Below are 57,671 nucleotides of genomic sequence, written 5' to 3'. Positions count from 1 at the left end.
GCATCGCACGCTCGCCCGGACGATAGGGTTGGTCCCGGCGCTTGGCGATGACGCCGTCCAGCGCGCCGCCGCTCCGCTCGAGCCAGCCGACGGCCCTGTCGCGGTCGCGCGTGCAGGGGGACAGCAGCAGGTCGGGCACGGCCTCCGCTTCATGGAATCGCTCGAGCGCCTCGCGCCGCTCGGCGAGCGGGCGTTGCCGCAGGTCGCGCCGGCCGAGCGCGAGCAGATCGAACAGCATGAGCTGGGCCGGAGTCTCGCGGGCGAGCCTGGCGATCCGGCTCCCGGCCGGATGCAGCCGCGCCTGCAGCGCGTCGAAGGACAGCCTGCCGCCGATCGGAAGGATCAGCTCGCCGTCGAGGAGGAAATGGCGCGGCCCGAGATCCGCGAGCATCGCCGCCACCTCCGGGAAGTAGCGGCCGAGCGGCTTGCCGGATTTGGAGAAGATCTCCACCCTATCGCGGTCGCGCCGGACGACGGCGCGGAAGCCGTCCCATTTGGGCTCGAATTGCCAGCCGTCGCCTTCCGGCAACTCGCTCACCAGCTTCGCCTCCATCGGCGCGAGCGGCGCGGCTTCGGCTGCGGGACGGACGGTTTCGGACGGGCGGGTCATGCGTGCCGGATAAACCCCTGCGCCGCGGCCGGGGTCCATACCGCCGGCGGGGCTTTCTTCCGCTTCGCGCCGCGCTAAGCTGCGGCAGGGAGCGGGGCATGGCGACGGAAGCTGAACCGGAAAAGCAGGGCCTGCTCGAACGGCGGTTCGAGCTGAATGCGCGCGGCACCAGCCTGCGCACCGAGATCCTCGCCGGCATCACCACCTTCCTCACCATGGCCTATATCGTGCTGGTCAATCCGGCGATCCTCGGCCAGGCGGGCATGCCCGTGGCCGCGGTCGCCGCTGCCACCTGCCTCGCCGCCGGCTTCGCCAGCATCATGATGGGCCTCGTCGCCAACGTGCCGCTCGCGCTTGCGCCGGGCATGGGCCTCAACGCCTATTTCAGCTTCACCGTTGTCCAGGGCATGGGCGTGCCCTGGCCGGTCGCCCTGGGCTGCGTCTTCATCTCGGGCGTCGCCTTCCTGCTGCTGACCTTCGCCGGCATCCGCCAGCTCATCATCCAGGCGATCCCGCCGCATCTCTTCGCCGCAGTGGCGGGCGGAATCGGCCTGTTCATCGCCCTGATCGGCCTCAAGAATGCCGGCATCGTCGTCACCAGCGAGGCGACCTCGGTGACGCTCGGCGACCTCCGCGCACCCACCGCCGCGCTCGCTCTGTTCGGGCTCGTCGTCACCGCTGCCCTGACCGCCTGGAAGGTGCGCGGCGCGATCCTGATCGGCATCGCCGCGACCACGCTTGCCGCCTGGCTCGCCGGCCAGGTCAGCCTCGCGCCCCAGCCCTACGACCTCAGCGCCATCTCCCAGACCGCCTTCCAGCTCGATCTCGCCGCCGTGTTCGCCCTGTCGGGCAGCCACGGCCTCGGCCTGTTCGAAATCCTGTTCGTCTTCCTCTTCGTCGACCTGTTCGACAATGTCGGCACCCTGGTCGGCGTCACCCGCCGCGCCGGGCTGATCGGCGAGGACGGCCGCATCCCGAAGCTCAACCGCATCCTGTTCACCGACTCGGTCGCCACCATCTTCGGCAGCCTCGCCGGGACCAGCACCGTCACCTCCTATGTCGAGAGCGCCGCCGGCGTGCAGGCGGGCGGGCGCACCGGCCTCGCCGCGGTGGTGACCGGGCTGCTCTTCCTGCTGATGATGCTAGCCGCGCCTTATGCGCAGCTCGTGCCGCTCGCCGCCACCGCGCCGGCCCTGATCCTGGTCGGCGCGCTGATGATGGCACCGCTCGCCGACATCGCCTGGGAGGAGCCCGAGATCGCCATCCCCGCCTTCCTCGCGCTGGCGATGATCCCGCTCACCTTCTCGATCGCCAACGGCCTCGCCTTCGGGATCACCGCTTATGCCTTGCTGAAGCTGCTGCGCGGCAAGGTCACGAAGATGGACTGGCTGCTGCTTGTGCTCGCGGCCCTGTTCGTCGCACGTTTCGCCTGGCTGTCGGCCGGTTAAGGGAGAGCGCATGCTGAATCGACGCACGATGATCCAGGGAGCGGCGGCTGCCGCTATGCTTCTGCCGACGGTCGCTCAGGCGGCGCCTTTGCCCGCGCGTCGCAAGCCGCCGCGGCTTCGGCCGGGGGACACGGTCGGCCTGGTGGAGCCGGCCTATTTTACCGCGGACTCCTTCGACCTCGACCAGATCCAGGCAACAATCCGCGCCATGGGCCTGATCCCGAAACCCGCCGCCAATCTCCTCAGCCGCCACGGCTATCTCGCGGGCACCGACCGGGAGCGCGCCCGCGCCCTGAACGGAATGTTCGCCGACCGCGAGGTCAAGGCGATCTTCGCGGTGCGCGGCGGCTGGGGCAGCGCCCGCATCCTGCCGCACCTCGACTGGGGCCTGATCCGCGCCAATCCGAAGCTACTGACCGGCTTCAGCGACATCACCGCTTTGCACCTTGCGCTCGCCGCGCGGACCGACTGCCCGACCATTCACGGGCCCAATGCAAGCAGCGCCTGGGGGCAGCTTTCCTGGGACAGCTTCCGCCGGCTCGCCTTCGAAGGCGAGACGCCGACCTGGAGCAACCCGGCCGCGGCGGGCGACCGCCTTGCCCCGCGCAACCCGATCCGCACCTTCCGCCCCGGCCGCGCCAGCGGCCCGCTGCTCGGCGGCAATCTTACCGTGCTCTCGGCCCTCGTCGGCACGCCCTTTCTGCCGAGCTTCGAAGGCGCGATCCTGTTCCTCGAGGATACGGACGAGGCGCAATACCGGATCGACCGCATGCTCACCCAGCTCGCCCTCTCGGGCATCCTCGGCCGCGTCGCGGGCGTGGTCTTCGGCCAGTGCACCGATTGCATCGCCCGCAACTCCTCCTCGATCGGCGGCTTCACCTTGTCCGAGGTGCTCGCCCACCACCTCACGCCGCTCGGCGTCCCCGCCTTCCAGGGCAGCCTTTTCGGCCATATCGAGAACCAGTTCAGCATCCCCGTCGGCATACGCGCGGAGATCGATGCGGCGGAGGGAACGATCCGGATGCTGGAGCCGGTGGTGGCCTAGAGGCGGACGCGGATCCGGTCCGCCAGCTCCACCTCCACCTCCTCACAATTGTCGCCGGGCCCGGCCCGGTCGACGACCAGGAAATCGCTCTCTTCAAGGACGAGCAGGAAGTGGTGCCAGGTGCCCTTGCGATAATGCACGCCCTGGTGCCCTTCCGCCCGGAACAGCCGCACCGCGGCGGGGTCGAACGCCCCGGCCGGCGCCACCGCCACCAGATAGGGCCGGCCGCCGAGCGGCACGAAGCTCTGGCTGCCCAGCGGGTGGCGCTCGAAGGTCCTCAGCACCAATTCGCCGAGCGGCTTCGCGCGGAACAGGCTGATCACGGCGCGGCCGCCCTCGTCCGCCACATCCACCTCGGCGAGCGCGTCGTAGCGGACCGCATGGCCCTGGTTGATGTCGATCTTCGTCGCCGCGTCCGAGGCCTCGATCACGCTGCCGAACGGCGCGAAGGCCGCGGCGGTCAGGGGTTCGGGGGTCAGCTCGCGCATGGAGCTTTCTTATTTGGAGACTTGTGCGCGAGGAAGCTCCGTTTCATCCTGCCTTGTTTGAACAGGCGCTGCATTTGACCGACACCTCTTATCCCCGCGACCTCACAGGCTACGGCCGCACGCCGCCGCATGCGGCCTGGCCCGGCGGCGCGCGCATCGCCGTGCAGCTCGTGCTCAATTATGAGGAAGGCGCCGAGGCCAATGTGCTCGACGGCGACCCGGCCTCGGAAATCTTCCTCTCGGACATCGCCAACGCCCGGCCCGTTCAGGGCGCGCGGCACATGAGCATGGAGCAGATCTACGAATATGGGTCGCGCGCGGGCGTGTGGCGGCTTCTCAGACTGTTCGAGCGTTACGGCGTGCCGGTGACCGTGTTCGGCGTCGCGCTGGCGATGCAGCGCAATCCGGCGGCGGTTGAGGCCTTCCTCGAGGCGGGGCACGAGATCGCCTCGCACGGCTGGCGCTGGATCAACTATCAGCACGTGCCGGAGGCCGAGGAGCGCGCGGACCTGGAGCTCGCGATCGACGTCCACCGGCAGCTGACCGGCGAGCGCCCGCTCGGCTGGTATACGGGCCGGACCAGCCCCAACACCCGTCGGCTCGTCGCCGGGGAAGGCGGGTTCCTCTACGACGCCGACGACTATTCGGATGACCTCCCCTTCTGGACCAGGGAAGCGGGCCGCGACCATCTGATCGTCCCCTATTCGCTGGAGACCAACGACATGCGGTTCGCCAGCGCGAACATGCAGACCGGCGACCAGTTCTTCCATTATCTACGCGACACGTTCGACGTGCTGTACGCGGAGGGCGAGGAGCGGCCGAAGATGATGTCGGTGGGCCTGCACTGCCGCCTCGCCGGCCGGCCGGGCAAGTTGGCCGGGCTGGAGCGCTTCCTGAAACACGCGCTCGGCCACCAGGACGTCTGGTTCTGCCGGCGCATCGAAATCGCGCGGCACTGGCGCGAGGTGCATCCGAATGTTTGAAGAGCTGCGCCGCCACCATATCAACCTGGCCCAGCCGCGGCTGGGGGCCGAAGTCGTCCACGCCACCGACGATTTCTTCGCCGACAAGGCGCGGCTGATCGATCCGGCCGAGCCGGTCTTCATCCCCGGCAAATATGACGAGAACGGCAAGTGGATGGACGGCTGGGAGAGCCGCCGCAAGCGCGTGCCCGGCCATGACTGGTGCGTGATCCGGCTTGGCGTGCCGGGCCTTGTCGCGGGCTTCGAGATCGACACCAGGCACTTCACCGGCAATTACCCGCCGGGCGCAGAGCTCGAGGTCTGCCGGAGCGTGGGGGCGATGCCGAACGACGAGGCCGGCTGGACGAAGGTCACGCCGCGCCTCGCGCTCAAGGGGGACGACCGGATCTACGTGCCTGTCGAGCATCGCGAGCCCGTCACCCACATCCGCCTCAACATCTTCCCCGACGGCGGCGTCGCGAGGCTGCGCGTCTGGGGGCGGGTGGCCAAGGACTGGTCGACCGTGGACTGCGACAAGCGCCTCGATCTGCTGGCGATGGAGAATGGCGGGCGCGGCATCATCGCCAATGACGAGCATTATGGCAGTATCGAGAACCTGACCGCTCCCGGCCGCGGCGTTAACATGGGCGATGGCTGGGAAACGCGGCGGCGGCGCGAGCCCGGCCATGACTGGGCGATCCTTGAGCTCGGAAGGCCGGGGATCATCGACGAGGTGGTCGTCGACACCGCCCATTTCAAAGGCAATTATCCGGATCGCTGCATCCTGCAGGCGACAGCCGACGCAAGCGGCACGCCCGAGGAGATCGCCGCGGCGGCAGAGAGCTGGCCCGTGCTTCTGCCGGAGGTGAAGCTCTCGGCGGACAGCGTCCACACGTTCCGCGAGGAGATCGTCAGCCTCGGCCCGATCCGGTTCGTGCGGCTCAACATCATCCCCGATGGCGGCGTCAGCCGGCTGCGGCTGTTCGGGCGCGTCGTCCGATGACCGCCTTGTTCGAACATTCCCCCTGGGTGGAGGCGCGCGCCGATGCGCGTCCCGCCTCGGGCGAACGCCATGCCGACCTGATGGCCGTCGTCAACGAGGCGACGCCCGAGGAGCAGCTCGCTTTGATCCGCGCCCATCCCGAGCTCGCCGGCAAGGCCGCGGTGGACGGCACGCTCACCGAGGCCAGCGCCGCCGAGCAGGCGAGCGCCGGGCTCGACCGGCTGACCCAGGCCGAGTTCGACCGCTTCCACGCGCTCAACGCGGCTTACCGCGCCAAATTCGGCTTTCCCTTCATCATCTGCGTGCGCCTGACCGACAAGGCGGGCATCCTCGCCGCGATGGAGCGCCGCCTCGCCAACGATCGCGACACCGAGATCGCCACGGCGATCGACGAGATCGGCAAGATCGTCCGGCTCAGACTGGAGACGACGGCATGACCACCCTCTCCACTCACGTGCTCGATACGATGCACGGCCGCCCGGCCGCGGATCTGGCGGTGGTGCTGAGCGGCCCCGACGGCGAGATTGCGCGCGGACGGACCAATGCCGACGGCCGCTGCCCGGACCTGGCGCAGACGGGGCTCGCGCCGGGACGCTATGCACTACGTTTCGCCGTCGCGGCCTATTTTCGTAGCCAGGGCGTCGACCTGCCCGACCCGCCCTTCCTCGACGAAGTCCTGATCGACTTCGGCATCGCGCCGGACGGCGGCCATTATCACGTCCCCCTGCTCGTCTCGCCCTATAGCTATTCGACCTACCGGGGCAGCTGAGCAGTGACGATCGACTGGTCCGAATGGCTCAACCTCGCCTTCAGATGGCTGCATCTGGTGGCGGGCATCGCCTGGATCGGCTCGAGCTTCTATTTCGTCTGGCTCGACAACCACCTGAAACAGCCCGCCGCGGGCGACGCCTCGGGGGAGGTCTGGTCCGTCCATGGCGGCGGCTTCTACCACAAGCAGAAATATCAGGTGGCGCCGGCCCGGATGCCCGAGGAGCTGCACTGGTTCAAATGGGAGGCCTATTTCACCTGGATCAGCGGCTTCTCGCTGCTCGTGCTCATCTATTATGTCGGCGCCGACAGCTTCCTGCTCGACCCGGCCGAGGCGCCGCTGGGCGCCGGCGCGGGGATCGCGATCGGCCTCGCCGCGCTCCTCCTCGGCTGGCTGGTCTATGACGGCCTTTGCCGATCCCCGGTCGGGTCCAACAATCTCGCGCTCGGCCTGTTCTGGTTTGCCTGCCTGCTGTTCGCGGCCTCCCTGCTCGACGGCCTGTTCAATTCGCGCGCCGCCTATCTCCATGTCGGCGCGATGATCGGCACGGTAATGGTCGCCAACGTCTTCTTCATCATCATCCCGAACCAGCGTAAGGTGGTCGCCGACCTGGTTGCCGGGCGGACGCCCGATCCGAAGCTCGGCGCCGCGGCCAGGCAGCGCTCGCTGCACAACAATTACATGACCCTGCCGGTGCTGTTCATCATGATCAGCCAGCATTATCCGATGACCTACGGCGCCCGGCGGCCCTGGCTGGTGCTGGCCCTGCTCGGGCTCACCGGGGTGGCGATCCGGCATGTGTTCAACCTGCGCGGGCGTGGCAAGCCATATGGGAGCACGATCGCCCTGGCCCTGGTTCTGGCTGCCGCGAGCGTCACCTACGTCACGCTTGAGAAAAGCGGCGCGGCATCGGGTCAGGCCGTCACTTATGCGCAGGTCCAGCCAATCCTGGCGACCCATTGCGCGAGCTGCCACAATGTCCCTGCGCCGCCGCTTGGCGTGCGGCTGGACAATTGGGAGCATGTCAAAGCCGCGGCGGCGCGGATCAGGCGGGTCGCTGTCAACTCCCAGGCCATGCCGCTGGGCAATCCGACCCGCATGACCCCGGCCGAGCGGCAGCAGCTCGGCGCCTGGATCGCCGCGGGGACGCCGAGATGATCCGCTTCCTCCTCGACGGCGTGGTGGTCGAGGCCGACGCGGCCGATCCCACCGTCACCCTGCTCGACTATCTGCGCTACACGCTCCGCCGCACCGGCACCAAGGAAGGCTGCGCCGAGGGCGATTGCGGCGCCTGCACGGTGCTGGTCGGCACGCTCGAGGGCGACGCGGTCAAATGGCGCGCCGTCAATGCCTGCATCCTCTTCCTGCCGATGCTGGACGGCAAGGCGCTGAAGACCGTCGAGAGCCTCGGCGGCGAGCATCCGGTGCAGCGCGAGCTGGTCGCGCGCCACGGCTCGCAATGCGGCTTCTGCACACCCGGCTTCGTCATGTCGCTCTACGGCCGCAGCATCGGCGCGGCGGGGACCGAGGGCGAGAGCGTCGGCGACGTCATCGCCGGCAATCTCTGCCGCTGCACCGGGTACGGACCGATCCTCGCAGCCGGCGAGGCGGTGCCGGTTGCAGCGGAGGATGACGCTGCGCTCGTCGCAGCCCTCAAGGCGCTCGCGCCCGCTTACGGTCATCCGCAGACGGCCGACGACCTCGCCGATCTCCTGCTCGCCAACCCCGAGACGCGGATCGTCGCGGGCGCCACCGACGTCGGCCTCTGGGTCACCAAGCAGCACCGCGACCTCGGCCCGACCATCTTCATCGGCGACATCGCCGACCTGAAGCGGATCGAGGACGGTCCCGACGCGCTGACCTTGGGCGCCGCGGTCAGCTATTCCGACGCGCGCGCTGCGCTCGCCCGCCTGCATCCGGATCTCGGCGAGCTGGTCCGGCGGATCGGCGGCGTCCAGGTCCGCAATGCGGGCACGATCGGTGGCAATATCGCCAACGGCTCCCCCATCGGCGACATGCCGCCGGCCCTGATCGCGCTCGGCGCCACACTGACTCTCCGCCGCGGCGCGGAGCGGCGGACGATGCCGCTCGAGAGCTTCTTCCTCAGCTACGGCAAGCAGGACCGCCGGCCTGGCGAATTCGTCGAAAGCGTCCGCATCCCTCGCCCTTCGCCGGACATGCTGATCCGGGTCGTGAAATTGTCCAAGAGGTTCGACAGCGACATTTCCGGCGTCTGCGGCGCCTTCGCGCTGCGCCTCGCGGACGGTATGGTGACGGAGGCGCGCGTCGCCTTCGGCGGCATGGCCGGCATCCCCGCCCGCGCGCCGGGCTGCGAGGCCGCGCTGACCGGCCAGACGTGGAGCGCGGAAACCGTCGAGGCCGCTGCGCAGGCGCTTGCTGCGGACTATGACCCGATTGACGATTTGCGCGGCTCCGCCGCTTATCGCCGCTCCGTCGCCGCCAATCTGCTGCGCCGGCTCTGGGCCGAACGAAGCGAGCCGGTCAGCGTGCTCCATGGCTGACCGGACCGCCCCGCCGCCCCGCGCCCGGACGGGCGCCGTCCACCAGGCGCTGCCGCACGACAGCGCCGACCTGCATGTCGCCGGCGCCGCCTTTTATGTCGACGACATGCCCGAGCCGCCGGGCCTGCTCCACTGCGCCTTCGGCCATGCCGCCGACGGGCATGGCACGCTGGTCTCGCTCGATCTCGACGCGGTGCGCGCGGCGCCCGGCATCGTCGCCGTCTTCACCGCCGCCGATATTCCGGGTGAGAACAATGTCGGGCCGGTCGTCCATGACGACAGGCTCCTCGCGGAGGGCGAGATCCTCTTCCCCGGCCAGCCGCTCTTCCTCGTCGCGGCCACGAGCACGCGCGCCGCGCGCCGCGCCGCCCGGCTGGGCAAGGCCGTCATCGAGCCGCGTCCGGCGCTCGTCACCATTGCCGAGGCGAAGGCCGCCGGCTCGGAGATCGAGCAGACGCAGATCATGGCCCGCGGCGATGCCGGGGCCGCGCTCGCTGCCGCGCCGCACCGCCTGACCGGCACGCTCGAAATCGGCGGCCAGGAGCATTTCTATCTGGAGGGCCAAGCCGCGCTCGTCACGCCCGGCGAGCAGGGCCGGCTCCATATATTGAGCTCGACCCAGCATCCAAGCGAGCTCCAGCATCTCGTCGCCCTGCTGCTCGGCCGCAGCCATGCCGATATCATTGTCGAGGTCCGCCGCATGGGCGGCGCCTTCGGCGGCAAGGAGACGCAGGCCGCCGCCTTTGCCGCCGCCTGCGCGCTCGTCGCGGCGAAGACCGGGCGACCGGCCAAGTTCCGCGCCGACCGCGACGACGACATGGTCGCGACCGGCAAGCGGCACGATTTCACCATCGACTATGATGTCGGCTTCGACAGCGACGGCCGCATCACCGGCATCCGCATCGACCTCGCCTCGCGCTGCGGCGCCACGTTCGATCTCTCGCCGGCGATCAACGACCGGGCGATGTTCCATGCCGACAATTGCTACTTCCTGCCCGCGGTCGAGATCGTCTCGCAGCGCCTGAAGACCCACACGGTCTCCAACACCGCCTTTCGCGGCTTTGGCGGGCCGCAGGGAATGATGGGGATCGAGCGGGTGATGGACGCGATCGCCGCTCAGCTCGGCCGCGACCCGCTCGAAGTGCGCCGCGCGAACCTCTACGGCCCAGGCCGCGACATCACGCCCTATCATATGGTGGTGGAGGACAATGTCGCGCCTGAGCTGATCGCCGAGCTGGCCGCGAGTGCCGGCTATGCGGAACGGCGCGCGGCAGTCGAGGCGTTCAACGCGAGCCAGCAGGTGCTGAAGAAAGGCCTCGCGCTCACCCCGGTAAAGTTCGGGATCAGCTTCACCACCACCCACCTCAACCAGGCGGGCGCCCTGGTCCTCGTCTATGCCGACGGCTCGATCCAGGTGAATCATGGCGGCACCGAGATGGGCCAGGGGCTGATGATCAAGGTCGCCCAGGTGGTCGCCGACGTGTTCGGCGTGCCCATCGATACGGTGAAGGTCACCGCCACCCGCACCGACAAGGTGCCCAACACCTCGGCCACCGCCGCCTCCTCGGGATCGGACCTGAACGGCATGGCCGCCCAGCGCGCCGCCGAGACGATCAGGGAGCGGCTCGATGCCTTCGCCGCTGAGCAGCCGGGCTCGGCGGAGTGGGACTTTGGCGAGCTCTGCCGCCGCGCGCATCTGGGCCGCATCTCGCTCTCGGCGACCGGCTTCTACGCGACGCCCAGGATCCACTACGATCGCGCCGCGCACAAAGGCCGCCCCTTTCTCTATTTCGCCTACGGCGCGGCGCTCAGCGAGGTCGTGATCGACACGCTGACCGGCGAGCACAAGGTTCTCGCTGTCGACATCCTCCACGATGTCGGCCGCTCGCTGAATCCGGCGATCGACCTCGGGCAGATCGAGGGCGGCTTCATCCAGGGCATGGGCTGGCTTACGACGGAGGAGCTGGTCTACGATGCCCGCGGCCGGCTGCTCACCCACGCGCCCTCCACCTACAAGATCCCGACCGCCAACGACCGGCCGGCGCATATGGAGATCGCGATCTGGGAGCGCGGGCGCAACGAGGAGGCGACGATCCACCGCTCCAAGGCGGTCGGCGAGCCGCCGCTCATGCTCGCCATCTCGGTCTTCTCGGCGCTGACCCAGGCGGTCGCCGCGGCGGCGCCGGGCAAGGGCCTGCCCGGGCTCGACGCGCCAGCCACGCCCGAGCGCATCCTCGCCGCGATCGGCGAGCTCAGGACACGCGATGGCTGACTGGACCACGCAGGCGCGCGCGGCGCTGCTTCGCGGTCCCGCTTCGCTCGTCACCATCCTCGCCACCGAAGGCTCCGCGCCCCGCGGCCCGGGCGCCCGCATGGTGGTGACGGAGGCCGGCCTCGCCGGCACGATCGGCGGCGGCGCACTCGAGCATCAGGCGATGGAGCAGGCGCGCGCCCTGCTCGCTTATCCGCCGGGGAGCTGGCGCGTGCAGGATTATCCGCTTGGGCCCCTGCTCGGCCAGTGCTGCGGCGGCCGGGTGCGGCTGCTCGTTGAGCGGCTCGCCGAGGTGCCCGGGGAAGACGGGCCATATGCGGTGAGTCTGGGCGACACCCTGCAGCGCGGCCCGGCGACGGCCCGACCCGCCACCCTCCCCGCACGCGGCCCGAAGCCGCAAGCGGGCGACAGCTTCGTCGAGCCGGACGAGGCCGACCGCCTCCCCGTCCTGATGTTCGGCGCCGGCCATGTCGGCAAGGCGATCGCGGCGCGGGCGGAGGGCCTGCCGCTCCATTTCGCCTGGTATGACAGCCGGCCCGAAGCCGCGGAGACGCCGGGCGTCGTGCTCGCCGACGAGGCGGCGATGGCCGCTTGCGCGGGCTCGGCGGACGGCGGGACGGCGGTCGTTATCCTCACTCACGACCACGGGCTCGACTATCGACTGACCGCCGCCGCGCTCGCCTCGCCGGCGCATTATGTCGGGCTGATCGGCTCGGAGACCAAGCGCGCCCGCTTTCTGTCGCGGCTGGAGAAAGACGGGATCGATCATGGCCGGCTCACCTGCCCGATCGGCCTGGCGGGCCTCGAGGGCAAGGAGCCGGAGGTGATCGCCATCGCCACGCTCGCCCAGCTGCTCACGCTGCGGAGCGCGGCATGAAGGCCTTTCGCGGCGAGATCTTGAGCGTCCCCGAGGATCCGGCCGTCGCCGGCGCCGAAGCCATCCGCCACTTTCAGGACGGGCTGCTCGTGGTGGAGAACGGCCTCGTCCTCGCCTGCGGGTACCATGCCGAGCTCGCCGAACGCTTCGCCGAGGCCGCGGTCGAGACGCTCGAAGGCCTGATCGTCCCCGGCTTCGTCGACGCGCACGTCCATTATCCCCAGATCGGCAGCATCGCCTCGCATGGCGAGCAACTCATGGCGTGGCTGGAGCGCCATATCTTCCCGGCCGAAAAGGCCTTCGCTGACCGCGCCCACGCCGATGCGGTCGCCGCTTTCTTCCTCGACGAGCTGCTGCGGCACGGCACGACCAGCGCCCTCGTCTTCGCCACCGTCCATGCCGGCTCGGTCGACGCCCTGTTCGAGGCCGCGCTGGCGCGCGACATGCGGATCATTTCAGGCAAGGTGCTGATGGATCTCGGGCCGGAAGGCCTGCGCGACGACGTCGCCTCGGGCCGCGCCGACACCGAGGCCCTGATCGCCCGCTGGCGGGGCCGCGGGCGCCTGGGCTATGCGGTCACTCCGCGCTTCGTGCCGACCTCGAGCAGCGAGCAGCTCGCCGATGCCGGCGCTCTCGTCGCCGCCCATCCCGACGTGCTCATGCACACCCATCTCTCCGAAAATCCGGGCGAGATCGCCTTCGTCGCCGGGCGCTATCCCGAGGCCGCCGATTATCTGGACGTCTACGACCGCTTCGGCCTGGTCGGGCCGCGCTCGGTCTTCGCGCATTGCGTCCATATGAGCGACCGGGCGCTGGGCCGAATGGCCGAGGCGGGCGCCGGCATCGCCTTCTGCCCGACGAGCAACCTGTTCCTCGGCTCGGGCCTGTTCGACCTGGCGCAGGCCGACCGGCACGGCGTCCAGCTCGGCATCGGCACCGATGTCGGCGCCGGCACCAGCCTTTCCATCCTCCACACGCTGGGCGAGGCCTATCGGGTCTGCCAGCTCAGGAGCGCCAGCCTCGATCCCTTCCGCGCCCTCCATCTCGCGACTGCGGGCGGCGCGCGCCTGCTCGGCATCACCGATCGCGTCGGCGCGCTCCTGCCCGGCCAGGAAGCGGATTTCGTCCTGCTGGACGAGGCCTGCACGCCCCTGCTCGCCCGCCGCTGTGCCGGCGTTTCCCTGCACGACCGGCTGTTCGCCCTGCAGGTCCTGGGCGACGATCGCGCCATCGCCGGCACCTGGCTGCGCGGCCGCCGCGCCTGGTCGAAAGCGGACTGACGGCGGCGCTGACGGAACCTTCGGCCCGGTCGAGCCGCTTTAGCGCCAGAGCAGCGGAGCGAGATCATGGCCCGGAACACCATGCCTTCGAAGCAGGATAGCGATCGCGGCAGGCGCGCGGGCTTCGACCGCCGCACCGGCGCCGTGTCCGGCGGCGGCGCCGGCATCGGCAATCCCGGCGCGGCCGAAGATTATGACGACGATCAGGGGATCGGCTCCGGCGGCAAGGCCAGGAAAGGCGAACCCTCCAACGCGGCCTGATCAGCGCGGGCGCCGCTCCAGACAGAGATAGTCGGGCCGGAATTCGGCGAACCGCTCGAGCCCCGCCAGGTCCGTGATCGTCACCTGCGACGGGGACGCTCATCCTGGCGGCGGATCGAGCCGAGGCGACGATCGTGATTCCCCGCTTTGACAAGGAGCGCCCGCGACCCTGACGCGCCCCGCCCACCCCGTGCCCAGATGGCGGAATTGGTAGACGCACCAGCTTCAGGTGCTGGCGCTCGCAAGGGCGTGGAGGCTCGAGTCCTCTTCCGGGCACCATTTCCCTTCTTGCTGCGAGCCCGCTGCCGGCAGCCGTGGCGCCCGCTGCCGCGGACAACGCCAGCCTTCAGCGAACCGGAAAATGGCGGAGAGGGAGGGATTCGAAAGTGGCGCCCAAATATCTGATCTTATATGATTATCGATCTCGCGGTACGCTGCGATGCCCCTTTCGATGCCCCCACGGCCACTGGACAAGAGTTCTAGTTCGAAACGAGCTCACGAATTGAGCTGAGCCGAACAAGCGTTCGGCTCCCCACCTTGACCACGGTGAGTCGGCCCTCGCCGATCAGCTTATAGATCGTCGTTCGACCCAACGAGAGCATCTCGCAGGCCTCGGCGACTGAAACCATCAAACGATCCATTCTAGCGCACCCTTTGCAAATGAGGACGAAGCGTTCGGCCCGGCCTGATGCAACAGGTGCGTCGAGGGGGAAAGTGCGGCAGAGGCGGTGACCGCCGTACCCTGCACCCTAGGGGGCTGATTGAAATAGATCTTATTTTTTCGCTCCGAAGCGTTCCCACATCCGATCCCACGGCTTTGCTTCGGCAAAGCGGTTCAGCGAGCGACGACCGCTTGTGGCCGTGAGCGGACTGGCGGCTAACAGGAAGCGAACTGTCCAGAGCGGACATTTCTTCGCCGCGCCCAGACGTCCGGGATTCGCCCATCTCTTTCGACCGCCGTCCACGGACTGCTGAATTTCACCCGATACCTAGCTTCGAATCAGGGAGCCGAAGATGCCTGGCCAAGCCCGGTCGGTAGGAACCACTCGCGCCACACGTCCTCGTAGACGTTGGGCAGATGCGCCAGGCAGCGCCAGAGTTCGAACACGTCCTGCTTTTTCATGTGCTCGAAGAACTCTTTGTTGCGAAAGCTCTCCGGCACCGCGTCCTCGCGTAGTGTGAGGCAACCCGGCTGCCCGGTCTCCAGAAACTGCCGAAGCCGCGCGCCGTAAAATGCGATCAGCTCACACATCTCGGTGTCGTCCCAAAAATCGTAGGGGACGATCCGCTCGGCGAAATAGCGCGCGAGTGGGCGCCAATCTCCGTTGTCGCGGCGCTGAAGCTCGGAATACTGATATCGGAACCGCTGGAACGCCGCGAGCAGCTTGGCGCGCTTCCCATACCAGCGCAGGCCAGTCAGCCCCGCTTCGGACCCCATCTCCGTCCAGACCGGGACGTGAATCACACGCGATCCCGCTGTTCGATAGTCCGCGTGCCGGGGGATCAGGACCTTGTCGATATAGTCGTTAAGGCAGACGTACGAACAACGTTGCCGGGCGAGATCGGCTACCACCAATAGCACCGGCACGCCGATCCCCATGCGCTCGACGGTCACCAGCTCGCTCATCTCAAGCTGAATCCGGTAGGTCTCGATCGTTCCGATCTTGTCCTTCCGGTTGAGTTGCTCTGGACCCTTTTCGACGTTGGAGCGCCCGTAAATGTTGAGGGAGTAGAGTTCGGGCTCCGCCGCGCTTTTCAGTTGAACGAACACGTGCTCGCCGAGGGTCTCAAAATTGGCGGGCCCAAGTGCCGCGCCACCAGCGTTCGCGGGTCTGAATGTCTCGATCGTGAAATCAAGCCCATAGTCGGGGCGATATTCTCGGAGCAGCCAGTGCCGCGGCAGCTTCGTACGCAGAAGACCGATACCGTCCTGGTCGATTAGGTGCTGGTCCGACCTCCTCTTTCCGAATGACACAACAACGCCACCTCTTCATCGCAGCCCGAATGGTGCGCCCTCAGTCGGCACGGTGGCTCCCGTTGTCAATCACACTGCGTTCGCACATCTCTCGACCGGTGCGACGCATCACCGTAGGAATCGCATTGGGCCGACGCCAGCCGCGTGTCTGACCTATAGCGGGTCTGGCGCGCTCGCCGACGCATCAGGATTCCCGATAAACGCCGAACGATCGATAGCGCCGAAGGCGAGGACGGCGTCGAGGTGCCGCATCACCCCCTCGAAGTCGGAACCGAGCATGGGCTCGCGGTCTCCTATTTTTTCGGCGAAGGCTCGATGAGCAGGACGCGTGACCGCGCACTTGAGGTTCGATATGCGAATGCGACCTTCTCGGGAGAGTCGAGGCCGCGCCGGATAGCGTAAGCCAGGATCTCAAGGACTGCCGGGTTTCCCGCGATTATGTCCTTGGCGATCAGCGTCTGCCGCCGTGGCGGCATGCGGCGGCCCCGGCGAGGATGAGGTTCTGATCGATCATCCGGGTACCTCCAGGGGCTCGGCGGTCTCGCCGAACGCATCGCATCCTGACCCGGGACGGGTCTCACGCGCAATTCCGCTAGGGCACAGGCCGGAGCTAGTCGCCGACGGCCATGGGGTCGGCACGCCGCCGCCGGCGACGGGGCCGGGCGGCATCGCCGGCTGCCTTCCTGGCAGCATGTACCCATTCGAACATCAGTGCGTTCGGTGACGCGCGGGACAGCAGCAGGGACCGGATGCGGGGCTTGCCGATCATCCTGCGCGCACGCCGCAGCGCCGGCGCGGGCTGCACCGCCGGCGCCGGCCGCCCGACAAGATATTCCAGCAGCGGCAGCCAGAGCTGGGGCGGCGGCGGCAGCCGCCTCAACCGGCATGCCAGCAGCAGGACCGGCCAGTGGTCCAGCCGCACCGCCGAGAGCTGCGCGTGCGCGGTGTTGCCCGCGACCTCGGCGCGCAGCGCGTCGACGAGGTCGGACGCCGCCTCACCAATTGCGAGGCTGCCGCGCGACGAGCCGACTAGGCGCCCCCCCGACCACAGCTTCTCCTCGGTGGCTCCATTAACGACCCATGCCTGGAAGTTGCTGTGCGCGAGATCGCCCCTCTGGAACTCGTCGATTTCGGTGGCGATTTCCGGCTTCCCCAGTCCCCACGCGAACGCCGCGAGCAGGGGCTGGATCATGCTCGCCGACGTCGCGTCGCGCCACCGGTCGTCGTCCTGACGCAGGTCTTCCTGCCGGATCAGCGTCTCGTAGTCGCCCATCCGCAGCGGATACTGCGCGCGGCGAGAGAAGCCGAGCCGCGTGGCGCGGGACATCTGCTGCACCCACGCAGCCGCTGACCCCCGGGTGTCCGGCAAGGCCGTGAGCAGCATGAGCGCGAGCGCCACGTCGGCGCCTTGGAACTCGGTCGCGGGCGTGAACAGGGCGGGGTTAGAGAACACCGCCGCCGCGAGACCCTCAGCGATCGCGCTCAGCTCGGGCCGCGGCGCCTCGACGGCGATGGATGTCGCCGTCGCCGGTTGCTCGAGCCACAGCCGCCACATGCCGCCCATCGCGATCCGGCCGACGGTTTCGAACAGGGCCAGGTTGATGTCGATGGGCTCGTGCGACCATACGGCGAAGCTCAGCGCGTGGAGGCTGCCGGCGTGCGGAAGGACCTTTTCGCGGTAGAGCTCGTCCCAGATGCGCAGGTGGAGTCCGACAACCTCGTTAAACGCGTGATTTGCCGACAGGCGGCGCCCGTCGGCCTCTTCGATCTCGCGCCACAGCAGTTCCCACGACCGCAGCAGGACGAGCTCGCTCGCGCGGTAGGGCGCCTCCAGGTTGCCGGCCTCGCGGCCCCAGACGGTCAGGATCCAAAGCGCAAGATACATCGTCCGCACGCGGGCAACGGTCTCCTGCCCGTCGTCCGCGGCCACCTCGTGCATCAATCGCGAGAACTGCGCGACCGACGTGTCGGGTTCCTCGACCAGCGCCGCTGCCCGGCGCAGCAGCGTGCGCGGCCCCGAGGGGAACACCTCCTCGCGCAGCGCGCCGTCGATCACTTTGGTTGTCAGCGTGTCGCCGGTCCAAAGCCGCAGCTCGAAGCCGGGCCGCGCCTCGGCGGCCATGTAACCATTGACCATAGGCAGGGTGTTCTCGAGCACGATGCCTCCGACGGTGATCACCACCACGACCGGCAAACCGCGATGCTCGGGCCCGACGCCGGCAAGGTATGCGTCCCTGATCTCGTTGAGGGACTGCCGCAGTGCCTGGTCAGAGTCACCGTCCCACTCGCGGCGGTTGAGGTCGCCACGCTTGATCGAGAAGAGGAACAGCTTGCGCACGCCGTCGTCGTCGGTGCCAACCGCCGCGACGTCCGAGCCGTATTGCCGCGTCCCCAGCATCGGTCGGGACAGCACCTCCATGCCCATCGCCGTCAGCAGTTCGGGAATAATCGCGTCGAGCTCGTCGCGCTCGCGCAGCCCCCGGAAGAACTCGCGAACGATGGGGATCATTCGTCGCCCCCATCGCTCATCATCGTGGCGCGCTGGTACCAGGTGCCGAACGGGTCGATCACGTCGAGCCGAGGGAGCTCGTGGGAGTATTCGTGCACGCCGAGCGGCGTCTCCTGGCGGATTGTTTTGCCGGGCTCGGTCACGACGTCGTAGATCGCGCTGTCGCCGAACAGCATCACCGACATCGGGAACAGCGAGGCAAGCACGGATCCCTCCCGCGCCGCCTTCTCGATCGCGATCTGCTCCTCGCGGCGCTTGATGGCGACGAGGTGGCGGTGGTGCTGCGACGGCCGGAGCTCGGGCATGTCGCGCGCCGCCTCGACTGCGGCGGAGTAGCGTTCCAGGCGGGCGATCACGCCGGTGACCGCCTCGGCGGCGGCGGGTGGCAACCCGGGTAGAACATCCTCCAGGTACTTCCGCGGGCCGATCCAGTAGCTGATCAGGAGGGGGTCCCACAGAATTTCGGCGAGCGCCGGGATCGCGTCGGCGGGGCCGCTTCGCATGAGGCTGACGATGATGGAGGCGGCGGCCTCCGGGGAGATCAGCAGCACGCCACACGACCGGCGCGCGATCCGGACCGCCCGCTCCGCGGTCAGCCCGCTGCCGGAGAAGTCGAGCTCGAAGGTGAGCGGGTCGCCGTGCACCGAGAGGCAGATGTCGCTGACGGCCGCGTATAGCCGCAGTTCGTCGCCCAGCAGCCAGCGCGTCACAGCCAGGCCGACCGCGCCGGCGCCCGCCTCTAGCAGGCGGTGCTGGTAGGAATCGAGGCGCTTCATGCTGGCCACGCCGCCCACTAGCAGTCGATCGGTGAGCCCCGCGAAGTCCGCGGCCAGCGGACCCGACAGGTTCTCGGCCAGTATGTGGTCGATCCCCTCGATGGTGGCGATTTCGTCGGCGCCTGTTCCTGCCAGCAGCGCGAGCGCGGGGCGCGTGACCTCCGGCGGTGCCTTCGCGGCGCCGAACATCATCTCCATCGCCACCGCTTCGCGGACATGGGCATCGGCGCGGGTCGCGGCCTCGCCGAGCGCGCGCGCGCCGACGGCGCCTTGGCCGCGCATCGCGATTGCGAGCAGCGCCCTCAACGGAGCCACGACGCGGTCCCCGCGGGCGCGAGACAGGGCGGCCTCGAGCGCGGCAACCGTGGCGTCCAGGTCGGCCGGGGCGAGGTCCTCGATCCGGCCCAGCACGTTGGCGGCGGCGTCCTGCCCGGCCTCGTCCGACCCGTCGAGCATGGCCAGCACGGTGGGCAGGAAGCGCGCGCGATCGACGGCCAGCGCGGCCGCAACGGCGGGTTGGGCTAGGCGGGGCGCCGCCTCGCCTGACTTCAGGGCATCGAACGCGGCGACAACGTTGTCCGGGGAGGTCCGACACCACTCGCCGAAGGCGGCGCTCAACCAATAGGGAATCCCCTCCCCTTGGGTCCGCGCGGCTGCCGCGGCGTCAAGGCGGAGCACATCGGCGAGCGACATGCCGCTGGCCGGCAGCGCGTGGCCGACGAGACGCTGCGTCGCATGGCCGATCCGTCGGTCTGTGGGCCCATCGAGCAGGGCGGTGAGGTCGATGTCGCCCCGGCGGTGCGCCGCGACCGATGCGTCGGCGAACGCCGTCCACCCGTCGTGGTCTAGAGTGTGCAGCATGGTTTTCAGGTAGGCGTCAGCCGCACCCGCGGCGATCGCCGCCGCGAGGCTGGTTACATTGAGGGCCTCCTGCTTTTCCTCTTCGTCGGACATCGGCCTCCGTTTTCACGATAAGCGGCGCGCTGGCAACGCGGTCGGCGCCCGCGCGCGTGCCGGTTCATCTCGCGCCGGTTACAGTCTCTCAAGCGTCTAAACCTCTTCCGCTCCACCGAGCAGCAGTCGTTTAACGCCTTCGCCCGCGCCTACAACGGCGACGTCACCCGCTCGGCTACCCGCGCGTCGACCATCGAGGCCGAGCCTTGCGAGAAGGCGGAGTGCCTATGGCTTGCACACCACAAACCCGACCGCCCCGATTTCCGCGCAGGCGGAAAAGAAGCCGGTGAGAAGCCAGTAGAGCTGCACGAAGTTGGGCTTGGGCGCGATGCCGGCGTGCGCCGCGTCGAAGGCCGCCTGGACGGCGGCGCGGCTCAGCGAGGAGGTAACGATCAGAACGCGCCGCTGCACGTCGGGCGCCATCGTGGCCTCCGCGATCTTCTCCTCGACCTCCTCCCGCGTGCCGCCGCGCATGCGTCGCGCGATCGCGGTCGCGACCTTGTCCGCCTTGTAGTTGGCGTCCCAACACGCGTGCTTGATAGCCATCGCCTCGCCGCCGAGGCCAAGCCGCCCCAGATTCTTGATGCCTTGGCCGACCGCGTCGTGAAACGCGGAGGCTCCGAGCGACGTCGCGCCGTGCTTCGCGTGGTAGAAGGTGACGGTCGTCGGCGACGTGCCCGTGGACACTCCGATGAAGTCAGCCCACTCGTCGCCGAGGTCGTCGCAGACGAGCACGTCCTCCTTCGCGATCACGTCAACGACCGCGCGGAACACCGACGTGGGCGAGAAGGCAGTCTGGCCCGCGGCGAAGTCCCCCTTCTCGCTGGTGGAGGCGACGAGGGCGGGCTCCGCGACGAGATGGCGCATGAACGCCGCGCCGCCGCCGAGCAGCTCCTCGTCCCGGAACAACGCGCCGTCGATATACGCCAATGCTTGGTCGGCGAACAGTACGGTGAACATGTCCTCGCCGTCGAGGTGCCGGACGAGTGCCTGCCGGTCCGGGTCGCCACCAAGTGCGTGATCTGCGCGCTCGACGTGGAGGTCGGCGATGGCGGGGATGTCGAGCGACCGCAGCGCGATACGCGACCTGTTGACCCTGATGGCGCCGACGGCCGCGTCCGCGTCGTCGCGCAGTTGGTGGTCGCCGGCTGCGGCGGCGGCGGTGACGGCGAGTGGGTAATCGAGCGCTTCCAAGACGTCCTGCACCTCGACCTTCGTCAGCTCCACCCAGGCACCCGCCTCTTCGCGCACCAGCCTGATCCTGTCCTGGGCCTCCCATACCGCGTCGGCTAGGGCCATCGTGTCCACCGCGAAAAAGGTCGGCGGGGTGCCGGCGTGGATCGCGTCGAGCTCCGCGGGTCTTGCGAACCGCCTGATGAAGGCGGAGGAGGCCGCCGCCTCCTCCGCGAGCAAGTCGATTACATCGGCGGCCCAGTCCACCGCGCCTTCGACATCGGTGCGGTCGGCGCGCAACGCGATGCGTCCGGTGCTCGGCGTCGCCGAGTAGCTGCCGTCGTCGCGCCTGACGCGGTAGTTCTGCGGAACAAAGCGGCTCGCGCTGGAGGTCGCGATGGCGTTCTCGAGGTCGCGCGCCTCTAGCGTCTTGGAGCGCAGGGCGAGCTTAGAGACCGTCATGTTGCGTAGGCTTAGCTTCTCGAACACGGCGTCGTGGCGTGCGATCGCGCGCTCGACGCTGCCGCGCCCGACGGGCGCCAGGTGGGCCTTCCGGAAGGTCGCCGTGACGTCCAGGCCCGACCGCAGCACCGCCACGCCGCCGCCGCTCTCGACGACGAGGATGAAGCCGTGCACCCGGTCGACCTTGCGAGCCGCCGGGTCGAGGAACGGGACCAGCCGGTCATGGGCGAGGCACAAGGCGGAGTAGCGGACGTCGCCTTGTGTCGCCCGCTCCACCCGGAAGAGCGGCCGGCCCGCGTTGTCCGCCTCGGCGACGATCGCGTCGAACAGGGCATGCACCGCCTTCTTCGTGATCCGCGCGGTGCGGATGTAGAAGTAAGCGCCGAGCGCGGAGCGTAGGTGCTCGATCATGTCCTGATCATAGCGCCTCCCAGATTGGAATGCAGGATGCGATCGCACTGGGGAGTGCAGTTACATGAACGGGTGTCCGGTCCGGAGAAGCGTTGTAGCGGTCCTAAATGTCCGGCGATGGGTCAGAGCAGCCGTTCGCCAAACTCGGCCCGATTGTCTGAGATGGGCGCACCGGTCCTTCGGGAGCACCCGGTAAGCGGCTGCTTTCAGGGTTGCCGGATCGGGCGCTGAACGACCGCCAGCGGCGCAAAGCGGACAAAGCTAAGCCTCGACAGCTGACCATTTAGACGGGGGCACCTCAGGAGGCACGCGTCATTCATCGTGCGGCGCGCCGCGTGCTGCACCAAGGCGTTACAGCCTTCCTGTTTGGGACGGGAGTTCTGTCGAACAGGGTTGGCGTTTAGAGACGCGTCCGAGCCTCGCCTCAAGGATATGCTCACTCATCGTGATTCCGCGCGTTGACAAGCTTGTGCTCGCCCCCTAACTCGCGCGGCCTACCCCGTGCCCAGATGGCGGAATTGGTAGACGCACCAGCTTCAGGTGCTGGCGCTCGCAAGGGCGTGGAGGTTCGAGTCCTCTTCTGGGCACCACCTGCTCTTAGTTCCAATCGGTACCTTCGGACAATTTCGCATCGCTTAGGGGCACGGAACGCCCTCCTCTCCTACGATGCCTGCCCTTCATGGCGGACCAAGCGTGCGGACCGCGGATCGTAGACGTAGTCCGTGATCGAGCCGTCCCTGATACGCTCCACAGCATCGTCAACAACAAAGCGCGGCACCAGAAACCACTCACGCGGCAAAACCGGATTGCCGAAACGGTCCTTGATCTCGATGTCGAGCCGGGCAGGATCGAAAATCCGATGGATCAAGTTTTCCAGCTTCGTCCGGTTGATGTTATAGAGCGTGTAGGTCGCAACGACCTCCACATCAGCTAGGAGGAAGGTCGGATCGAGCTTGGCGTTGGCGATGCGCCGCGCAACATCGTTTCCGGTCACACCGATCTTGTGCAGAATCTCCCGATTGGCTGCGACGAGAGGAAGATCGGACTTGCTTCGCAGAACGTAGATCGTGCCGCTAGCCAAGTCGCCATCCTCGCTTTCGCTGGAAAAAAGAGGCCCGATACCAAGGTCGGAAAGCCTCCGCGCGGCCGGATCGCGATAGAGCGATTTTTGGAATGAGCGCGCGAGAACATTGCTCTCGGTTGCGTTGTCGTAGACGACGCGGAGGCGGCGGTCGCTCCTCTGATATTCAGTCGTGAAGGCTTCGCTCTCGCCCGCGACATAGGCGAGCTGTCCGCCGACGATGAAAAACGCACCCTTCTTGATGTCTTCGAGGCTGTTCTCGCTGTTGTCGATCACACAGGTCGACCGTGCGCCCGATTTCAATTCCGACCGGGCCTGATCGAGCAGGGGTTTGAAGGCGTCGAAATCCTCGCATTTCTCGCGATTGGCGATTTCCTCGGCGGCGCGCTTCTCGACGCTGGAACGCACATGGCGAAGCTCGGTGATGTCGCGCACCCCTGCCGCTCCTTCCAACTCTGCGAGCAGCTCGTCCTCATCCATATCCTCGGCCGGGGCTGCAATGGCTTCGCCGCCTGTCAGTAAGCCTTGACGGTCGAGCGGCGCGAGGAGGGCGCGACATTCCTCGAGCGCGCGCAGGCGGTCGAGCCTCACGGCGTAGAGCCGCTCAAAGATGTCTTTGTCTTCACCATGGTGAGGAGCGTGACCGTGCTCGTCGACAAATCGCTGGATCTCTTCAAATCCAGCGATGATGCGCTCTTCACGCGCGCTCCGGCCTCCGGTCTTTTCGGGCTGCGCGAATTCCGCGAGCTCGCTTCGCAGTTCATCAAGATCGAGGTCACTCATAGCGACCCTCGTCTTTGAAACGGACGAAGGCGGCGGCGCCCTCGGCCATTCGCTGTTCCCAGGCGTCAGTCGAGCTGATCGAGGGCAAGCGGCCACGCTCCTTTTTGAAGCGCACCGCGCGTACGGCCAGCACCTTCGCTTCCTCGGGCGTCAAGCTGGTCCGCTTGGCGGAGATGGCCGCGGCAACCTGTTTCAGGCTCTCTTCGCTCATCGTCTTGGCGAGGATCGCATAGGCTTCCTGAAACGGATTGATCCGGTCGATCAGGTCGATGTCCAGCTCGCGCACGTCCATCGCGAATTTCCGCACGCCATCGATTAGCGCCGTGTTGGCGCTCGGCTCTCCGTCCTCCTTGTCGTCGCCAAGCGCAATCCGCGCAGCCTGCTGCGTCAGATTGAGGGCGGCGATGGCGTGCTGGCGCACAGCCTCCTGATCTTCCTCGTCCAGCTCGGGGTATTTGTCCTTGATGATCTTGCCCAAGCGAAGCTGAGTCAGCTCTTCTGGCACCAGCTCATCGTCGAACAGGCCGCGTTCGATTGTGTGCTTGTCCTGCACGAAGCTGGCGATCACTTCGTTCAAATCCTCCCTGCAGATGCGCGCGGCTTGCTCGCTTTTGGGTTCGGTGAGCCCCTTGATCTCAATCTGGAATTGGCCTGTCTGTTCGTTGAAGCCGACATTGCACTTGTCCTGCTGGTATCCCTGCTCGCCATAGTTGAAGCCCGGCGTCGGGCCGTCCTGCGGGTTTTTGATCGTGAAGTTGAAGCGCGGCGCGAGCACCTGCTCCATGAGCAGGCTTGCCGCGATTGCTTTCAGCGTGTCGTTGACGGCCTCAGTGACGGCGGCCTCTGACGCATCCGGCTCAGCGATCAGATTGGTGAAGCGCGCGCGAGTCTTGCCGGGCGCGTCACGAGTGGCGCGGCCGATGATCTGCACGATCTCGGTAAGGCTGGCCCGATAGCCGACGGTCAGCGCATGCTCGCACCAAATCCAGTCGAACCCTTCCTTTGCCATTCCAAGCGCGATGATGATGTCGACATGGTCGCGGTTGTTTTTGTGGGACGGGTCTTTGAGTGCGTTGGAAACGCGGTCGCGTTTGGACGGGTCGTCGTCGACCAGGTCGGCGATGCGCAGCAGCTTGCCGTCTGCCATCTTGATGAGCTGGAATCCGGTGACGGGGTCGATCCCCTGCCAGTCGCCCAGCTCTTCTATGATGTGCTCGACCTCCCGGATCTTGTCCTTCGTGCTCTCGCGCGCGTTCACGTTGGGGATGTGAATGATGGTTTTCTGAGTGGGGTCGAGCACCGCGAGAATGTCGTCGGTGTAGGGGCCGGAGTAGAAGAAGTACCCGATGTCGAGCTGCTTCAGATACTCGTAGCCGTTGAGCTGCTCGTAGTAGGTGTATGTGACGGTCTCGAACTTCGCCTCGTCATGCGGGGCGAGCACCGCCTCGGCATCACCCCGGAAATAGCTGCCCGTCATGGCGACCATGTGCACTTTGTCGCGGGCCATGAACTGGCCCAGGTGCAGGCCCAGTTTGTTATCCGGGTTCGCGGAAACATGGTGGAACTCGTCGACAGCGATCAGACGATTATCGAACGCCTCCACGCCGAACCGATCGACGGCAAACCGGAAGGTCGCGTGGGTGCAGACGAGCACCTTGTCGTCGCTCTCCAGGAAGGCACCGACCGAATTGACTTTGCCGCCATCCTCGCCGGGCGCGTTGCAGAGATTCCATTTCGGCACCACCGTCCAGTCGGCCCAGAAGCCGAACTGGGTCAGGGGTTCATCGGCGAAACTGGAGCCGATGGATTTCTCCGGAACGACGACGATCGCCTGCTTCAATCGTTGGTTGGCCAGCTTGTCGAGCGCGATGAACATGAGCGCGCGGCTCTTGCCCGACGCCGGCGGCGATTTGAGGAGAAGATACTGCTCGCCGCGCTTCTCATACGCGCGCTCCTGCATCGGCCGCATGCCAAGTGCGTTGGCCTTGGTGGCGCTGCCATTGCGGGCATAGGTGACGGAAACTGATGGAACGGACTGTGCCATATCAGACAATTTCTCCATAACGCCTTCCGCCATTCATGCGCTTGATAGCCACAAGCCGATGGCTAAACACTAACTCGAACTCGGCCGACTCAAATGCGCTCATGAAGAACTTGCCACCCCGCCTTTCAAACACCAATACTTTACCATCATAGACGCCGAATCCATGGGTTTCAGGAATTGGCAAAGAAATTTTTTCCATACTATTTCTATTAAGTCTCAGATCATTTGTCACGTCAGGACCTATTTTAGTTGCGAATGTAACCGAACCTATGACTGAGTTTTTCTGTTCGTTAGCTTTGTTTGGGAATCCAAAAAATCCTCGAAAGCCTTTCGGGAAAAATATCTGATTTCCGGGAGCATGTTTTCCTCTATTCTTTGTAACGTATCCGGCTTCTATCCAGAACATGTTGGCGGCCTTTGGAACTTTTTTCGGCTTCATCGCATCCGATTTGGACAAAAGCGCGGCCCTACGATCTTCATAGTCGGATATGATTGTTTGAAGAGGCGTCGAGTTATTCCACAGGATTTCAAACGCATTCTTTAGAGGATCAGTCCTTTCTTCGATCTCCTCCTTGGCGCTGGCGATGATTGCCGTTCCGGCTTCCACGCTTCGTCTCAAGCCGTTGAATGAGAAGTTTCCTGACCCGAGGACGATTCCACATGCTGGGGCCTCCGCATCTTCCATGATCGCAAGTTTCGCATGAAAATCCCGGCGCGGCATGAACCCGTCCTGTTTTACGACCCAGGCACCGTCATAAATCCGTATGTCGGCGTTCTGGCGATCCGCAATCTCGCGCAACGCCCTAGGGTCCGTCCGGCCATAGTCGATTCCGAAGAGCCAATGCGAAGTTGTCGACGACCAGAAATCGTCGCCCATGGCCAACTCAAAGGCACGAAATCCAGATTGGGTCGCGTACGCGTAACATCCAAAAAAAGTGGGCGGCGAAAGCTCGCCATATATTCGAACCAGCTCGGAAAGCGTCGTCGTTCCTGACTTCTCATCTTGCGCAAATAGCTTCATGATGCGCCCATCTTTTTGTATGAATCGAAGAGTTTCTCCAGTCTTTCTGTATCGTTCTTGATAAGTCGACCGAAGTAGATGCGCTCTACCACCTCATCATTCTCAAGGTGGGCTTGGAGCAGATCGTCGGGCATTGCTCCGGGAGAGTACAGGTCCGCTATGGTGGCGGGGAAATGTCTTTCTCGCGCCAGCAAAATCCCTTCAGCGCAGCGAGTTAGATCAAGTTTGTTCTTCTCGGTTAGAGTAGGGACTGGAAATGTGTTCCATCCGAGTGTGTTCGAATATGAGAAGTCGGTACGCATTCGCACGCACACGGTACCGATCCAAACCCAGTGCAGCCGCGAGGCAATGAGCGCCAGGTTCCACAGCGGCGCATCATAGAGGGCAAAATTTCGGTCTCCGATGATGAAATCGCTCGTTAGGAAGTCGACCGGGAGGTAATCTCTATTCTCAGAAGAGACCCGCGGGACGACGATCGCTGTCTTGTCAGAGCGCCCGGCGATTTGGACGAACCTATGAGGGCGTGCCGCGAAGGTGCGCGTTGATTCTGCGGGCGACTGCAATCTGTTTTCTGTCACCAGTGCCAGTCTGGCAGCTATGAAGGCATCCTTTCTTGCAGATTCTGCGTCCTCATCTTCAATCCAGAGGCAGTACCGCTGTTTTCCATTGATAAGTTCCTCCGAGCCAACGAACCGCCTGACATAGGTTCTCGTCTGAACCTTTGCCCTGAGTCTTTTCGCTTCACTCTCGTCGAGGAACAGATGTCCCCCGTCTCGGGGCATGTTGCCGAATAGCATCGCTGATTGAGGGCCAATCGGATTATTGGCCTTCTGAACGACTTCGACGCGCTCTGGCACGAGGTAAGGTCCGATGACGCTGCATTCGCGCACCAAGTTGGTGTCGTCAAACAGCCATTTCGACTTATTGGACTTGCGCCCCAGGCCCACGATGATGACGGTGACGCCAGCGTTGTGGCTTGCCAGATTGCTCCATTTGAACGGCGTGTGCGCGAAGCGAATCTCTATGTCGCGGTGAAAGGCGACTGGCCATATTTCGGAGGCCTGCTGGCCCTGACAGATGCTGTTGGTCGCCACGAACGCGGCTATCGCATCGGGGACCCGCTCCGCATAATCGAAGTAGCGAGCGATCCAGCCAGAAACGTAGTCAGTGATCTTGGCTAGATTTGGGGACCTTGCCCAAGCGTTCGCCAACTCAGATTTCTGCTCCTCATTCTGCCACTTGCTTCCTTTATAAGGCGGATTTCCGCAAATATAGGTTTCCCCACCTTCATTTTCGAAGTCGATTTGCGATTGATCCGGCGGTGTCGCGAACAGATCGTCGCCATGCAGCTTCACACCTGTCCCCGTCGGCGGGCAGATACTCAACCAATCGAGCCTGAGCGCATTGCCGCAGGTGATCCAGTTCTGCGCGTCTAGAGGCAGGAACTCGTTAAGGGCGAGCTGCTGCCCACGATAAAGCACATCGCACTGGAACTCGGCGATGATGAGCGCCAGTCGCGCGATCTCGGCTGGAAAATCGCGCAGCTCGATGCCGCGGAAGTTGGTCAGCGGAATATCCGACCTCCGCCCTGTCTCCTCGCGGCGTTCGTTGATGATCGCCTCGATTCCCCGCATTTCCTTGTAGGCAATGACAAGGAAATTGCCGCTGCCGCAGGCCGGATCGAAGACCCTGATGCGCGCCATGCGACTGCGAAGGTTGAGCAGCTTGCGCGCGTTGTCTCCGGCTTCCTCCAGCTTCTCACGCAGGTCGTCCAGAAAGAGCGGATTGAGCACTTTCAGGATGTTCGGAACGCTCGTGTAATGCATCCCCAAGGCGCCGCGTTCCTCATCGTCGGCGACTGCCTGAATCATCGACCCGAAGATGTCCGGATTGATCTTCGTCCAATCCAGTTTGCCGATATGGAGGAGGTATGAGCGCGCGATCCGGCTGAAACGCGGCACATCCATGCTGCCGGAGAAGAGGCCGCCGTTCACATAAGGAAACGGATCGGCCCAGCGCGCGATGCCCGCCTCTTTGCGATCGGCGATCTTCGTATTCATCGCGCGGAACAGCTCGCCGATCACCTCATGGGTGTTCGAGGAGTCCCGGTCGCTCATCTTCTCGACGGTGTCCGTGAAGCGATAGCTGCGATGGAAGATGTCCGTGTCTTCCGCGAAGAAGCAGAAGATCAGCCGAGCCATGAAGTGGTTCATGTCGGGGCGGCGCTCGCTGGTGCCCCAGTCGGGATTGTCCTTCAGCAGCTCGACATAGAGCTTGTTGAGGCGTCCGGTCGCTCGAATGTCGAACGAACTCTCGCGCACCTGCTTAACAGTGGTGATGCCTGCGAGCGACAGGAAAAATCCGAAGTGATTGGGGAAGTCTGCAAACTGGCAGGCGACCGTCTCGCCGCTCTCCAGATCCTCGGCCTCGAACGTATCGCCATCGGTCGCCAGAATGAACTTGGCTTTGCCTCGCGCCGTGGCAGGGCTGGCCCGAAGCGCAGCGAGCTGAGCCGACACCGCTCCGGGAGCGGCCGTCGCGATGTGAATGTTGCTGGTCTGGAGAACGCCGCCCAGGTCGGACTTATTCGATGCCCCTGAGCGGAGCCGCTTGAGCGTCGTCGCCTTGTTTCCGAAGGCTTCGAGAAAGGCGAACGGAAACTCCTGCGCATCGAAGGGAAGTTCCGCGAGCGCCGAGACTGCTTCTTCGATTTCGACGGCGTTCACGGGCGTCCGACTACCGTTTGCTGTGGCGGCGTCGCATGGCTCCGCATTTTGATCCTAGAATCTGTCGTCATGACAGGAGTGTAGCCAACCCTTAGACGGCCGACCAGCGCCGCCGGCTATATGGCGCGCAGTGGAACTGGCTCGAGTTCATGATCCATTAGCTAGACGAATATGCGCAGGCACGGACCGCCTCTCCAAGCGGGCGCCAATCTAGCCGCGTCACGCCCATGTAATCAGGATCTTTCGCCAATGGAGCAGTCTCAACGGGACACTATGATGGGCAACCCTCCATCTCGGTCAATTTGTTTACAGACATCATCAGCAGGTTAGGCGTGCGTCGCGGCGGACACTATTTCCGTCGAACGACCATCGCGGGTCGTTTGCAGCGTGTGGCGGCTATTAGGTGACCGGTGCGAACACGGATGGCCAAGCGAAGCTTGGCTACCGAGCGATCGAGGACAGCATATTTTCAACAAAGAGATGCCCCCATGTCTCCAGCCGCACGGGAGACTTACGCTCTTTGAAGCCCAAATGCACAACATGTTTGTCAATCGAATCTTGGACACATTGTGTGCTTGGTACAAGATCCTGATCATCCGTAACCAGGACAGCAATGTCATACAGGTCTCTGCTCGCCAGCGAAACGAGATCGATTGCAATTTTTGTGTCAACCCCCTGTTCAATGAAGTGGACCGTGTTATTATTGCAAACCGAGCAAAGTAACGGCGTATTCGATTTCGTTGTTATGTCGACCGTATAGCCAGAAATCTGATCGAGGTCGTGCTGAAGCCAAGTTTGGAATCGCCTCTCTTCCTCCATCTCGTCTGAATTGAAGGTATCATCGGCGTGGTCGCAAGGCTTCACCGCAGCGTAAACCTTAAGGCCTCGAAGTTCCTTTCTAATGTTCCTGAGATGGGGGATGGCGTCCAGCCCATCAAGGATAGCAAAGGGCAATTTCTCCCAATTAAGATTCTTATCTGGGGTCTTTCCAGTCAGATCTCTCCAATTGATCGCAAAATTCCAGTAATCCATGAAGACCCGAACCTTCGCGCAGGAGTCATAGCGTGAACGCATCATTTGTTCTTCCGCCGGTTATCAAATTGCCGTCTGAATTCATCGGACGAAATGATGTCTGGCATCAGGTCCTCCAATAAAAAATGTCCCCAAGCCGCGCTCCTTAATTCATCACCCTCGTTGCGCGCTCCGACGTGTATGATCTGCTTGTCGAAGATCTCTTGGACGCTAAGCACGCTGGGTACGAGTTCAGCGTCGTCCATAATTAATACACCAATATCGTATAGGTCCTTAACCGCGCACGAAAGCATGTCGCAGGCCACCTTTGTCTTGAGTCCCTTTTCAAGCTCCGGCTTTTCTAGATCTGCGCCACATCGACTACAGTGCGGCGTAGAAGTATCCTGCTTCCGCAAAAAATTATGGACTTGAAAGCCGGGCAAAGGATCAAGCTCTTCGTCCAACCAATCTCGAAAAGCATTCGTTGCTGCATCATTAGTTTTCAAGATTGAGGCATAAACATCAATCGCCCTCATCTCTTTTGGGGCGTCCCCTATATATGCCATCTCGGAGAGATGCTTTAGTATTGCATCGGGGAGTAGCGCCCATTGGATCATTTGCGACTCTATTTGCGCGTTCCGTCGATCGGGCTCGGTTAATTTTCGACGGGTGATCTTCGAATGTTCAAGTTGCCATGAACGAGCAAATTCCCAATGATCGATGAAGACGCGAACCCTCATGGTCGAGTGCGAGTCGCTCCGATCCCTGTTAGGCCAGTTCACGCGCTTTCCCCCGGACAGCGCCGAGTCCATTGCCCGGCCCCAGCTATGTATGGCGTGCAACCCAGGAGCTTAGTGTTGAAGTTGGCGATGATCAACTGAGAAGGAAGGCGTCCATTCAAGGCACTCAGTCAAACGTGCACATTGAAGGTAAGTAGGCATAGGAGGCCATATTTATGCGCCGCCTACGAGTTCCATACCGGCAGTTGGACAGGGGCCTGCTAGGATTGTTGCGAGTTGAAGAAATCGTTCGCGGTGCCATTCAGGCCGGACCACCACGGCCTTGGCGAAGGCGCGCGTGCCTGTGTCATTCAGGGCTATGGAGACATCACACTACGAGTGTGAGGAGGTTCGTGCGGACACAGGCCGCCACCGTGACGAAGGGCACTTGGATAGAGCGGCAGATTTGAGTGCCCTCGGCTAATGCTAAGTCATCCCCGATATCGACGCCACTATAGTGTCGATCCCAAATACACCTCATCAAGGACGGCGCCTGCGGTTATTGGCTGGTGCGGCCTGGACGCGTCCCCTCCTCTTCCCTGCATCGCTCCTCGGCACTTGAAAACTCGATGAAGACGGTATCCCCGTAGTCTATCGGAGCTCCGGGGTCCGCGCAGGCGCCAGGCTCGTTCGAAACCCGCATTGCAGGAAGATCACCGGCGTAACGATCGCGAATTTCTGCCAAGGTAGGGGGGCCACCCGGCCATTCCTGCCGACTAACCAAGTACCGAACCCTCGTTAGGTTATCTTCTGAACTCTCAACACTGGGCATCTGGGCGTCCCGCCAGATTGCCACGCCGAGCACTAATACCAACAAGAACTGAGCCGGCAAGGCGAGCCGCCAACTAAGCCATTTGCGAGGAGGCCTGAGCTCGTCTTTCGGCGGATCAAGCTTCAGTTTGAACATGTCCGCCTTCCGGTCGCAGGCTCGGAACGCAACCATGAAATTAGGGAGCCATTGCGGACCAACAGTCGCTCGGCGAGAATTGCCGCCGGGTTGGGGCCAGAGCCGCCATTAACCTGCGTCCTGGCCTGAATGTTGATCGCCACAGACAGGGTACGCAACGGCGATGTGAATTTCACGTCGGAGGCGCAATAGCGTCCCACCACGAACACGACCACGCCACCTTCCGGCGCTTCGTTGGCCCGTCGTTCGATCAAATCAGGACTAAGCCCCGTCAGTGTCTCGTTCGGCCCGAACTGGAGACCACCATTGCCCCTCTGCGCACGTGCCGCGTTGATCGCCGCAATCGCAGCCAACACCTCCTCAGTGCGGCGGTTGCTGTAGGGTAGCCGGCGATCCGCTGCGAGACGCGGCAGCGCCGCCTGCGGTGTCTCACTTCGGCGGACCGCAACCTCCAGCCGGCCCTGCCTCATGACCAGGATCCGACTCTGGATGAGCGTATTGACCAATCTATTGATTGGCGACCGATCCGGCTGCGCGACGGCGGGGGTGCCCGTCTTTGCAAAGACACGAAAGACCTGTCCAGGAGGAACCGGCACTCCATTCAGGGCCGCACCAACCCGGCTCGCTGTTCCGTCGCCGCCCGCGGCCTGGCTCATTCCCGATAGAAGCGCATCGCGTACCTCTGGCCGGACCGGCCAGAATTCCAGACGCTGCTGACTCGGCTGATCGTCGACAACTAAGCGAGCATTTATGGCGCGGCCCGAGACAATCCGGGCATAGGCTTCTGCCAGCTTCACCGTTGTCCAGCGCGCATTCCCGCCGCCAAGCATGACCATCACATAATCGCGGACTCTCTGTGCCGAGCCTAGGCCGAAGCGTTCCCGGTCCGGCGAGACGCTCGCGAAGAACCGGTCCAGATCATGGTCCCGGTTGCCTCCACCGAGAATAGGCTGCCATATCATCGCGTCGTAGATCGGTGGACCCGTTTCGCCGGCGACGGCATCCATTCCGAAATGATGCTCGAGCCAATCGATCCAACTCGCTCGGCTTTGCTCGGACCCATCGCCGTCCCTGCGCTGCAGGTCCCGCAAACGCATTGGGAGGCCCTCGACGCCGAGATATCGACGCGCGAAATTCGTAGTCGGTCCGATTGGGCGGAAGACATAGGCGGGCGCCTGCCCATAACGTCGGGTTCCCGGACATGCCTCTCCAGCCACTCTCAATGAAAACACATCAAGCGGCGCAAGTGGCCGTGGGGTCGTGGGACCTAGGGGAGCGAAAATACCTTGGGTATCCCGGACCGGATCGGTTCGGGCGGCGGCCAGCACAATTAGGGCGGCTCCAAAGCGATTGCTTGACTTTCGCAGGAAGCGATCGAAGTCCACCATGCCGTCGCCGACAAGGTCACCGATTGAATCAGACAGTTCGATGCCCAAGATTGTGTGGATGCGACGCTTGCCCCCATCTGCCGGGTCAAGAGCAGTGCCGCTGATGCATAGATTTCGAAGGTCGGGGAACCGCCCAAGGATAGCGGTCGCGACGGGTACCTTTGCAGCAGATCCTATCGGCAGGGCGACGAAATTCTGGTTCCGGGCCAGCGAAGAGAAACGCAGGTCCGGTCGCTCCTCCAGAAGATCTGGCGTCGGGAAGCTCCCCAGCGCAAGCAGCTCGCCGTTTGAAGCGTCCATGACCGTGACGGCTGCAGGAAACAGATCGTCTTCACTCCGTCCTAATCCCGCGCGAAGCTCATCGACATAGGTCCGAAGCTTTGATTCCACATCAGCCTGCATGGCCCGATCGAGGGTTAGTGCGATGCTCCGTGAGCCGTACTCGCTTCCCCAGCCATCGCGACCGACAGCCCAGCCCATCGCTTGGGATATCTCCTGCGCCAAGTCATGGAGCTCTGGATTTATGATGCGAGCACCGAAGGCCCGGTGGCGAGATATGAACGAACGTCCATACGCAAGCTGTGCGGTCAGGACCGGGTTGGGATTGCCTCGCATCCGGAAGACAATCCTGTCCTCGTCCGAGAGTGGATAGGAAACGCGTTCTTCATCTTGAGAAGCGGTGCTGCCGCGCGATTGGCATGATCTCGGAGCGTGGCCAGCAGTAGTGATCGTTGCCTCGTGCGTGCGGCTGCCATCGCAACGTATGAGAATAACCGGCCGATTGCCGATCATGCTCAGTGTGGCGACCACATTCTCCTGATTGTCGCGGAACGCGAATCCGCGGTCTGTGATCCCGGACGCCTCCGCGGTATCAATCGCAACCACTCCCCCGTCATCTCCATGTTGGTGTCGATAGAGGCTCGACAGGAGAAGTTCCCGAGTGACGAGACTGTCCCCGCTGCCAGCGGTGAGGATCAGGTAGGGGTCGCCCAATTGCTCGGCGTCCGAGGCGCCGTCTCGAAACGAGAGATTGCCTCGCCAGCCTCCCTGCCAGGCAAAGGGGTCCTGCAGGTTATGAACATTTGGATTGATGCTCAGCAGGCGTCCTCCTTCGAATCGCCATAGGCCGGGCGCCGCCGAGGCAAGGTCCTGACCAAGATAGGACCCGCGAACGAAGCGAAGGACATCAGGGTTGGCCGCGGCCTCTGCCGACAAAGCGACGCCTGGCTCTCCCGTGACAGGATCCTCGACGCGGACCAGCCAATTTAGCGGAATGAAGCCCTGATTGATGATGCGCGTATAGCTAGTCGCACTAAGTGTGGCGCTTTGCTCCTGTCTGTCGCGGGCAAGCGGACTGGGCGCGGCGAGTACAATCATTGCCGTCAACAGGATCAGCAGCACCGGGAATGTGGAAGCGGCGCGCGCCATAAAGGAGGGTCGCGGACGTTTCTCGGGTTGCTCCGCAGGCAGGGGATGCAGGATCAGTCGGGTTGGCTTTTTCATGTTGCCCCTCGCGATCGCCTAACAAAGCCCACGAAGGCCATGGCGACGAGGACAGCGCCTTCCAGTAGATCGCTGTGCGACAGGGTCGCCATGAAATAGACGTTTCTCCCGGTGAACGGGACCAACAGCATATTGGCCAAGATCATGTAGGCTGCCGCACCAAAGACCGTCCACACTGCCAGAACTGACGTTGTCGGCAGAAACCCTCCCCGCCCACTGACGCGCTGAGCACCAAACGCAGCCGCGCCCAGCATGAGAATGAACATGGCGGCCCCCGATCGTCCAAAAGGCGCGATCAGGTGAACGGCGCTCACATTGTCATCGGTCTGAACACGCCGAAGATCAGAGATATCTGCCTGATAGGGGAACCCTCTGCCGCCAACGCTGGCGGTGAAACTGGCGAGCAGGAAGCGCCATCGTCTGATTTGTTCGGCGCTCGTAGTCCCGGCTTCATTTAAAGCGTCTGAATCAACGATCGCGTCGACGCGCCAATCGTCGAGGCGCCTGTCGTTAGCGGTCCTAAGACTCGTCAGTAGCTGCTCTCTATCGAGGGGCGTCTCTGCGCTGGCCTCCTGAGGCAGATCCCTGCCCGCCGAAGAAAGGCTAGCCACGCCGACTACAACTGCAAACGCAGCTATAGCGCCCACCGCCGGCGCACGCCAAAGCGCTTTCGTCCACCCCCCCCAACGCGCGCACGCATAAGCTGCCGAAATTATGATCAGGGGGCCCAGATAGACGAGTGTGAACCCACGGTCGGCGACGATCCTTGGGGCCAGATAGAAAAGAACCATGACGACGATCGCGGTCCAGACGCCGGTCCAGATCGGGGAGCCTGACGCGGGACTGTGGCGCGCCGCATCAAACAGGCCAGCGACAATGAGGAGCGCGGCCGGCAGATACACGACGGTGATCGCGATCCCCGTCCCGTCCGGGAGGTAGATTCTCTCCTGGATTTGCAGGAAGTAGTACAGGCCCGCGCGAATGGCGAAGAGTGACAGACCCAGAAAGACGAGACCACGGATACGACGTGGTATGTGCAGTAAGCGCGCTACGGCCTCCGCCCCACTACCGAGACTTCGCCGGGTCGAGGTACGCTTGCGCGATAAGGGACCGCCATAGCGAGCGAGATGCCGGAATGAGCGCCAGATCCGAAGCGCTCCCTCACGACGGAAAAGAAACGACCATGCCCGCACGCCAAGTGGCCGAAAGGTGCCTACGACACCGGCGGCGATAGCAGCGGCCAGGAGAAAAAAACTTGCGCCATATTCGCGCGCGAGGAGCAGGGAGATGACAACCAGCGCTACGCCGGCCGGCGCATAATCGAAACGACCCGGCCTGGAGCCGGGGAACAGAACTGCCATGGCAAAGGGAACCAGGCAGTAGCCGATAAGAGAGTCCGCGAGCACTGTCCTGAGGTCGATCTGTGGATCTAGCACTGCGCTTCCGATCGACACGAAAGCCCGGAGGAGCAGCATGACCTGAAGCGCGAGTGTCAGGATCAGAGCGGCAGGGCTGTCTCTCCAGATCATGAATTGCAGGACGCCAAACAGACACGCCCAGAACGCCACGATAATGAGCAAAATCATGGGAAAGCTGAGGCGGTCGACAGCCATGGAAACGGACCGACCGCCTTGGTCAGCGGTACCGATCGAGAACTCCTGATTGCCTGCGCGAGTAACGTTGACAGAAGCAGAGCCGCCGACCTGGGGCAACAGGCGATCCGAGGCTCCAGCGTTGGTAAGCGCTCTAGGGAAAATGAGGCTGCCGACTCTGCCACTTCCGGGGGCAATCGCCGCGGCAAGACGTCCGCCAATGGCGTCAAAGTGGATGATGTTGCCGGGTTGCTCGGTGCCGGTCTCTGCCCCAGCGAGGGCGATGACGACTGGAGCATCCAGCCCGCCTTGCTCTAGCCGTGCCGCTGCCAGGGCAAGATCATCTCGCTCGATTACCCGGATCGGCTGCAGCGCAAAGCCGAGCGTGATACGGGTGGCATCCAGCTGCAGATTCAGGACTCGCCGGCGGATCAGGGAACTCAGCCGCTCCGCCTCAGTCAAATCAACGTCGGGCCCAGCATAAGATACTTCCCATAAAGTCAGAGTCGCCCCGGATGAGATATCCGGAACAGGGCCTTGGGCACTCGTGGCGGTCAGCCGCGCGGCACCCTCGGGCCTGCGTGTCTCAAGCACCGCATCCTCGTCCAGCAAGGCAAGGAACAACTGGGGCCTACCATCGCGAAACAAAAAGCTCCGCACCGGCTGACGCGTACTCGCGTCGCAGACGAAGCGCGATCGACAAACGTCTTGCTGGGCGTCGGCCCGCCCCTCCCATGGCCGTCCATAGTCCCGAACGGGGAAAATCACCTGCGATGGACGAGAATTGGACCGGCCGCGGGTGCGGAACTCAGGCAATGATGCATCACTTCCCTCGATCCGAAGACGGGAGCCCGCAGCATCGATCCGGTACCAGGTAGCGTTCGGCTCCGCGCATTGCTGCACGCAGAAGCGATCACCGGCTTCCAAGGGATATGTCCCAAGGAATGTGCTGGCTCCATTCTGGCTGACGCTTGCCATCCCCGCTTCCGCTGCGGGCCTTTGCCCCTCCTCATTCGGTTTCCCCCGGCGCGTCGGAAACGCATTGACCCGGCCGTCAGACCGGATGCGGACAAGTTGGGGGGGCAATCCTGTTACGTGGATGTCGTCCAGGCTGCGATCGCCGCCCAGCCAGATCGGCGAGGGATCCTCCCGACTGAAACTTGAGGATATCAGCCTCAGGCGCACGTCGCCGAATGCAGGGGCATTACGGTCGACGACCGTGAGTGCGATCAACGGTGGAAGAGCCACCGCAATCAGGAGGCACAAAGTGCGTGTGATACGATTCGAGAATGCGGCGATCGCAGCAATCACAGCGACCGCAATCAACATCCAGAAAGCGAAGAAGCTCAGCGTCATCGATCATATCCGGGCTAAGTCGCAATTTCCGTCGCCTTGCGATCCCTTCCGTGCTGCGGCTGGACGAACTTTTGGAGCGTCTCCCAAGATCTCTTGTAGAAGACGTGGAAGCGCCAGATCACAGCCAGCAAAAGCAAGGAAAACAGCAAGGCAAGCACGGAACCACCCAAGACCGCGAGATCGTTGGCCAATGCCAGGAAATCCGATCCGCGCAGATATTTGCCGTATGCTTGGAGCAGCGATTCCCTCTCGCTGCGTGGCAGCGCCTGGCGCTCGGTGGATACGATCTCGTCCGCCAGTTGACGCAGGAATTCCTGATCAGATGCCGGTGCCCGCTGCGAAGTGTCCCAACGTGCCAGTGTTTCGTCAACAGCTCGAACGTCACCACGTGCAAACGCGGCCCGGATCTGACGGTCCGCGGTCCAGACGTCGCTGCCCCCAACTGAAGGGCGACCGATAGCTCGCAGCGCCGCCTCCGCGACATTCCTATGTTCGGTGTCGGTAAACACTGCGGCCATGCGGACTTCGCTAAGCGGCCGACCCAGGAGTGCACCCGTGATCATGTAATTGGCGGCAAGTGGGTGATCGCGAGGGATATCGTTCTTGATGCGTCCAAGCCGATTCATGAGCCGTGACAGATCGCTTGAAGGCCCAAGATCTCTAGCCGCATCGAAGCCGCGAATGTGCGCGGCCAACGCATCGGCCCAGAGGCTGGCAGTGTTAAGAGATGCGGGAGTGCGGAGCGTCTCGAAATCGAAAAAACCGCCTGTTTGATTAGAGGTCAGCAATATCCTGCGCGAGTTGGAGCCGGTTGTTCCCTGCCGTCCTCCCGAGGCAGGTTGGTCGCCCAGAGACGGCAACATCCCCAACGCCACATCGAAGTCAGCTATTGCGGCACTTGTGTTCTGGCCGCCCAAGTACGCGATGCCGCGCGCGTAACGGGTAGCAATAATGACTCCGAGCATGCGGCCTTCACCCAGCCTCGTTCTGGGCGGCGCCTCTCTCTCCAACAAACTTAGGACTGAGCCAAAGCTGGTCGCGGCCCCTCCAAAGTCACCCATGCGGAGCTGCACGAGACCGATATGATAGCTGATAAACGCGCGCTCTCGATGGACGCCATTTTCGTCAGTCGCTGCATATTCCGTGTTCATTTCGGCTTGCAGACGATTCAGGCGCCCAATGAACGCCTCCCCGACATCCCGGGATATCGTCGCTGGCTGAGCCTGCAGCTCGGCCAATATGGTGGTGAATCTAGGCCTGACCCGTCTGGTCGGAGCCACCGTGAACATCTCCCCGGCCAATGGCACCTCCGACCACGGGCGCACATCCGCGATCAGAAACCCGGTTGCAAAGCGCTGATTGGCCGCCCGCAGCCGTGCCACCTCCACCGGATAGCGAGGCTGAGGCGTCAGGTCGTAACCCCCGGCACCACCGTTCCACCAAACCCAAGTGGCCTCGGCCACGCCAGTGGAATAGACCGTAAAGAGAGCTAGGATAGCCAAGAGGCCCCCGACGAACTTCTTGGCTGCCTTTGGCTGCATTTTCAGCATTCGGCGATACAGCCGAGCCATCAGGCTCCGGCGAGGCTGAGTTAGTCCAAAACCCTTTTCCTCAGCGACTTGAAGTGCAGCCTCGCGAGCAGCCGCAAGCTCCCACTTGGGGGCGGATCCGCGAAAGAACGCGACGAAGCGGGCAAAGCCAGTCTTCTTGATCGCCGCTACGTTACGCTTCGCGAATTCCAGCCAATCTATGACACCCGATACCCCGTAATGGGGCACATCATCATATTTGATTTTTTCGCCTTTGATGACGTCTGCCGTCGAAATTGCCCCGTAGCACTTGCGCGACTGCCCCTCAAAGGAGGTAACAAAATCAAATCGATACCAGTCAAAGGTCGAGCTGATACCCTTAAAGATGCCGGGCTGACATACCGACAACGCCTCCGTTGGAACGTCATCCAGAATGTCTCTCGGATGCCCGTCGAGCTCGGCCCGCAATGGGACGATTGGCGAGGCGTCGGAGAATACCTCGTCGGCCTTCGAGATCGCTACGTAGATGAGCGGCGCGTAGGTCCTCGTCGCAGTCCCGCGTATGGCGGCTTTCTGCTCATCGTCGCTCATCGAGTCGAATTCCTCGGACGTAATCCCTAGTCGCCTCAGCGGCCCGACGCGTGCGACCAAAGTGTCAATGTTGCTAACGAACCGGTTGAGTTGGGCGCGCGCTTCAGCAAGCACGTCCGCCCCGTCCCTGGCCGCCTCCGGCAATTCCAGTCGCTGTTCGAGATCTGCAATCAGAGCTTGCAGAGCTTCTCGTCTCTCCTCGACTTCGTCGCGTTTGCGTCGGGCTTCCAGATCAGCGAGCCGTCGCTCCTTCCTGCTCCTTGACGTTTCTCCGGGATTGGCCTGATCGCTGCCGCTCGCGTTGCCCGGGAGATTATCAAGTTCATCCTCGGCAGCGGCGAGTTGATGGATGATGATCTCGTCTATTGGTTCGGCGCTGCCGAAAACCAATTCGGCGGGTAACACAAGGATCAGAGCGTCACATGCGGCAATCGCATCGGCCATGTTGCCCCGCATGCGACCAGTCACGGCCGACTTGAAGCGCTCACCGGGCAAATCAAAGAGGACGAAATCCCTCTCCGATCCGTCATCGAGACCCTCCAGGGCCTTTGTTTCCCACTCCTCCTGCGACATGCGCGTAAACTGGTGGTAGGTTGGCCAGGTGGTTTGTCCGACCGGCTCCTCGTCATGAGGAGGATCGATATAGAAACGTCTGTCGTCCTCGATCTGGAAGTTCGCGTAGCTGTACTTCAGTCGGTTGAGGAAGAAGGTCTTGCCTCCGCCCGGAAAGCCGATCAGGCCAACCTTGAAGATCCTCTTGCCGGCAAAATGTTTGATCGCATCGCCATCAAGGTGGTTTGGGGGAGGAACCGTTGAGCCGCCTCCGCCGCCAACCCCCTCCCCGTGCGGCGGGCCGCCGCGAACACCCTCCTCCGGCCCCGCTGCGGCGTCAGCTTCCGCCGACCCGTCTTGGTCGGGGCCAGCATATGTTAGGTGCGGAGGCTGCATCGGTCGGGTTGACCGGACCGGCAGCTTGAATTGCTTGCCGAGAGGGGCCTGTTCCGGTTCGGCGCCGTCGCCGTCTTCAGGATCGTTCATTTGGGTTGTCCAGCGAGGCGGGCATTGGTCAGACTGTGAAGCACCAGGAGATGCGCGACCGCATCAGGGCTCCTCTGCGTCGGTTCGCGTAAGCCGAGCGGGGAGGGAGACTGGCTGAACGCACTGCTGATTTCCGCACACCAGGCACGAAGCGGTGCAGCGATACGGTGTCGCCGGAAGAAGGAAACAATGCGGGGGAAAAACCTGAGCGAGGCTACCTTCCAACCAGGAAGTACCTTGGCCTCGTTCGCCATCAACAGATCGCACTGGTGCCGAACGGCGCGAACAAGACGCTTCAGTGTATCTCCTCTAGGCGCTTCGGCAGCGACACGTTCTGCCATGCTGACTGCAGCGCCGAGCAGATCGATCGACGGAGGAGTCAGTTTGCCTGGCTCATAGATTGTGTTGAGCTCGTCCACGAGGGCGAGGGCCGCCTCCGGGGATATCCGGTCACCGGCCTCACTAGAAGTGTCGGCGTGACGGTAAAGCCAGGCAGCGAGCTCTGAAGTGGGTCGACTTCGGTCGAGGGTGTCGACCATGAGACGAATCTCGCTGGGGTCCATCCGGTCGAGGACATCACGATCAAGTGCCCAGAGCAGCGGTTGCTCACGGTTCCCGGGAAGGTGAACCCAAATCCGCTCGATATACTGGCTCAGCATCGGCACGAAGACTTCCCGGTCCGAACTCGCGGTCGAGGAAAAGAACGTGGTGACCGCCTGTGCTACGGCTTCGCGCGCGTCCGGCGCTTCCAGCCTTCCCGTTCTGATCGAAACAAGCTCGAGAACGTCCCAGAAATCGCGACTGTCCAGCTCCCCGCTCAACAGGTCGTAGATTGCGTTGAGAACATTCTCCTGTGGGGGTTGCCCCGGAGTCCATTTTGGCGCCTGAAGCGCTCGTAGAGCAGCTGGCGACAGCGCCGCCCTTTCGACGGGATCCAGCTTGTCGAACAGGGCTACCAGCAGTTCGAGCGAAGGGTCTGCAGCCTGAAGCGGGGTTCGCCCCGGCGCCTTATTTGCCATTGCGACAGGTCCATGGGAAACACTCGCACCGCCTTTCGAACCTGCCGATACGAGTGCAATTGGCCTGAGGCTAAAACGCCCCATCTCCGGGAGCTCATCGGTGCTCGACCAGCTGGGTTGGATGGCCAACCTCTCCCAGGGAATCGCATCGAGCAATTGTTGCCAGTGACGCTCGGTGTCTTCACTGGCCGACAAGGAAACTGGTGACCATGGCGGAGGAGACGAAGCCAGCATCAGTCCCAGCGATGCCAGCTCCGCGGGCGGCGCGGGTCCGGTGCCATCTGACGAGACCGTGCCGTCCCGCAAAGGCCACCGGACGTTCATAGAAACGGCTTCCCATTCATGCAGGGAAGGCGTCGGGATTTCGGGCAGCAGGTGATGCGCCCGCCCGCCGATCGAGCGCATCACTTCTTCTGGAATCAAGACGCCTTGCGCCACCGCGATGGGACCCATCCCACCGGGTCCGAGAAAGGCACCCTTCAGCAGCGCGTAGCGGCCGTCCTTCTCTCCCAGCCAGAACAGGATTTCGAAATGCCTGCGTCCGCCCTTCGCCCACTCCGACAAGGATAAAGCGAAGTCCTCGAGCAGCTCCGCCGCAAAATCGGAAAGACCCAGGTTTCGGGTCCGCAGGCCGTAATCGCGTCCCTGCCGCAGGATAGCAGGTCCGATCGAAACACTTTGAAGGTTCAGTTCAAGTGTCTGCTGACGGCCAGCGACCGTCATGAAGCGCCTCTTCCTCTCAGAGCACCCGCCAAGTTTGCCATTGCCTGCTTCATCTTGGTTAGCGAGTCGCGCAGTTGCGTGAGGGTGGGGGTATTCTCCGCAGGCGCGGCGGGCAGCGCCGCTTGTGAATTGTCGCGGCCAGCCAGCGGATCGGCCGATAGCCCCGGCAAAGCCGCTATCGCTGCCTCCAAGGTCATTCTGGTATCGCGAAGATCGAGCGTGAGCTGCGCAAAGGCGCGACTGGCGTTCCCCTGTTGAAAACGCCGTTGAACGCCAGGCTCACCTATGAAGCTATGCAGATCATCGGTGCGTTCCCGAACCTCGCGCAGGGTTACTGCCAGGCCGGTCGGCGTGTCGCCTTCAAGCTGGGTCACGCGACGCCCGCCGGGGTCGCCTTGCCTGTCGATCATTCCGATCGCGTTATCCAGAGCGTCTTCCGCGGCCTCGAGCTTGTCGCCGAGGTCGATCATCTGTGTATCCTGGATGACAGATGCGGGAGGGTCCTCAGACCCACCGCCAAATGGAGGTAATCCGAGCAGGAACAAGGTCGTAAGGATCGCGAGGATCGATCCGACGATGATCAGGAGTTTCTTCCTCCTCTTCAGGAATCCAGTGATCGTCCGCGGCCCCAGTTTCTCTTCGAGAGCGGTCGGAGCGGGGTTTACCAGCGCTGCATGCCGGGATCCGGAGCCCGCGGAGCTGTTTCCTTGATTGCCTGCGCTGGCCGATGCCCCAGTTTTTTGTCCGCCGGACTGCCTGGGGTCTGCAGGCTTAGGGGGCACAAACTCCTGTCCCGCCGCCGCCGCCGCGGCTGAGGCAACAACGACAATGGCCTCGCGTATCACCGCCAGAGAGCCATCTATCTCTGCGATTCGCGCCTCGACGCTCTCGAAGTGATCGCCGGCGGCCTTGGCGAGTTGCTCAGCCTTCTGCTCCGCCTGTTTGATCCGATACATGACGCCGCTGCCAGCAGCATCAAATCTGGCAGCGACCGCCTTCGTGACTGCCTCTTCGATCTTTGCGGCGATCTCCTTTTTGAGCGCCTGATCGCTAGCCTCGCCGCCTGCCGCGCGTGCTTCGTAGAGCACGAAGCGAACGAGATCAGCTTTCAGCTTCGCGACTTCCTGCGCAAGGAAGTCCTCCGATTCATCGCCGTTCGACATTTCCCCCCCCGAATCAAGCGCATCATTGGACCCGGCACCAGAAAGGTCAACAACCCGTGACCGCAAGTTGGTACAGTGGCAGATCACAAAATAAAACTAGACCTCGTCCAGTAGGGAAGGCGATGAGAGATCCTACTTCCCTTCGTGTTGATCCCGTCGTTACTGCGATGCCAGCTTTCGCCTACAAAACGGACGCGCAGAACAGACAGCAGATCATTCGAGGGTGGTAGGCGCCTTACTCTGGACCCAGCGCGTGCCTGCCAAGTCCGCGAGTTGACGCTATGTAAGTTCACGCGCTAGCCGCCGTTGCTGCACATCGGTGGAATAGTGGCGGAACGGGTAGGATCAGCGACGCGCCTTCGGAATCAGTTGATTACGACGAACTTTTCCCCTGCGTCGCTGGCATAGACGACCACATCTCCGTCCCATCCGGTTGTAAATACCGCTCCCGCGATCATCTCCGTCCGAATGACCGGCGGCCGCGAGTTGTCCAAGGGCCGTCCGCTTATGCCGACAGAAAAAGTACGCGACGGCCGCGTGAACGAGACGCCGTGATGGGCTCTGTCCAGCAATAGAGACAGCGAGGCCCAGTTGGGATGACCGTAATCCCAGGCCGTGCCGTCCAGTCCGACCTCGGCCGGATTACCGGGATCACCGGCCGAGATGACCGCGAGCTCCGGTCTGACAGCTCCAAGAAATCCCAGTGTCGTGCCGTCGCGGGAACCGTGATGGCCGGGCGCCAACACGTCTGCGGCCAGCAGGGGCGACCGGGCACCATATCGCGCCAACATGGTCGGAATGGCCTGACTCGTGAGATCGCCGGTCACGAGGAAGGTGCTTTCACGGAAACGGATCCGCACAACCACGCTGTGATTGTTGCCGTTGGATCGCCATGACTGAGTGCCGGTGACCGATCCCCACAGAACCCGGATATCGGGATCAACCTGAGCGCAATTGACAGGATCGATCCTTCCGTTGCTGAGCCCCGCAGCAGCCGGGATATCGTTTACACTGACCCGCTCCGGGGTGATGTTGTTTGCGGCAGCATAGCGCCATAGGGCACGCTGCCCAGAGATGCCCGAGCCGTTATCTTGGTTGTTCGTCACGACGCTGCGAATTCGGATACGATTCGCCGGGTCCGTGAGGGCTGTGACGCCCAACGTGTGGTCCAGATGCGGATGCGTCAGCACCACGAGATCGATCGTGCGCCTTAAGGCGGGCCTACGAGCGAATAGCCGGTTGAGATAGTCTATCAAGCGCCGCGGATTGTTTCGCGCCCCCTCTTCCTGGCCGCCTGTGTCGACCAGCACCAGACCGCAGCTGAATTCAAACAGGACCGCCTGCCCCTGCCCCACGTCAATGAAGTGGGCGGCCATCCACCTGCCGCCAACCACGCTGACGCCCGACGGCGCCCTGTTGCCCAGGGTCGAACGACTTTCGATCCGAAGACCTTGCCCGGGCTGCGCCTGAGCGGCCGTTCCAAATAATAGCGTGAGAGTCGCCAGCGAGCGCGTGATTGGTCGAAACATTTGCCCCTCCCCCGAGTCGTTACTGGGACGATACTATGTTATGCGCCTTTTCACGATGACCCGGATACCTCACTTCGGCGGCAAGGAATTCTGGTTGGGGGTCGCGACAGTCTTCAACTGCGCCACTCTCCTAGTCGCCTACGGCCACCGGATTTTCGGAGAATGATTGTCATGAGGCCGATTGCTCGCTTGGCCATCGGCGTCGTCGCACCTGCGGCGCCCGCCGTGGCGGTCCAATCTGATGCTGAAGTAAGGCAGCAAATCATTCGGGCCTCGATTGCTTCGTATCCAGGCTCTTGCCCGTGCCCGTACAGCCGCGATCGGGCCGGGCGGAGTTGTGGACGCAGGAGCGCCTACAGCAGACCCGGAGGTTATGCGCTGCGCTGCTATCAAGCAGATGTCAGCGCGGACGACATTGCCGCGTGGCGCCGGACTCACCATTGACGTGTTGGTCAACCACGTGCCGTGAACTGGGGCTCAGCCAGGTCGTTTCAGCAGATCCAGATAGTCCACTTCCAGAGCCTGCGCGAGTTCATAGAGGCTCACGATGGTCGGGTTGCGGCGGCCACGTTCAAGTCCGCTGAGATATTGCTGCGAGAAGCCGGAGCGCTCGGCGACCTGCTCCTGGGTAAGGCCTTTCTCGCGCCGAACGCGCGCGAAATTGCTTCCCACCAACGCCCGCATATCCATGCACAGGGGATGGCGTCCGGACGGCCGATAGTTTATCAACTATAGTATGTACACTCGTCTGTGAGGGAGGGGCATGCTCCGTCCAATTGCCATTGCGGTAGTCATGACAGTCGGGCTCGCCGGCTGTGCTTCCCTTTATCGAATGAGCCCGCGTGGCATTTGCGAAGCGGCCGGTCACCAGCGTGGAACTCAGGAGTGGCGCGATTGCTGGCATCAGCGCCGCGACGAAGCCTTGACTGGGGATCTTGCAATCATGGGCGCAGTTGCTGGCGTAGAGGCGCAGGCAGCTCAAGCTAACGCTCAGCGCCGGGCGAACCCACTCCTCGAAGACAGGCCCCAGCAGCGGCGATGTGTATACTGGACGCCACAGGGGCAGCGCATTCTCGAACCAGTCAACGGTGTGTGCCCACCACGCTACGGCGACTGATGAATTGCCTGAATGCGATTTTGCCGATGGCGTTCACAGCTGTCGGCGTCCTCACTGTTGGCCTCAGCCTTGTGGTCGTGTCGGCTGTCTGAAAGAATATCTGCGACCTAAAGCAGAGGCCAGGGTTCCGGCCCGTCGATCGGGGGCCTCTGACGGGCATCGGGCGAAAAAGACGATCTGCGCGACCATGCGTCTGTATAGGCGGGCCATCCGCCTGCGGCAGAGACTGCATCCGCGAACCGGCTGATTTTGGCCGGAAACGGACTGGCTTTCGGTCGGTCGGGTCGCAAACCAGCCGTCTCTCTGCCGCTAGAGCTAGCCATGGACTCAGACGAGGGCGCTGTAACGCTTCATCGGCGTGGACCCAACGGAGCTTCCCGAGAATGTGAAACTGAAGCGGAAAAGGCCGCCGCCGAGGCGTTCCAAAAAATCGACGTAGCGCATTTTCGAAAACGATTTTCGTTTGCAATTTTGCAAACGTTTTCCCATATACACGCGGAATCCGCCCCTTGAGAGTAGGTTCGCTCGACCATCCAGAGCGTTACCGAAATCTTGGGGCTTTTTTTGTGTCAGGGGAAAACCGTGGCCCGAGAAATCGCGATCATGATCGATGGCGGATTTTTGGCGAAGCGCCTGTCGAAGCTGGTTTCAGAGCCTGAAAAGCTGACACCCTACAAGGTATGCGGAATCATCCGGTCCATCTGCCGGGCGCACGTGAAAAAGCTGACAGATGACGAGGGCGGCAACTGGCATCGCCATATTTATCGCATTTTCTACTATGACGCCCCGCCCTTTCAGGGACAAGCGCATCACCCGCTGACCGGAGAGCAAATCAACTTCGGCAAGTCCGATCTGGCGAAATTCCAAGAAGACCTTTTCCTGCTGCTGCGGAAGCAGCGGAATATGGCGCTACGCCTAGGCTCTCTAAGCAAGCTGGGTGGCTGGACGGTCCAGCACGAGCGAATGGCCAAGCTATTAAGGGCGAAGGCGGCGATCGATGAAATCCACGCCATTGAGCCTGCGGCAGATGGAACTGTGACGCTGACGGCCGAGGCGGTTGCGGATTTCCGTGCGCGGACAGCGGCGTGGCATGCCCTAGAGCCTTGGATGGTGCATCTCGACCTCCGCCAGAAGGGCGTGGACATGCGGATCGGGCTCGATATCGCGTCCCTCACCCTAAAGCGGTTGGCGTCCACCATCATCCTGGTCGCGGGCGATGCCGACTTTGTGCCGGCTGCGAAGCTAGCGAGGCGAGAAGGCGTGCAATTTATCCTCGATCCCCTTTGGCAGTCAGTGTCCGACGACTTGTTTGAACACATTGACGGCCTCCAGACGGTGTTGAAGCGCACCGCCGACAAGGGGCAAAAAGGGGCCGCACCCGCCAACCAACAGGCGTAGGCATCGCCAAAAGACTCGACTTTTTCGTCTCATTTTCGGATTATACGCCTGCGTATGTATTCCACGCGCCACCCGAGTGTCGGCTGATCGATAGGCAGCTGCCACGAAAGGAGGTGATGTGAAATGGCAACGCACGAACGCGGGCGTGATGCTGGCACTGGCCAGTTCATTCCTGTGGAAGAGGCCGAGCGCCGTCCTCGCACGACGGTGGTCGAGACCTACAAGACGGGTAAGAAGGGTCCTAAGAACTAGACCTTCTTAAGCGTTTCGGGTCGCCGGGGTTCCTTCTGAATCCCGGCGATTTGCACGTCAAGCTATTTCGGATCCGGAAAAAAGGGCTGCCGAAGCGTCCCAGTGGTTGACGATCAAGGGTTGACGATCAAGCTGGCTATGATGCCCTACTTGGGGCTTGCAGCGACCTCGTTGCCGCTGAGCTTTGCGGCTGGCATGAAAGCATAATGTCCGTGGTCCTGAACATCTCGGCCTACGCACGAGTTCTCATCATTGATACGCAAGTGGTCTTGGAGACCAAACCACTCGACCAGCTGCCCTGGGCCGAGTTTGGGCAAGGACCCATCCTCCTACTCGTGTGCCGCCAGGCGCAGAGCGAGATCGACGCCAAGAAGAACGATGGTCGTCTGGGCTCGCGCGCACGGAGCTTCAACAAGATGCTCGATAGCTTCTTGGAAACTCGCTTGCCGGCCGAACTGTCCGCTGGCCCACCCCGGGTCGATGTCGCGCTTGTCGCCAATGCAAGGATCGACTGGGATGCGTTGGACGATCTCGATCGCCATGACGGCGACGACCGAATTGTTGCGCAAGCGCTGCACGCGCTGGTCAGCGACCGCGCTCAGCTAGAGCTGCTCAGCCACGATATGCGGCCGCGCGATGGCGCGATCACGCATGGTCTTCGTGCAACCAAGCTGCCCGAACATTGGCTGCGTGCGCCGGAGCCCTCTCCCGACGAGCGGGAGAGGGCGCGGCTCGAGCGAGAGCTTGGGATGCTCAGGACGGAGCAACCCCTCATCGAAGTGCGCGTGGAGGCGATCACGCCGTTGCCTTGGCGCAAGCTGGTTGTGGAACCCGCGTCCGACGAGCAGACGGAAACGATCCAGAGCGCGATTCTGCGAGCAGCGCCCCGACAGGACGGAGAGGACGCGTTCGGGCTCTCGTCGCTTAGCCGAGACTATTCATTCGACGAGCGCAAGAGGAAGTGGCGCGACCGTCTCATAGCAAAGGACCTGCCGGCCATGCATCTCGGGCTGCAGCGACTTCATGCACAGCAGCGCGTCCGGATTACGATCGAGAATGCGGGCCCGATCACTGCCGAGGGCCTGTCGCTGGAGGTCCGTTCCGGCAACACGACGTTGCATTCGAAACCCTACTACGTCTTTGTCTTCGGGAAGCCCGCGCCGTATCCGCGAGCCTTCCACGATCCGCTTCGGCACATGGACTTCGGCCGGCTTGGTCCGGCGTCGCGTCATGAGCCCTTTACCTTCTACATAGAAGAGGAGGGGCCGGGTCCGGTCCTGATATGGTCCTGCTCGTCCTTCCGGCAGGAGAAGTCGTTCGAGGTGGAACTGTCAGTCGAGCTCGGGACGGGCACGAGCGGCAAGGCCCAAGTCGAGGCGGTCGTAACTGCGCGTAACATGAAGGGCGACGTGCGCGCGCAGCTGATTGCGCCGATCGTCGACGCGAAGATGCGCTTCGACGAGGTCGTCGACCCGGCGACACGCCACCTTATTGCCGATCTCGCATTTGACCCTCTCGACGGCATCCAATCCGACGACGATGTCCGGTGGACCAGGAGCGACGGATCTTTGGTGCGGAAGGATTGATTCCAGCTTGATGGACCACAAGTGGGGAGGGCTTGGGCGCCCCGGGAGGGGTCGGACTCGCTAGCTGTCGCGGAGGCGCATCTGAATAAATGGCAGGTTTCGAGGTTGTCCGCTTGACCGCCAATCGGCTAAAATGGGCGCAGAACAGTCGTTTGGCGGGGCATTGCGCGGGGCGCCCGATAGCCTCACCTCCCGTGAAACACCGCTTCAAGAGAGAAATGGCGGCCGCTTATGGCGGACATCATATCCGTCGAACACCGGCTGGCGCGCATCCAAGAGGACTCCTGCGCGGCTCCCAGAGTTGATAGACTTTGCGGATGAGCCGCGAGACACAAATTACGCCGCCCGTGGTGACTCATCATGTCAATGTCCAGCAAGCGCTTGAGACGCTGGATTATGATGAGATGTTGGCGCTCTCCAGCATGTTTCAGCGCTGGGCTCTGCAAGAAGTGAGCTTGAACGGCGAGCAGCGCACGAAACTGATGCAGTGGTCCGCGGATTATGAACAGATCGCGGCATTTGCCGGATCCGGCTGGATTGCCTCCGACCCCAGTGCTGAACCAGATGCGATGGCCTTTACCGCTCGCCTCGAATTGAAGTCCGCTCGCTAGGCGCGTTTTCCAATTGCGAATTCAGGGGCGGAAGCACTTCGCGCGCGCCCGCGCGCGCGAGCCTCCGATAAAGCGCAGGGCTGATCCTCTTGCCACGCGTCTGCACCAGTACGTCACGAAATGGGGTGCGGCTGCGGCGCGTGGCCACCCGGGGCGGAGCACGCGCCCCCGCCAGCCCGGAGACGATCGATCTCGGCCCGGATCACTTCGGTCAACGTCAGGTGGAATTCGTCGATCCGGTCACGCTGCATCTCGAGGATCGGTTTGATTCGGTCGAGTTTGGCCTCGATGATCCGCTTGGCATCTGCATCGTTCCCGGCGATGAAAGTGAGGACGAGGCAGCCTTGGAAGATCTCCCCGTCGGGCAGCGGGGTCTCGAGTGGCCCGGGATAGAGGCGCCACAATTGGTCGTCCCCGACGTACTGGATCCGCGCTTCGTAATCGAATGAGCCAGCGGTGCGAGCCCGCTTCTCGATGGTACGTTCATAGTCGTAGAGATCGATGGGGACGATGAGGTCAGGCGACCAGTATCGGAAGATGATTTCCTCGTCTGCCAGCTCTTGCACGCGCTGCCAATTGCTGCGCAGACCGCCGAGCACCCATTCGCGCCTCTGCGCGAACTCGACATGGATCGAATACCACTCAAACAGCGGCATCTGATAGCCGACGTCGATCATCTTATTTCTCCATCTTGGCGCGGAACCGCGGATCCGTCTTGAGCAGGTCGAACAGGGCGTCGAGCGCCTGCTCGTCAGTGGCCTCCGCGGAGTTCATCGAGAGGATGATTTCCCCCTGCTTCTCCGGGGTGAGCGAGCCGTAATTGGTGAACGTGGTCAGCACATCCTGGTGGGCGAGGTTCTGCGACCAGGCCTTGATCTTGTCGGCGCTGTTGCAGAGGCTCATCCCGAAGCGAGCGATTGTCCGCCGAAGTGAGTGCGGCGTGTAATACGGCATGCCCCCGGCGGCGAGCGCGCGACGGAAGATGGCTCGGATCGGATCGGGGGTCGCCCAATGCTTCCGGATCAGTCGGAGGGGGCGACCCTCGCGAACCGCCGCAATGGCGCGCTCGGTCTGCGGGAAGAGCGGATCATCATCGTCCCAGCCGAGCGTGCGCAGATGGTCGACATAATCGAGGAACATGTCCCGGATGTCGTCGCCGACCGGGAAGAAGAAGGAGGTGAAGGATTTGCCGAACTTGGTGTGCACTTCCCGGCCGTCCTGGTCGATGCCGAGGCGGTCTTGGCGCACATGCTTCAGCTTCAGCGTGATCAACGCGCTGACCCGGGGGCAGGTGAGGAGAGCGCAGCAGATGATCGCGCGATCCCGCAGCTCGACGTCCGTGGTGGCTTGCATGGCACGGACGACCTTCAGCACCTGCTCGAGTTCGGGCGTTGGCTTCACGCGGTGGTCGCGGGCGATCTGCTGGTCATTCCGGGAGAGGTTGAAGAACTTCACGTCTCCGTAGCGGATCTTGTTCCGATAGCCGTCCTGCTCGGCGAGCCAGCGGAAGAAGCGCTGCACGGGCTTCAGCTTGCCCTGCACTGTGGCGCGGTTGGCGGCGCGGCCGTCTTTGCCCTCGAGCAGATGCATCTTGTAGGCGTGGGCGTCCTTGTCGCGCAGCTTGCCGAAGTCGCGGCCGTTGGTGAAGTGCTCGAACGCGACGACGGCGCGCAGCGCGTTGTCGATCGTGATGGGGGCAAGGCCATCCGCCTGCTCGAGGTAGCGGATATAGCGCCGCTTGAGGCGCTCGTTCTCGGGGTTCAGTCGGGTCATTGGTCATTCTCCTTCAAAGGTGCGCTGTGAGATAGGTCGCCGCATTGCGAATAAGGTGCCGTGCCATCCTCGTAGCGCACCCCGAGAGTCCCGCGGTCGCACTCCAGCTTGCCGAGGCTGACCCGACGATAGATGTGCCGCGCGCAGGACGGGCACACGCCGACGAGGTCGACATTCGTGCTCCAGCGCGGCACGACATTCACGACATCGCCGGCCGGGCGCTGCGCACGTTTGCAGGCGACGCAATAGATCTCGCCCGGTGCCAGTGGCTGGCGCGGCTGTTGCCTTGCCTGGATGAAGCGGACGATCTCCTGCGGCGCGAACACTTGCGGGTAAAGGCCCTCGATAGGGCGCAGGCCTTCGGCCTTCCATTTGCGGACGGTCCGGACGTTGACATCAAGGGTACGGGCGAGTTCGTCGGCGGAATAGGTGAAATGCGCCTTGATCCGCCGCACGTCGTGGCGGCGCGACATTCTAGCGGGCCAGCCGGCGCTCGTAGAACGTATCGCACAGGCGGCACAGCTCGTCCGGCGACGCGCCAGCCGCATACGCGGTGATCAGATCATCGATCTCGTCGTCTCGCCAGAACGACCGCTTGCCGATCTTGAGGGGGCGCGGGAAAATGCCGCGGCCGATCTCGCTGTAGATCGTGCCGCGCGAGCGCCGGATCCGGCCGCGGACCTCGGACAGGTTGATCAGGGCGAAGTTCATTTTGGTCTCCTCAGGTGCAGATCAGTGCACTGAGGCCCCGTGGAGGCCGATACGTCCAACCACTCCCTATCTATTGGCTTCGCTTTGGCGCGAATTCGTAGGGAGTGAACATCCAGAGTCCTTCGCCGAGGGGTGTGATGAGCTGCCTCTGGCTCACCTGCTCGACCAGTGTGTGGAGGTCGGTGCGTTCTTCGCCGACCAACGCTAGAACTTGGCGAAGAAATTGCTCAAATTTGCCACCCTTGGTCTGCCTCACAAATCCAGAGGTGTGCATTTCGAAGGCTTCTGCGAGTACAGCGGCTAACCTCTGGCTCTCGTGCTCCGGCCTTCTACCGCGCAGCGGGTAGTTTGCTCTCGCTGCTGCATGCGCTGTTACCAATGCCCGATGATTGCGTGCGACGTTGTCGCGGAGGGACTCCCCGGCGGTGATCGTTATCAGCAGGAACTGACTGTTGCCGTCGAGTGTCTGAACCGCCTCCAGCAGCTTCTCGGAAGCCGCAACGGCCTTTGACAGATTATTCCGCACCGCACCTGCAGAGCTTTGCTTGGCCAGAGCCTTGGTCTGCACATAGGCGCGAACCTCGCTTTCGATCACCCCAAAAAGGGCTTCTTCATCCAGCCGGGTAAAGTCTTGTTTCTCGAGCCACGTTTGCAGCTTCCGTCGCCTCGGCTTCGTCAGCTTCCAATCGATCCAGGGCGGAACACCGGTCGCTCCAGGCTGCTTCAGGTGCCCGGTCATCGCCGTGGCCCGAATAAGAGTTCACTGGCCGGCACTAGGCCTTCCGTCAGAATGTTACTCCATTCGTGAGCGATCTCTCGGCGGCGCTCCATGTAGGCGGCACGGTTGTAAGCCCCCTCGACCTTGTTCGTCGGAATATGCGCCAGCATCAGATCGATGATCGCGCGATCGCTTGCCCTTCCCTCACGTTCCGCAAGCTCGTTCATGATGGTGGAGAAGGCCGCCCGCCAGCCATGGGGCACATGCCGGCCGTGGTAGCCGGAGCGATTATACAGATACCCGATCGCATTCTCAGACATCGGACGATGTGCATGGCGCTCGCTTGGGAAGACCAGCTTGAATCGGCCGGTGAGCGGGCGGATCGCGACCAGCGCCTCCAACGCTTGCCGCGAAAGCGGCACAAGATGCTCGTAGGAGGCATCATCTTTGCGCTCGAGCACAAGTTTCATTCGCTGTGACGGAATGCGCCATATCGGATGGCCATTTGCCATGGCCTCGCCAGTCTCCCAATCGATTCCCTCGAATTCACTCCATTGCGCGCCTCGAAGAACTGCAGGCCTGACGGCTGTTAGCGCAAGCAGCCGCGAGCCGATTTTCGTAACCGGACTTGCGCCCGATCCCTCGACTGTGCGGAGCAGTTGTCGCAACTCGTCGAGGTCAGCAATGGCCGGCTGCCTGGATCGCTTTCGGGCCGGCTTCATTGCCTTGGCCACGATCGCCGCCGGATCGGTGGAGCAAATGCCCTCAGATATCGCGTGGATGAACACGGCCGACATGCGTTGTCGCACGCGCTTCGCAGTCTCCAGAGAGCCCCGTGCCTCGATCTTGCGCAGGGTTGCGAGCACGAGTGGAGCATCGAGCTGGCTGATTGGTATGCTACCCAGCGAAGGAAATATCTCGCGTTCCAGGCTCTTGATCACGTCACTCGCGTGAACCGGTGTCCAACGCTGCTTGTGCATCGCATACCAACGCCGAGCGACTGTCTCAAAGGTCTCCGCATGGTCAACCGCCGCGGACAATTTGCGCCTTAACTGTTCAATAGCCGGGTCGCGGTGATCGCGAAGCAGCCGTCTGGCCTCATCCCGTTTTTGCCGGGCTTCCGCCAACGACACCTCGGGATAGGGGCCGAAGCTCAACCGCCTCTCCTTGCCCGCAAAGCGATACTTCATTCGCCAAGAACGGGAACCCTTGGTCGTAACGTAGAGATACAAGCCGCCAGAATCGCCGAGCTTGTAGTTCTTCGCGCGCGGCTTGGCATTTCGAGCCTTGAGATCTGTGAGCACCGATGCCCCCATTTCGCAGAGCCGATGCCCCGCCAGTGCCCCCAAATGCCCCCGGATCTGGGGGTATCGCGTTGGACGACACTTGACCGCATCTAGGCGAAAATCCGCAGAAATGCGAGGATTTTTAGGACGGAACTGGAGCGATCTCGCGGGGGATGTGGCGGAGAGGGAGGGATTCGAACCCTCGGAACGCTTGCGCGCTCAACGGTTTTCGAGACCGCCCCGTTCGACCACTCCGGCACCTCTCCGCATGAAAGGCCTGGGCCGCCTGGGCCCGCCCGGTCGATTGGAGGCGCGCCTCTAGAGCGATTTCGAGCCGAGCGCAACGCTCGGCGGCTCGGAAATCGCGACAACGCGCATTTTGCAGGAGATACGTCCTGCCAACCCCAGGCTGAGGCGAACCGAGCCCTGGCTCGCTTGCGGGGCCACGCGGCGCACACTAGATATGGGGCATGACGCAGCCCGACATCCTCAACCAGGTCAGGGGCGGCGCGATCCAGGCGCCGCCCGTCGCCCATGCCCGCTTCTCGATCGGGGACGTGGTGCGGCACCGCATGTTCGATTTCCGCGGCGTGATCTTCGACATCGACCCGGTCTTCGCGAACAGCGAGGAATGGTACCAGGCCATTCCCGAGGACATCCGCCCGCGCAAGGACCAGCCCTTCTACCACCTGCTCGCCGAGAATGCGGAGAGCAGCTACATTGCCTATGTCAGCCAGCAGAACCTGCTGCCCGACGATGAGGACGAGCCGGTCGACCATCCCGCCATTGCCGGCATGTTCGAGCCCTTCGACAAGGGCCGCTACCAGCTGCGCCGCGAACGGCGGCACTAGGCCGTTTTTCCTTGCGCTTCGGTTGACAGGAACCGCCCCAGCCTGTAGCGGCCCCTCTTCCCGTGCGAGGCCCTGCCTCGCGCGCCAAGCATTTCGAGTTGAATTGGATAGCCCATGTTCGCAATCGTGCGCACGGGCGGCAAGCAGTATCGCGTCGCCGCCGGAGACAAGATCGTCGTCGAGAAGCTGGCCGGCGAGGCCGGCGACAGCGTCACTCTGTCCGATGTCCTGCTGGCCGGCGACGGCGGCGAGCTGAAGCCGACCGCCGGCCTCACCGTCGCGGCCGAGATCGTCGCCCAGGCAAAGGGCGAGAAGGTCATCGTCTTCAAGAAGCGCCGCCGGCACAATTACCGCCGCAAGAAGGGCCACCGCCAGCAGCACACGATCCTGAGGATCCTGGCGATCGGCGACGCCCCGAAGAAGGCCGCCAAGCCGAAGGCGGAGGCTGGGCCCGCGCCGGAAGCGCCGGCCAAGGGCGGCGCAGAAGCGGCGCCCGAGGCGAAGGCCGAGGCGCCGAAGAAGGCGGCCGCGACCAAGGCGGCGCCGAAGGCGAAGGCGGCTTCGGCCGCCGATGCTGCGCCTGCGAAGAAGGCCTCGACGAAGAAGCCGGCCGCTGGTAAGGCCGAATAAACGGAATTCAGGTTAGAGAAGACCCATGGCACATAAGAAAGCAGGCGGCTCGTCGCGTAACGGCCGCGATTCCCAGTCCAAGCGCCTCGGCGTGAAGAAGTTCGGCGGCGAGACGGTCGTCGGCGGCAACATCATCGTGCGCCAGCGCGGCACCAAATATTATCCGGGCGCGAATGTCGGCATGGGCAAGGACCATACCCTCTTCGCGCTTGCCGGCGGCACCGTCGCGTTCCGCGACGGCAAGCTCGGCCGCAAGTTCGTGTGCGTCGACATGCCGATTAGCGACGCGAAATAGGGGCAGTCGAGGACGGGCTGCCCAGGACGGGGTGGCCCAAAGGTTCTCGAAAGGAACATGTGAGGGAGAGGGTCACCCCCTCTCCCTTTTCTTTTCTCCCTCACAATCCGGTGTCGCGGACCTGCAACCCTCCGGGGCCAGGGACGCGCAGGAGAGCGAAGGGAAAGAGCTATGTTCGCGAGGACGGAAAGACTGTTGCTGAGGCCAGGCTGGAGCGAGGACGCGCCGGCGCTCTTCCACGCGATTGCCGACGAGCGCATCGTCCGCAACCTCGCCACCGCGCCCTGGCCATACAGCATGGCCGACGCCGAGACCTTCCTCACGCGCGAGCGTCCCGCGGGCCAGGCCGCCTGCCTGATCTTCCTCAGGACCGAAGGCGCGCCCCGCCTCGTCGGCGGGATCGGCTTCGGCCGGACGCAGGATGACGAGGTCGAGTTCGGCTACTGGATCGCCCGGCCCTTTTGGGGCCAGGGCATCGCCACGGAGGCTGGCCGCGCCCTGCTCGCCAATGCGCGGGACAGTCTGAGGCTGCCGCGGCTGGTCGCCGGCCACTTCACCGACAATCCCGCCTCGGGCCGGGTGCTGCGCAAGCTCGGCTTCCGGCCGACCGGCGTGACCCGCGGCCGCTACAGCGCCGGCCGGAACGCGATCGCCCCGGCGAAGGAGTTCGTGCTGGAGCTGGCCGACATGGAGGTGGATCCGGCGACGGCCTGCGCGATGGCCGCCTAGGGCGTGGACTCATAAGCTTTGAGCCAGAGTCGTGTTGAGGCGAGTGCGACGGCGGCGAGGAAGTTTCTGGCGAGCTTGTCGAAGCGGGTTGCGACGCGGCGGAACTGTTTGAGTTTGCAGAAGAACCGCTCGAC

45 protein-coding genes, 3 tRNA genes and 1 pseudogene (1 of these 49 running past the window's edge) are annotated in these 57,671 nt (G+C 63.4%); 21 read left to right on the top strand and 28 right to left on the bottom strand.

Annotation, left to right across the window (positions count from 1 at the left end):
• Positions 1–610 carry the 5' portion of an ATP-dependent DNA ligase gene (locus tag VEC11_RS08620; protein ID WP_464130301.1) on the bottom strand. The gene continues 437 nt to the left of window position 1, outside the view, so 610 of the gene's 1,047 nt are visible here — the first part of the coding sequence; the start codon lies at positions 608–610; its stop codon lies beyond the left edge, outside the window.
• A gap of 98 nt (positions 611–708) precedes the next feature.
• Here VEC11_RS08620 and VEC11_RS08615 point away from each other — a divergent pair, with 98 nt between their 5' ends.
• Positions 709–2,058 carry an NCS2 family permease gene (locus VEC11_RS08615; RefSeq protein ID WP_464130300.1) on the top strand — a complete coding sequence of 450 codons (1,350 nt, stop codon included), beginning with the start codon at positions 709–711 and terminating at the stop codon, positions 2,056–2,058.
• Positions 2,059–2,068: 10 nt separating this feature from the next.
• Positions 2,069–3,103, top strand: a complete 1,035-nt coding sequence (locus VEC11_RS08610; RefSeq protein WP_464130299.1) for a S66 peptidase family protein — start codon at positions 2,069–2,071, stop codon at positions 3,101–3,103.
• On the opposite strand, the gene VEC11_RS08605 is transcribed toward VEC11_RS08610, so the two are convergent.
• Positions 3,100–3,591, bottom strand: coding sequence for an ureidoglycolate lyase (locus VEC11_RS08605; RefSeq protein ID WP_464130298.1), 492 nt, complete (start codon positions 3,589–3,591; stop codon positions 3,100–3,102). The genes VEC11_RS08610 and VEC11_RS08605 overlap by 4 nt on opposite strands.
• Before the next feature lie 74 nt (positions 3,592–3,665).
• Between VEC11_RS08605 and puuE the strand changes: the two genes are divergently transcribed.
• The 11 genes from puuE to VEC11_RS08550 all read left to right on the top strand — a co-directional run bounded on the left by puuE (position 3,666) and on the right by VEC11_RS08550 (position 13,816).
• Complete coding sequence (gene puuE / locus VEC11_RS08600; protein WP_464130297.1) at positions 3,666–4,574, top strand: allantoinase PuuE; 909 nt, start codon at positions 3,666–3,668, stop codon at positions 4,572–4,574.
• Positions 4,567–5,556 carry an allantoicase gene (gene alc / locus VEC11_RS08595; RefSeq protein WP_464130296.1) on the top strand — a complete coding sequence of 330 codons (990 nt, stop codon included), beginning with the start codon at positions 4,567–4,569 and terminating at the stop codon, positions 5,554–5,556. The genes puuE and alc overlap by 8 nt, the downstream gene beginning before the upstream one ends.
• Positions 5,553–5,993 (top strand): 2-oxo-4-hydroxy-4-carboxy-5-ureidoimidazoline decarboxylase, encoded by a 441-nt coding sequence (gene uraD, locus VEC11_RS08590; protein WP_464130295.1) that lies wholly within the window; start codon positions 5,553–5,555, stop codon positions 5,991–5,993. The genes alc and uraD overlap by 4 nt, the downstream gene beginning before the upstream one ends.
• On the top strand, positions 5,990–6,325 hold the full coding sequence (gene uraH, locus VEC11_RS08585; RefSeq protein ID WP_464130294.1) for a hydroxyisourate hydrolase: 336 nt from the start codon (positions 5,990–5,992) through the stop codon (positions 6,323–6,325). The genes uraD and uraH overlap by 4 nt, the downstream gene beginning before the upstream one ends.
• Before the next feature lie 3 nt (positions 6,326–6,328).
• Positions 6,329–7,483 (top strand): urate hydroxylase PuuD, encoded by a 1,155-nt coding sequence (locus VEC11_RS08580; protein WP_464130293.1) that lies wholly within the window; start codon positions 6,329–6,331, stop codon positions 7,481–7,483.
• Positions 7,480–8,847, top strand: coding sequence for a xanthine dehydrogenase small subunit (xdhA, locus tag VEC11_RS08575; RefSeq protein ID WP_464130292.1), 1,368 nt, complete (start codon positions 7,480–7,482; stop codon positions 8,845–8,847). The genes VEC11_RS08580 and xdhA overlap by 4 nt, the downstream gene beginning before the upstream one ends.
• Positions 8,840–11,119, top strand: a complete 2,280-nt coding sequence (gene xdhB, locus VEC11_RS08570; RefSeq protein ID WP_464130290.1) for a xanthine dehydrogenase molybdopterin binding subunit — start codon at positions 8,840–8,842, stop codon at positions 11,117–11,119. The genes xdhA and xdhB overlap by 8 nt, the downstream gene beginning before the upstream one ends.
• The gene (xdhC, locus tag VEC11_RS08565) at positions 11,112–11,996 is read left to right on the top strand and encodes a xanthine dehydrogenase accessory protein XdhC (RefSeq protein WP_464130289.1); all 885 of its coding nucleotides are present in this window, start codon (positions 11,112–11,114) and stop codon (positions 11,994–11,996) included. Before xdhB ends, xdhC begins: the two co-directional genes overlap by 8 nt.
• Positions 11,993–13,276, top strand: coding sequence for a guanine deaminase (gene guaD / locus VEC11_RS08560; RefSeq protein ID WP_464130288.1), 1,284 nt, complete (start codon positions 11,993–11,995; stop codon positions 13,274–13,276). Before xdhC ends, guaD begins: the two co-directional genes overlap by 4 nt.
• A 66-nt stretch (positions 13,277–13,342) precedes the next feature.
• Positions 13,343–13,537 carry a hypothetical protein gene (locus tag VEC11_RS08555; RefSeq protein ID WP_464130287.1) on the top strand — a complete coding sequence of 65 codons (195 nt, stop codon included), beginning with the start codon at positions 13,343–13,345 and terminating at the stop codon, positions 13,535–13,537.
• Between the two features lie 192 nt (positions 13,538–13,729).
• Positions 13,730–13,816 (top strand) — tRNA-Leu (locus VEC11_RS08550).
• 200 nt (positions 13,817–14,016) lie between these two features.
• On the opposite strand, the gene VEC11_RS08545 is transcribed toward VEC11_RS08550, so the two are convergent.
• The 5 genes from VEC11_RS08545 to VEC11_RS08525 form a co-directional block, all read right to left on the bottom strand.
• A complete protein-coding gene (locus VEC11_RS08545) occupies positions 14,017–14,166 on the bottom strand; it encodes a helix-turn-helix domain-containing protein (protein WP_464131195.1) in 150 nt (49 codons plus the stop codon).
• 371 nt (positions 14,167–14,537) lie between these two features.
• The gene (locus VEC11_RS08540; protein ID WP_464130286.1) at positions 14,538–15,512 is read right to left on the bottom strand and encodes a DUF4365 domain-containing protein; all 975 of its coding nucleotides are present in this window, start codon (positions 15,510–15,512) and stop codon (positions 14,538–14,540) included.
• A 610-nt stretch (positions 15,513–16,122) separates the two neighbouring features.
• Complete coding sequence (locus tag VEC11_RS08535) at positions 16,123–18,021, bottom strand: hypothetical protein (protein WP_464130285.1); 1,899 nt, start codon at positions 18,019–18,021, stop codon at positions 16,123–16,125.
• Complete coding sequence (locus VEC11_RS08530) at positions 18,018–19,751, bottom strand: hypothetical protein (RefSeq protein ID WP_464130284.1); 1,734 nt, start codon at positions 19,749–19,751, stop codon at positions 18,018–18,020. Before VEC11_RS08530 ends, VEC11_RS08535 begins: the two co-directional genes overlap by 4 nt.
• 225 nt (positions 19,752–19,976) lie before the next feature.
• Positions 19,977–21,797 (bottom strand): hypothetical protein, encoded by a 1,821-nt coding sequence (locus tag VEC11_RS08525; protein WP_464130283.1) that lies wholly within the window; start codon positions 21,795–21,797, stop codon positions 19,977–19,979.
• A 503-nt stretch (positions 21,798–22,300) separates the two neighbouring features.
• Here VEC11_RS08525 and VEC11_RS08520 point away from each other — a divergent pair.
• Positions 22,301–22,387, top strand: a tRNA-Leu gene (locus tag VEC11_RS08520).
• Positions 22,388–22,458: 71 nt separating this feature from the next.
• Here VEC11_RS08520 and VEC11_RS08515 read toward each other — a convergent pair.
• The 13 genes from VEC11_RS08515 to VEC11_RS08455 all read right to left on the bottom strand — a co-directional run bounded on the left by VEC11_RS08515 (position 22,459) and on the right by VEC11_RS08455 (position 46,270).
• Positions 22,459–23,661 carry a GIY-YIG nuclease family protein gene (locus VEC11_RS08515; protein ID WP_464130282.1) on the bottom strand — a complete coding sequence of 401 codons (1,203 nt, stop codon included), beginning with the start codon at positions 23,659–23,661 and terminating at the stop codon, positions 22,459–22,461.
• Positions 23,654–25,738: a DEAD/DEAH box helicase family protein gene (locus tag VEC11_RS08510; RefSeq protein ID WP_464130281.1), complete on the bottom strand. Its 2,085-nt coding sequence runs from the start codon at positions 25,736–25,738 to the stop codon at positions 23,654–23,656. The genes VEC11_RS08515 and VEC11_RS08510 overlap by 8 nt, the downstream gene beginning before the upstream one ends.
• Positions 25,707–26,726, bottom strand: a complete 1,020-nt coding sequence (locus VEC11_RS08505; protein ID WP_464130280.1) for a hypothetical protein — start codon at positions 26,724–26,726, stop codon at positions 25,707–25,709. The genes VEC11_RS08510 and VEC11_RS08505 overlap by 32 nt, the downstream gene beginning before the upstream one ends.
• Positions 26,723–29,452 (bottom strand): class I SAM-dependent DNA methyltransferase, encoded by a 2,730-nt coding sequence (locus VEC11_RS08500; protein ID WP_464130279.1) that lies wholly within the window; start codon positions 29,450–29,452, stop codon positions 26,723–26,725. Before VEC11_RS08500 ends, VEC11_RS08505 begins: the two co-directional genes overlap by 4 nt.
• Before the next feature lie 441 nt (positions 29,453–29,893).
• Entirely contained in the window at positions 29,894–30,526 is a 633-nt protein-coding gene (locus tag VEC11_RS08495; RefSeq protein WP_464130278.1) for an NYN domain-containing protein, read from the bottom strand.
• Positions 30,526–31,203, bottom strand: a complete 678-nt coding sequence (locus VEC11_RS08490; RefSeq protein WP_464130277.1) for a PIN domain-containing protein — start codon at positions 31,201–31,203, stop codon at positions 30,526–30,528. The genes VEC11_RS08495 and VEC11_RS08490 overlap by 1 nt, the downstream gene beginning before the upstream one ends.
• A gap of 933 nt (positions 31,204–32,136) precedes the next feature.
• Entirely contained in the window at positions 32,137–35,040 is a 2,904-nt protein-coding gene (locus VEC11_RS08485; RefSeq protein ID WP_464130276.1) for a hypothetical protein, read from the bottom strand.
• On the bottom strand, positions 35,037–37,988 hold the full coding sequence (locus VEC11_RS08480; RefSeq protein WP_464130275.1) for a hypothetical protein: 2,952 nt from the start codon (positions 37,986–37,988) through the stop codon (positions 35,037–35,039). Before VEC11_RS08480 ends, VEC11_RS08485 begins: the two co-directional genes overlap by 4 nt.
• Positions 37,989–38,002: 14 nt before the next feature.
• Positions 38,003–41,146: a P-loop NTPase family protein gene (locus tag VEC11_RS08475; RefSeq protein ID WP_464130274.1), complete on the bottom strand. Its 3,144-nt coding sequence runs from the start codon at positions 41,144–41,146 to the stop codon at positions 38,003–38,005.
• A complete protein-coding gene (locus VEC11_RS08470; RefSeq protein WP_464130273.1) occupies positions 41,143–42,888 on the bottom strand; it encodes a hypothetical protein in 1,746 nt (581 codons plus the stop codon). The genes VEC11_RS08475 and VEC11_RS08470 overlap by 4 nt, the downstream gene beginning before the upstream one ends.
• A complete protein-coding gene (locus tag VEC11_RS08465; protein ID WP_464130272.1) occupies positions 42,885–44,051 on the bottom strand; it encodes a hypothetical protein in 1,167 nt (388 codons plus the stop codon). The genes VEC11_RS08470 and VEC11_RS08465 overlap by 4 nt, the downstream gene beginning before the upstream one ends.
• 365 nt (positions 44,052–44,416) lie before the next feature.
• A complete protein-coding gene (locus VEC11_RS08460; RefSeq protein WP_464130271.1) occupies positions 44,417–45,580 on the bottom strand; it encodes a ComEC/Rec2 family competence protein in 1,164 nt (387 codons plus the stop codon).
• Between the two features lie 477 nt (positions 45,581–46,057).
• On the bottom strand, positions 46,058–46,270 hold the full coding sequence (locus tag VEC11_RS08455; protein ID WP_464130270.1) for a helix-turn-helix domain-containing protein: 213 nt from the start codon (positions 46,268–46,270) through the stop codon (positions 46,058–46,060).
• 1,030 nt (positions 46,271–47,300) lie between these two features.
• On the opposite strand from VEC11_RS08455, the gene VEC11_RS08450 reads away from it, so the two are divergent.
• The 3 genes from VEC11_RS08450 to VEC11_RS08440 all read left to right on the top strand — a co-directional run bounded on the left by VEC11_RS08450 (position 47,301) and on the right by VEC11_RS08440 (position 50,544).
• On the top strand, positions 47,301–48,095 hold the full coding sequence (locus tag VEC11_RS08450; protein WP_464130269.1) for an NYN domain-containing protein: 795 nt from the start codon (positions 47,301–47,303) through the stop codon (positions 48,093–48,095).
• Between the two features lie 458 nt (positions 48,096–48,553).
• Complete coding sequence (locus tag VEC11_RS08445; protein ID WP_464130268.1) at positions 48,554–49,933, top strand: hypothetical protein; 1,380 nt, start codon at positions 48,554–48,556, stop codon at positions 49,931–49,933.
• 317 nt (positions 49,934–50,250) lie between these two features.
• The gene (locus VEC11_RS08440) at positions 50,251–50,544 is read left to right on the top strand and encodes a hypothetical protein (RefSeq protein ID WP_464130267.1); all 294 of its coding nucleotides are present in this window, start codon (positions 50,251–50,253) and stop codon (positions 50,542–50,544) included.
• A gap of 113 nt (positions 50,545–50,657) precedes the next feature.
• Here the strand turns inward: VEC11_RS08440 and VEC11_RS08435 are convergent, their stop codons facing one another.
• The 7 genes from VEC11_RS08435 to VEC11_RS08405 form a co-directional block, all read right to left on the bottom strand.
• Positions 50,658–51,221, bottom strand: coding sequence for a hypothetical protein (locus tag VEC11_RS08435; RefSeq protein ID WP_464130266.1), 564 nt, complete (start codon positions 51,219–51,221; stop codon positions 50,658–50,660).
• 1 nt (position 51,222) lies between these two features.
• Positions 51,223–52,317, bottom strand: coding sequence for a tyrosine-type recombinase/integrase (locus VEC11_RS08430; protein ID WP_464130265.1), 1,095 nt, complete (start codon positions 52,315–52,317; stop codon positions 51,223–51,225).
• Positions 52,314–52,790 carry a hypothetical protein gene (locus VEC11_RS08425; RefSeq protein ID WP_464130264.1) on the bottom strand — a complete coding sequence of 159 codons (477 nt, stop codon included), beginning with the start codon at positions 52,788–52,790 and terminating at the stop codon, positions 52,314–52,316. The genes VEC11_RS08430 and VEC11_RS08425 overlap by 4 nt, the downstream gene beginning before the upstream one ends.
• Position 52,791: 1 nt before the next feature.
• Positions 52,792–53,028: a helix-turn-helix transcriptional regulator gene (locus VEC11_RS08420; RefSeq protein WP_464130263.1), complete on the bottom strand. Its 237-nt coding sequence runs from the start codon at positions 53,026–53,028 to the stop codon at positions 52,792–52,794.
• Positions 53,029–53,098: 70 nt separating this feature from the next.
• On the bottom strand, positions 53,099–53,767 hold the full coding sequence (locus VEC11_RS08415; protein WP_464130262.1) for a hypothetical protein: 669 nt from the start codon (positions 53,765–53,767) through the stop codon (positions 53,099–53,101).
• Positions 53,764–55,050, bottom strand: coding sequence for a tyrosine-type recombinase/integrase (locus VEC11_RS08410; protein WP_464130261.1), 1,287 nt, complete (start codon positions 55,048–55,050; stop codon positions 53,764–53,766). The genes VEC11_RS08415 and VEC11_RS08410 overlap by 4 nt, the downstream gene beginning before the upstream one ends.
• Positions 55,051–55,208: 158 nt before the next feature.
• Positions 55,209–55,298 (bottom strand) — tRNA-Ser (locus VEC11_RS08405).
• A gap of 204 nt (positions 55,299–55,502) precedes the next feature.
• Between VEC11_RS08405 and hspQ the strand changes: the two genes are divergently transcribed.
• The 4 genes from hspQ (at position 55,503) to VEC11_RS08385 (ending at position 57,537) form a co-directional block, all read left to right on the top strand.
• Positions 55,503–55,883, top strand: a complete 381-nt coding sequence (gene hspQ / locus VEC11_RS08400; protein ID WP_464130260.1) for a heat shock protein HspQ — start codon at positions 55,503–55,505, stop codon at positions 55,881–55,883.
• 114 nt (positions 55,884–55,997) lie between these two features.
• On the top strand, positions 55,998–56,513 hold the full coding sequence (rplU, locus tag VEC11_RS08395) for a 50S ribosomal protein L21 (RefSeq protein WP_464130258.1): 516 nt from the start codon (positions 55,998–56,000) through the stop codon (positions 56,511–56,513).
• Between the two features lie 25 nt (positions 56,514–56,538).
• Positions 56,539–56,808, top strand: coding sequence for a 50S ribosomal protein L27 (gene rpmA / locus VEC11_RS08390; protein WP_464130257.1), 270 nt, complete (start codon positions 56,539–56,541; stop codon positions 56,806–56,808).
• 171 nt (positions 56,809–56,979) lie between these two features.
• Positions 56,980–57,537 carry a GNAT family N-acetyltransferase gene (locus tag VEC11_RS08385; protein WP_464130256.1) on the top strand — a complete coding sequence of 186 codons (558 nt, stop codon included), beginning with the start codon at positions 56,980–56,982 and terminating at the stop codon, positions 57,535–57,537.
• Here the strand turns inward: VEC11_RS08385 and VEC11_RS08380 are convergent.
• A pseudogene (locus VEC11_RS08380) lies at positions 57,534–57,671 on the bottom strand (IS5/IS1182 family transposase); the annotation flags it as partial. The gene VEC11_RS08385 and the pseudogene VEC11_RS08380 overlap by 4 nt on opposite strands.

Source organism: Allosphingosinicella sp., assembly GCF_035626655.1.
Taxonomy (GTDB): domain Bacteria; phylum Pseudomonadota; class Alphaproteobacteria; order Sphingomonadales; family Sphingomonadaceae; genus Allosphingosinicella.
The sequence above is the reverse complement of the archived record's forward strand: the minus strand, read 5'-3'. Positions and strand labels throughout refer to the sequence as shown.

Bases quoted from the DNA above. Each gene is read 5' to 3' on its own strand.
- VEC11_RS08525 (WP_464130283.1), bottom strand. From the start codon at position 21,797: ATGATCGAGCACCTACGCTCCGCGCTCGGCGCTTACTTCTACATCCGC.
- VEC11_RS08615 (WP_464130300.1), top strand. From the start codon at position 709: ATGGCGACGGAAGCTGAACCGGAAAAGCAGGGCCTGCTCGAACGGCGG.
- VEC11_RS08435 (WP_464130266.1), bottom strand. From the start codon at position 51,221: ATGATCGACGTCGGCTATCAGATGCCGCTGTTTGAGTGGTATTCGATC.
- xdhB (WP_464130290.1), top strand. From the start codon at position 8,840: ATGGCTGACCGGACCGCCCCGCCGCCCCGCGCCCGGACGGGCGCCGTC.
- VEC11_RS08475 (WP_464130274.1), bottom strand. From the start codon at position 41,146: ATGAACGATCCTGAAGACGGCGACGGCGCCGAACCGGAACAGGCCCCT.
- rpmA (WP_464130257.1), top strand. From the start codon at position 56,539: ATGGCACATAAGAAAGCAGGCGGCTCGTCGCGTAACGGCCGCGATTCC.
- uraD (WP_464130295.1), top strand. From the start codon at position 5,553: ATGACCGCCTTGTTCGAACATTCCCCCTGGGTGGAGGCGCGCGCCGAT.
- VEC11_RS08505 (WP_464130280.1), bottom strand. From the start codon at position 26,726: ATGAAGCTATTTGCGCAAGATGAGAAGTCAGGAACGACGACGCTTTCC.
- VEC11_RS08555 (WP_464130287.1), top strand. From the start codon at position 13,343: ATGGCCCGGAACACCATGCCTTCGAAGCAGGATAGCGATCGCGGCAGG.
- guaD (WP_464130288.1), top strand. From the start codon at position 11,993: ATGAAGGCCTTTCGCGGCGAGATCTTGAGCGTCCCCGAGGATCCGGCC.
- VEC11_RS08530 (WP_464130284.1), bottom strand. From the start codon at position 19,751: ATGTCCGACGAAGAGGAAAAGCAGGAGGCCCTCAATGTAACCAGCCTC.
- VEC11_RS08490 (WP_464130277.1), bottom strand. From the start codon at position 31,203: ATGAGGGTTCGCGTCTTCATCGATCATTGGGAATTTGCTCGTTCATGG.
- VEC11_RS08495 (WP_464130278.1), bottom strand. From the start codon at position 30,526: ATGCGTTCACGCTATGACTCCTGCGCGAAGGTTCGGGTCTTCATGGAT.
- VEC11_RS08605 (WP_464130298.1), bottom strand. From the start codon at position 3,591: ATGCGCGAGCTGACCCCCGAACCCCTGACCGCCGCGGCCTTCGCGCCG.
- VEC11_RS08385 (WP_464130256.1), top strand. From the start codon at position 56,980: ATGTTCGCGAGGACGGAAAGACTGTTGCTGAGGCCAGGCTGGAGCGAG.
- VEC11_RS08485 (WP_464130276.1), bottom strand. From the start codon at position 35,040: ATGAAAAAGCCAACCCGACTGATCCTGCATCCCCTGCCTGCGGAGCAA.
- uraH (WP_464130294.1), top strand. From the start codon at position 5,990: ATGACCACCCTCTCCACTCACGTGCTCGATACGATGCACGGCCGCCCG.
- VEC11_RS08420 (WP_464130263.1), bottom strand. From the start codon at position 53,028: ATGAACTTCGCCCTGATCAACCTGTCCGAGGTCCGCGGCCGGATCCGG.
- VEC11_RS08425 (WP_464130264.1), bottom strand. From the start codon at position 52,790: ATGTCGCGCCGCCACGACGTGCGGCGGATCAAGGCGCATTTCACCTAT.
- VEC11_RS08465 (WP_464130272.1), bottom strand. From the start codon at position 44,051: ATGTCGAACGGCGATGAATCGGAGGACTTCCTTGCGCAGGAAGTCGCG.
- VEC11_RS08535 (WP_464130285.1), bottom strand. From the start codon at position 18,021: ATGATCCCCATCGTTCGCGAGTTCTTCCGGGGGCTGCGCGAGCGCGAC.
- VEC11_RS08455 (WP_464130270.1), bottom strand. From the start codon at position 46,270: ATGGATATGCGGGCGTTGGTGGGAAGCAATTTCGCGCGCGTTCGGCGC.
- VEC11_RS08610 (WP_464130299.1), top strand. From the start codon at position 2,069: ATGCTGAATCGACGCACGATGATCCAGGGAGCGGCGGCTGCCGCTATG.
- hspQ (WP_464130260.1), top strand. From the start codon at position 55,503: ATGACGCAGCCCGACATCCTCAACCAGGTCAGGGGCGGCGCGATCCAG.
- VEC11_RS08480 (WP_464130275.1), bottom strand. From the start codon at position 37,988: ATGACGCTGAGCTTCTTCGCTTTCTGGATGTTGATTGCGGTCGCTGTG.
- VEC11_RS08460 (WP_464130271.1), bottom strand. From the start codon at position 45,580: ATGTTTCGACCAATCACGCGCTCGCTGGCGACTCTCACGCTATTATTT.
- xdhA (WP_464130292.1), top strand. From the start codon at position 7,480: ATGATCCGCTTCCTCCTCGACGGCGTGGTGGTCGAGGCCGACGCGGCC.
- VEC11_RS08450 (WP_464130269.1), top strand. From the start codon at position 47,301: ATGATCGATGGCGGATTTTTGGCGAAGCGCCTGTCGAAGCTGGTTTCA.
- VEC11_RS08510 (WP_464130281.1), bottom strand. From the start codon at position 25,738: ATGGCGGAAGGCGTTATGGAGAAATTGTCTGATATGGCACAGTCCGTT.
- VEC11_RS08440 (WP_464130267.1), top strand. From the start codon at position 50,251: ATGAGCCGCGAGACACAAATTACGCCGCCCGTGGTGACTCATCATGTC.
- alc (WP_464130296.1), top strand. From the start codon at position 4,567: ATGTTTGAAGAGCTGCGCCGCCACCATATCAACCTGGCCCAGCCGCGG.
- VEC11_RS08430 (WP_464130265.1), bottom strand. From the start codon at position 52,317: ATGACCCGACTGAACCCCGAGAACGAGCGCCTCAAGCGGCGCTATATC.
- VEC11_RS08445 (WP_464130268.1), top strand. From the start codon at position 48,554: ATGTCCGTGGTCCTGAACATCTCGGCCTACGCACGAGTTCTCATCATT.
- VEC11_RS08545 (WP_464131195.1), bottom strand. From the start codon at position 14,166: ATGGTTTCAGTCGCCGAGGCCTGCGAGATGCTCTCGTTGGGTCGAACG.
- VEC11_RS08415 (WP_464130262.1), bottom strand. From the start codon at position 53,767: ATGACCGGGCACCTGAAGCAGCCTGGAGCGACCGGTGTTCCGCCCTGG.
- VEC11_RS08470 (WP_464130273.1), bottom strand. From the start codon at position 42,888: ATGACGGTCGCTGGCCGTCAGCAGACACTTGAACTGAACCTTCAAAGT.
- VEC11_RS08515 (WP_464130282.1), bottom strand. From the start codon at position 23,661: ATGAGTGACCTCGATCTTGATGAACTGCGAAGCGAGCTCGCGGAATTC.
- rplU (WP_464130258.1), top strand. From the start codon at position 55,998: ATGTTCGCAATCGTGCGCACGGGCGGCAAGCAGTATCGCGTCGCCGCC.
- xdhC (WP_464130289.1), top strand. From the start codon at position 11,112: ATGGCTGACTGGACCACGCAGGCGCGCGCGGCGCTGCTTCGCGGTCCC.